At 64.0% G+C, this 54737-nt stretch carries 57 protein-coding genes and 1 tRNA gene (2 of these 58 cut by a window edge); 33 read left to right on the top strand and 25 right to left on the bottom strand.

Annotated elements, in window-relative coordinates; translation table 11 throughout:
* The 4 genes from NKI10_RS18405 to NKI10_RS18390 form a co-directional block, all read left to right on the top strand.
* Window positions 1-675: the final stretch of a CHASE3 domain-containing protein gene (locus NKI10_RS18405; protein WP_352861311.1), read on the top strand. It extends 1167 nt beyond the left edge of the window; only the last 675 of its 1842 coding nucleotides appear in the window; its start codon lies beyond the left edge, outside the window; its stop codon occupies window positions 673-675.
* Window positions 672-971 carry an antibiotic biosynthesis monooxygenase family protein gene (locus NKI10_RS18400; protein WP_352861309.1) on the top strand — a complete coding sequence of 100 codons (300 nt, stop codon included), beginning with the start codon at window positions 672-674 and terminating at the stop codon, window positions 969-971. The genes NKI10_RS18405 and NKI10_RS18400 overlap by 4 nt, the downstream gene beginning before the upstream one ends.
* Window positions 972-1056: 85 nt before the next feature.
* Window positions 1057-1806, top strand: a complete 750-nt coding sequence (ubiG, locus tag NKI10_RS18395; RefSeq protein ID WP_023672976.1) for a bifunctional 2-polyprenyl-6-hydroxyphenol methylase/3-demethylubiquinol 3-O-methyltransferase UbiG — start codon at window positions 1057-1059, stop codon at window positions 1804-1806.
* Between the two features lie 25 nt (window positions 1807-1831).
* Entirely contained in the window at window positions 1832-2164 is a 333-nt protein-coding gene (locus tag NKI10_RS18390; RefSeq protein WP_023685781.1) for an MmcQ/YjbR family DNA-binding protein, read from the top strand.
* Between the two features lie 86 nt (window positions 2165-2250).
* Here NKI10_RS18390 and NKI10_RS18385 read toward each other — a convergent pair whose 3' ends face one another.
* Window positions 2251-3141, bottom strand: a complete 891-nt coding sequence (locus tag NKI10_RS18385; RefSeq protein WP_352861307.1) for a DMT family transporter — start codon at window positions 3139-3141, stop codon at window positions 2251-2253.
* A 101-nt stretch (window positions 3142-3242) separates the two neighbouring features.
* Here NKI10_RS18385 and NKI10_RS18380 point away from each other — a divergent pair, with 101 nt between their 5' ends.
* A complete protein-coding gene (locus tag NKI10_RS18380; RefSeq protein ID WP_023672979.1) occupies window positions 3243-3728 on the top strand; it encodes a MarR family winged helix-turn-helix transcriptional regulator in 486 nt (161 codons plus the stop codon).
* Window positions 3729-3732: 4 nt separating this feature from the next.
* Here NKI10_RS18380 and NKI10_RS18375 read toward each other — a convergent pair whose 3' ends face one another.
* The 4 genes from NKI10_RS18375 to NKI10_RS18360 all read right to left on the bottom strand — a co-directional run bounded on the left by NKI10_RS18375 (window position 3733) and on the right by NKI10_RS18360 (window position 6197).
* Window positions 3733-4158, bottom strand: coding sequence for a DUF1178 family protein (locus tag NKI10_RS18375; RefSeq protein WP_023672980.1), 426 nt, complete (start codon window positions 4156-4158; stop codon window positions 3733-3735).
* The gene (locus NKI10_RS18370; protein ID WP_352861305.1) at window positions 4155-5021 is read right to left on the bottom strand and encodes a carbon-nitrogen hydrolase family protein; all 867 of its coding nucleotides are present in this window, start codon (window positions 5019-5021) and stop codon (window positions 4155-4157) included. The genes NKI10_RS18375 and NKI10_RS18370 overlap by 4 nt, the downstream gene beginning before the upstream one ends.
* 86 nt (window positions 5022-5107) lie before the next feature.
* A complete protein-coding gene (gene grxC, locus NKI10_RS18365; RefSeq protein ID WP_023672982.1) occupies window positions 5108-5389 on the bottom strand; it encodes a glutaredoxin 3 in 282 nt (93 codons plus the stop codon).
* 22 nt (window positions 5390-5411) lie between these two features.
* Window positions 5412-6197, bottom strand: a complete 786-nt coding sequence (locus NKI10_RS18360) for a ComF family protein (protein WP_502897550.1) — start codon at window positions 6195-6197, stop codon at window positions 5412-5414.
* 71 nt (window positions 6198-6268) lie between these two features.
* Here NKI10_RS18360 and NKI10_RS18355 point away from each other — a divergent pair, with 71 nt between their 5' ends.
* On the top strand, window positions 6269-7141 hold the full coding sequence (locus NKI10_RS18355; protein ID WP_352861303.1) for a methyltransferase domain-containing protein: 873 nt from the start codon (window positions 6269-6271) through the stop codon (window positions 7139-7141).
* 12 nt (window positions 7142-7153) lie between these two features.
* Here NKI10_RS18355 and NKI10_RS18350 read toward each other — a convergent pair whose 3' ends face one another.
* From NKI10_RS18350 to argJ, 5 genes are all read right to left on the bottom strand, one after another.
* Window positions 7154-7336: a Flp family type IVb pilin gene (locus NKI10_RS18350; protein ID WP_023672984.1), complete on the bottom strand. Its 183-nt coding sequence runs from the start codon at window positions 7334-7336 to the stop codon at window positions 7154-7156.
* Between the two features lie 127 nt (window positions 7337-7463).
* Complete coding sequence (locus NKI10_RS18345) at window positions 7464-7772, bottom strand: hypothetical protein (RefSeq protein ID WP_023694000.1); 309 nt, start codon at window positions 7770-7772, stop codon at window positions 7464-7466.
* Between the two features lie 97 nt (window positions 7773-7869).
* Window positions 7870-8286 carry an 8-oxo-dGTP diphosphatase MutT gene (gene mutT / locus NKI10_RS18340; protein ID WP_352861301.1) on the bottom strand — a complete coding sequence of 139 codons (417 nt, stop codon included), beginning with the start codon at window positions 8284-8286 and terminating at the stop codon, window positions 7870-7872.
* Entirely contained in the window at window positions 8283-9032 is a 750-nt protein-coding gene (locus tag NKI10_RS18335; protein ID WP_023713717.1) for a GNAT family N-acetyltransferase, read from the bottom strand. Before NKI10_RS18335 ends, mutT begins: the two co-directional genes overlap by 4 nt.
* A 29-nt stretch (window positions 9033-9061) precedes the next feature.
* Window positions 9062-10303, bottom strand: coding sequence for a bifunctional glutamate N-acetyltransferase/amino-acid acetyltransferase ArgJ (gene argJ / locus NKI10_RS18330; protein WP_023672988.1), 1242 nt, complete (start codon window positions 10301-10303; stop codon window positions 9062-9064).
* A gap of 169 nt (window positions 10304-10472) precedes the next feature.
* Here argJ and NKI10_RS18325 point away from each other — a divergent pair, with 169 nt between their 5' ends.
* Complete coding sequence (locus tag NKI10_RS18325; RefSeq protein WP_352861298.1) at window positions 10473-11702, top strand: caspase family protein; 1230 nt, start codon at window positions 10473-10475, stop codon at window positions 11700-11702.
* A gap of 139 nt (window positions 11703-11841) precedes the next feature.
* Complete coding sequence (locus tag NKI10_RS18320) at window positions 11842-12429, top strand: TetR/AcrR family transcriptional regulator (protein WP_023694003.1); 588 nt, start codon at window positions 11842-11844, stop codon at window positions 12427-12429.
* 46 nt (window positions 12430-12475) lie between these two features.
* On the opposite strand, the gene NKI10_RS18315 is transcribed toward NKI10_RS18320, so the two are convergent.
* Window positions 12476-13396, bottom strand: a complete 921-nt coding sequence (locus NKI10_RS18315; RefSeq protein ID WP_023686683.1) for a peptidylprolyl isomerase — start codon at window positions 13394-13396, stop codon at window positions 12476-12478.
* Between the two features lie 244 nt (window positions 13397-13640).
* Between NKI10_RS18315 and secA the strand changes: the two genes are divergently transcribed.
* The gene (gene secA, locus NKI10_RS18310) at window positions 13641-16373 is read left to right on the top strand and encodes a preprotein translocase subunit SecA (protein ID WP_023672992.1); all 2733 of its coding nucleotides are present in this window, start codon (window positions 13641-13643) and stop codon (window positions 16371-16373) included.
* 221 nt (window positions 16374-16594) lie between these two features.
* On the opposite strand, the gene NKI10_RS18305 is transcribed toward secA, so the two are convergent.
* Window positions 16595-19183 carry a helix-turn-helix transcriptional regulator gene (locus NKI10_RS18305; protein WP_352861297.1) on the bottom strand — a complete coding sequence of 863 codons (2589 nt, stop codon included), beginning with the start codon at window positions 19181-19183 and terminating at the stop codon, window positions 16595-16597.
* Between the two features lie 244 nt (window positions 19184-19427).
* Between NKI10_RS18305 and NKI10_RS18300 the strand changes: the two genes are divergently transcribed.
* From NKI10_RS18300 to NKI10_RS18275, 6 genes are all read left to right on the top strand, one after another.
* Window positions 19428-19700, top strand: a complete 273-nt coding sequence (locus tag NKI10_RS18300; RefSeq protein WP_023685308.1) for a DUF4242 domain-containing protein — start codon at window positions 19428-19430, stop codon at window positions 19698-19700.
* Window positions 19701-20135: 435 nt separating this feature from the next.
* Window positions 20136-20639: a hypothetical protein gene (locus NKI10_RS18295; RefSeq protein ID WP_352861295.1), complete on the top strand. Its 504-nt coding sequence runs from the start codon at window positions 20136-20138 to the stop codon at window positions 20637-20639.
* Between the two features lie 264 nt (window positions 20640-20903).
* Entirely contained in the window at window positions 20904-22307 is a 1404-nt protein-coding gene (locus NKI10_RS18290) for a lipopolysaccharide biosynthesis protein (RefSeq protein WP_023686686.1), read from the top strand.
* Window positions 22307-23587, top strand: a complete 1281-nt coding sequence (locus tag NKI10_RS18285) for a GNAT family N-acetyltransferase (protein WP_352861294.1) — start codon at window positions 22307-22309, stop codon at window positions 23585-23587. Before NKI10_RS18290 ends, NKI10_RS18285 begins: the two co-directional genes overlap by 1 nt.
* 75 nt (window positions 23588-23662) lie before the next feature.
* Window positions 23663-24814, top strand: coding sequence for a YncE family protein (locus NKI10_RS18280; RefSeq protein ID WP_352861292.1), 1152 nt, complete (start codon window positions 23663-23665; stop codon window positions 24812-24814).
* A gap of 139 nt (window positions 24815-24953) precedes the next feature.
* Window positions 24954-25529: a cation efflux transmembrane domain-containing protein gene (locus NKI10_RS18275; protein WP_023673757.1), complete on the top strand. Its 576-nt coding sequence runs from the start codon at window positions 24954-24956 to the stop codon at window positions 25527-25529.
* A gap of 188 nt (window positions 25530-25717) precedes the next feature.
* On the opposite strand, the gene NKI10_RS18270 is transcribed toward NKI10_RS18275, so the two are convergent.
* Window positions 25718-25802 (bottom strand) — tRNA-Leu (locus tag NKI10_RS18270).
* Window positions 25803-26007: 205 nt separating this feature from the next.
* On the opposite strand from NKI10_RS18270, the gene NKI10_RS18265 reads away from it, so the two are divergent.
* Complete coding sequence (locus tag NKI10_RS18265) at window positions 26008-26592, top strand: YqaA family protein (RefSeq protein ID WP_023673756.1); 585 nt, start codon at window positions 26008-26010, stop codon at window positions 26590-26592.
* Window positions 26593-26654: 62 nt separating this feature from the next.
* Entirely contained in the window at window positions 26655-27173 is a 519-nt protein-coding gene (locus tag NKI10_RS18260; RefSeq protein WP_023686688.1) for a disulfide bond formation protein B, read from the top strand.
* Between the two features lie 266 nt (window positions 27174-27439).
* Here the strand turns inward: NKI10_RS18260 and NKI10_RS18255 are convergent, their stop codons facing one another.
* Window positions 27440-27997 (bottom strand): HNH endonuclease, encoded by a 558-nt coding sequence (locus NKI10_RS18255; protein WP_008874122.1) that lies wholly within the window; start codon window positions 27995-27997, stop codon window positions 27440-27442.
* A 128-nt stretch (window positions 27998-28125) separates the two neighbouring features.
* On the bottom strand, window positions 28126-28767 hold the full coding sequence (locus NKI10_RS18250; protein ID WP_023685318.1) for a DNA-3-methyladenine glycosylase family protein: 642 nt from the start codon (window positions 28765-28767) through the stop codon (window positions 28126-28128).
* A 74-nt stretch (window positions 28768-28841) separates the two neighbouring features.
* Here NKI10_RS18250 and gluQRS point away from each other — a divergent pair, with 74 nt between their 5' ends.
* The gene (gene gluQRS, locus NKI10_RS18245) at window positions 28842-29717 is read left to right on the top strand and encodes a tRNA glutamyl-Q(34) synthetase GluQRS (protein WP_352861290.1); all 876 of its coding nucleotides are present in this window, start codon (window positions 28842-28844) and stop codon (window positions 29715-29717) included.
* Here the strand turns inward: gluQRS and NKI10_RS18240 are convergent, their stop codons facing one another.
* A complete protein-coding gene (locus tag NKI10_RS18240; RefSeq protein ID WP_023701414.1) occupies window positions 29718-30005 on the bottom strand; it encodes a hypothetical protein in 288 nt (95 codons plus the stop codon).
* 219 nt (window positions 30006-30224) lie between these two features.
* Between NKI10_RS18240 and NKI10_RS18235 the strand changes: the two genes are divergently transcribed.
* Window positions 30225-31100 (top strand): DMT family transporter, encoded by an 876-nt coding sequence (locus NKI10_RS18235; protein ID WP_352861287.1) that lies wholly within the window; start codon window positions 30225-30227, stop codon window positions 31098-31100.
* Here NKI10_RS18235 and NKI10_RS18230 read toward each other — a convergent pair.
* Window positions 31097-31948 carry a YihY/virulence factor BrkB family protein gene (locus NKI10_RS18230; protein WP_023671675.1) on the bottom strand — a complete coding sequence of 284 codons (852 nt, stop codon included), beginning with the start codon at window positions 31946-31948 and terminating at the stop codon, window positions 31097-31099. The genes NKI10_RS18235 and NKI10_RS18230 overlap by 4 nt on opposite strands.
* A 60-nt stretch (window positions 31949-32008) precedes the next feature.
* On the opposite strand from NKI10_RS18230, the gene NKI10_RS18225 reads away from it, so the two are divergent.
* From NKI10_RS18225 to NKI10_RS18195, 7 genes are all read left to right on the top strand, one after another.
* Window positions 32009-32875, top strand: a complete 867-nt coding sequence (locus NKI10_RS18225) for an SDR family oxidoreductase (protein WP_352861285.1) — start codon at window positions 32009-32011, stop codon at window positions 32873-32875.
* 24 nt (window positions 32876-32899) lie between these two features.
* Window positions 32900-33091, top strand: a complete 192-nt coding sequence (locus NKI10_RS18220) for a twin transmembrane helix small protein (RefSeq protein ID WP_352861283.1) — start codon at window positions 32900-32902, stop codon at window positions 33089-33091.
* Between the two features lie 19 nt (window positions 33092-33110).
* Window positions 33111-33692: a cob(I)yrinic acid a,c-diamide adenosyltransferase gene (locus NKI10_RS18215; RefSeq protein ID WP_023698700.1), complete on the top strand. Its 582-nt coding sequence runs from the start codon at window positions 33111-33113 to the stop codon at window positions 33690-33692.
* 31 nt (window positions 33693-33723) lie between these two features.
* The gene (locus tag NKI10_RS18210) at window positions 33724-34524 is read left to right on the top strand and encodes a rhomboid family intramembrane serine protease (RefSeq protein ID WP_023694012.1); all 801 of its coding nucleotides are present in this window, start codon (window positions 33724-33726) and stop codon (window positions 34522-34524) included.
* Between the two features lie 214 nt (window positions 34525-34738).
* Window positions 34739-35488 (top strand): electron transfer flavoprotein subunit beta/FixA family protein, encoded by a 750-nt coding sequence (locus NKI10_RS18205; protein ID WP_023686691.1) that lies wholly within the window; start codon window positions 34739-34741, stop codon window positions 35486-35488.
* A 19-nt stretch (window positions 35489-35507) separates the two neighbouring features.
* Window positions 35508-36437, top strand: a complete 930-nt coding sequence (locus tag NKI10_RS18200; RefSeq protein WP_023686692.1) for an electron transfer flavoprotein subunit alpha/FixB family protein — start codon at window positions 35508-35510, stop codon at window positions 36435-36437.
* 120 nt (window positions 36438-36557) lie between these two features.
* A complete protein-coding gene (locus NKI10_RS18195) occupies window positions 36558-37436 on the top strand; it encodes a 3-hydroxybutyryl-CoA dehydrogenase (protein WP_023671668.1) in 879 nt (292 codons plus the stop codon).
* Between the two features lie 29 nt (window positions 37437-37465).
* Here the strand turns inward: NKI10_RS18195 and NKI10_RS18190 are convergent, their stop codons facing one another.
* From NKI10_RS18190 to NKI10_RS18180, 3 genes are all read right to left on the bottom strand, one after another.
* Window positions 37466-39400 carry a PAS domain S-box protein gene (locus tag NKI10_RS18190; protein WP_352861280.1) on the bottom strand — a complete coding sequence of 645 codons (1935 nt, stop codon included), beginning with the start codon at window positions 39398-39400 and terminating at the stop codon, window positions 37466-37468.
* 202 nt (window positions 39401-39602) lie between these two features.
* Window positions 39603-40241, bottom strand: coding sequence for an NrsF family protein (locus NKI10_RS18185; RefSeq protein ID WP_352650896.1), 639 nt, complete (start codon window positions 40239-40241; stop codon window positions 39603-39605).
* 1 nt (window position 40242) lies between these two features.
* Window positions 40243-40794: a sigma-70 family RNA polymerase sigma factor gene (locus tag NKI10_RS18180; protein ID WP_023671665.1), complete on the bottom strand. Its 552-nt coding sequence runs from the start codon at window positions 40792-40794 to the stop codon at window positions 40243-40245.
* 204 nt (window positions 40795-40998) lie between these two features.
* On the opposite strand from NKI10_RS18180, the gene NKI10_RS18175 reads away from it, so the two are divergent.
* From NKI10_RS18175 to NKI10_RS18165, 3 genes are all read left to right on the top strand, one after another.
* Window positions 40999-42006, top strand: a complete 1008-nt coding sequence (locus NKI10_RS18175) for an iron ABC transporter substrate-binding protein (protein WP_352861278.1) — start codon at window positions 40999-41001, stop codon at window positions 42004-42006.
* Window positions 42007-42160: 154 nt separating this feature from the next.
* Window positions 42161-43732 (top strand): ABC transporter permease, encoded by a 1572-nt coding sequence (locus tag NKI10_RS18170; protein WP_352861276.1) that lies wholly within the window; start codon window positions 42161-42163, stop codon window positions 43730-43732.
* Window positions 43729-44811: an ABC transporter ATP-binding protein gene (locus NKI10_RS18165; protein ID WP_352861274.1), complete on the top strand. Its 1083-nt coding sequence runs from the start codon at window positions 43729-43731 to the stop codon at window positions 44809-44811. Before NKI10_RS18170 ends, NKI10_RS18165 begins: the two co-directional genes overlap by 4 nt.
* A gap of 35 nt (window positions 44812-44846) precedes the next feature.
* Here NKI10_RS18165 and NKI10_RS18160 read toward each other — a convergent pair whose 3' ends face one another.
* From NKI10_RS18160 to ugpB, 4 genes are all read right to left on the bottom strand, one after another.
* Window positions 44847-45908, bottom strand: a complete 1062-nt coding sequence (locus tag NKI10_RS18160) for a sn-glycerol-3-phosphate import ATP-binding protein UgpC (protein ID WP_352861272.1) — start codon at window positions 45906-45908, stop codon at window positions 44847-44849.
* A 7-nt stretch (window positions 45909-45915) separates the two neighbouring features.
* Window positions 45916-46764, bottom strand: coding sequence for a sn-glycerol-3-phosphate ABC transporter permease UgpE (ugpE, locus tag NKI10_RS18155; protein ID WP_352861270.1), 849 nt, complete (start codon window positions 46762-46764; stop codon window positions 45916-45918).
* Window positions 46765-46773: 9 nt separating this feature from the next.
* Window positions 46774-47658 (bottom strand): sn-glycerol-3-phosphate ABC transporter permease UgpA, encoded by an 885-nt coding sequence (gene ugpA, locus NKI10_RS18150; protein WP_352861322.1) that lies wholly within the window; start codon window positions 47656-47658, stop codon window positions 46774-46776.
* 71 nt (window positions 47659-47729) lie between these two features.
* Window positions 47730-49040 (bottom strand): sn-glycerol-3-phosphate ABC transporter substrate-binding protein UgpB, encoded by a 1311-nt coding sequence (ugpB, locus tag NKI10_RS18145; RefSeq protein WP_352861268.1) that lies wholly within the window; start codon window positions 49038-49040, stop codon window positions 47730-47732.
* A gap of 479 nt (window positions 49041-49519) precedes the next feature.
* Between ugpB and NKI10_RS18140 the strand changes: the two genes are divergently transcribed.
* Window positions 49520-51967 (top strand): bifunctional diguanylate cyclase/phosphodiesterase, encoded by a 2448-nt coding sequence (locus NKI10_RS18140; protein WP_352861266.1) that lies wholly within the window; start codon window positions 49520-49522, stop codon window positions 51965-51967.
* Here NKI10_RS18140 and tlpA read toward each other — a convergent pair.
* Window positions 51964-52656: a thiol:disulfide interchange protein TlpA gene (gene tlpA, locus NKI10_RS18135; protein WP_023824696.1), complete on the bottom strand. Its 693-nt coding sequence runs from the start codon at window positions 52654-52656 to the stop codon at window positions 51964-51966. The genes NKI10_RS18140 and tlpA overlap by 4 nt on opposite strands.
* A 34-nt stretch (window positions 52657-52690) precedes the next feature.
* Here tlpA and argH point away from each other — a divergent pair, with 34 nt between their 5' ends.
* The 3 genes from argH to lysA form a co-directional block, all read left to right on the top strand.
* Entirely contained in the window at window positions 52691-54091 is a 1401-nt protein-coding gene (argH, locus tag NKI10_RS18130; protein ID WP_023826257.1) for an argininosuccinate lyase, read from the top strand.
* 68 nt (window positions 54092-54159) lie between these two features.
* On the top strand, window positions 54160-54366 hold the full coding sequence (locus NKI10_RS18125) for a hypothetical protein (RefSeq protein ID WP_023673325.1): 207 nt from the start codon (window positions 54160-54162) through the stop codon (window positions 54364-54366).
* Between the two features lie 64 nt (window positions 54367-54430).
* A protein-coding gene (gene lysA, locus NKI10_RS18120) for a diaminopimelate decarboxylase (RefSeq protein ID WP_352861263.1) crosses the window boundary here: on the top strand, window positions 54431-54737 show its beginning. Its footprint extends 962 nt past the window's final position; 307 of the gene's 1269 nt are visible here — the first part of the coding sequence; the start codon lies at window positions 54431-54433; its stop codon lies beyond the right edge, outside the window.

The following is a 54737-nucleotide window of genomic DNA, read 5'->3' as shown; positions in this document are numbered from 1 at the left end:
GCCGCCACCCATGCCGAGGTCAAAGCCGGCCAGTATGTGATGATCGCGGTCAGCGACACCGGCGCCGGCATGCCGGCGGACGTCATGGAGCGGGCTTTCGAGCCGTTTTTCACCACCAAGCCGGTCGACAAGGGCACCGGCCTCGGGCTGAGCCAAGTGTTCGGCTTCGTCAAACAGTCCGGCGGACACGTCAAGATTTACTCGGAACCCGGCCAAGGCACCACGATCAGGATCTACCTGCCGCGCTTCTTCGGCCCGGAAGAGGCCGCCATATCTTCGGAACGAGCCGGAAATCCTGCCGTGCCGGTCACCGAAACCATCCTTGTCGTGGAGGACGATCCACGCGTGCGGACTTCCACCACCGATGCCATGCGCGAACTCGGCTACACCGTCATTCATGCCGCAAGCGGCCAGGAAGCGCTGGAAAAGCTGGGCGACAACCCTGGTGTGGCGCTCATGTTCACCGATATCGTCATGCCGGTGATGAATGGCCGCAAGCTCGCGGAGGAGGCGCTGGCGCGCATGCCGAAGCTGAAGGTGATCTTCACCACCGGCTTCACCAGGAACGCCGTCGTCCACAATGGCGTGGTCGACCATGACGTGCATTTCCTGGCCAAGCCCTTCACCATCGAGCAGCTGGCGGCGAAATTGCGCGACGTGCTGGACGCAAAATGACCGAGACCCTGGAAATCGTCACCTTTCGCCTCAAGCCTGGAGCGGAAGCGGGCTTTGCCGCCGCCAACAACCTGGTCGCCGACTGGCTGGCGCGGCAACCTGGTTTCGTAAACCGCTGCCTGGCGCGGCGGGACGATGGCGGATGGGTCGATGTGGTGCGCTGGCGAAGTCGCGAGCAGGCTCTCGCCGCCGCGGGCCGCATCATGGCCGAGATCGGCGATTGCGAAGCGATGCGGGCCATCGATCCCGCGAGTGTTGAGATGGGACATGCGGCGATTGTGATCTCGAGGCCCTAGGTCGACTTGCCAGCAGTCGCATAAAACCGGCCTTGACTTTCTTGCCCCGGCACCCGACTTCCTAGCGTCCGAGGAGACCCGCCCCATGCCAGAGGCCCGACGATCGACAATCGATGCCGGAGAAGTGGAACGCTTTTCCGCGCTTGCCGCCGAATGGTGGAATCCGAACGGCAAATTCCGTCCGCTGCACAAATTCAACCCGGTCCGGCTGGCCTATATCCGGGACCAGGTGGCGGCGCGCTTCGGCCGCGATCCGCGGGCGGCGCGGCCGTTCGAAGGCCTGCGTTTCCTCGATATCGGCTGCGGTGGTGGATTGTTGTGCGAGCCGATGGCAAGGCTTGGAGCCGAAGTGGTCGGCGCCGACGCCTCGGCAACCAACATCGAGGTGGCGAAGCTGCACGCGGCCGAAGGCGGCGTGACGGTGGATTATCGCGCTACGACCGCTGAGGATTTGGCCGATTCCGGCGAGAAATTCGACGTCGTCCTCAACATGGAAGTCGTCGAGCATGTTGCCGATGTCGACCTGTTCATCGGCAAGTGCGGCGAGATGGTCAAGCCCGGCGGCATCATGTTCGTGGCCACCATCAACCGCACGCTGAAGGCACTGGGCCTGGCCATCATCGGCGCCGAATATGTGCTGCGCTGGCTGCCGCGCGGCACCCACCAGTTCGGCAAGCTGGTGCGGCCCGAAGAGCTTGAAAAGGCGCTCGGCAGCGCCGCCATGACCATCATCGACCGCACCGGCGTGACCTACAATCCTCTCGCCGACCGCTGGGCACGTTCCAAGGACATGGACGTCAACTATATGGTGCTGGCGGAAAAACGATCGGTCTGAACGAAAGGGGGCGGCCGTGGACACTATGAGGGCCCGAGAGCTGGCGCTCGATCTTCCCGAAACGGTCGAGCAATCGCATTTCGGCAAGGCTGACTTCCGCGTCCGCAACCGTATCTTCGTCTCGCTGCCCGAAGCCGACCGTGCTGTCGTCAAGCTCGACCGCGACCAGCAAGAGATGATGGCCGCGGCTGAGCCATCGGTTTTCAGGCCCGTGACAGGCGGCTGGGGCCAAAAGGGATGGACGTCGATTATGCTCGAAGCCTGCGACGAACAGACATTCCGCAGCGCCGTTCGGACGGCCTGGCGAAACGTCGCCCCGCCGGCGCTACGGAAGCGCCTCGACGCGAGCCAAATTTAAGCTTGAGCAGTTCGAGCAAAGTGTGAAGCGGTTTTCCCGGGAAAAGCGCATAGCGCTTTGCTAGGGAATTGCGTAAACCAAAGACCCTATGCCTTCTGGCTCTGCGCCTTGGTGGTGATGATCACGCCGATGGTGATGATCACCGCGCCGGCCCAGGTCAGCAACTGGTAGTGCTCGCCGAGGAAGATGGTTCCGGCAAACAGGCCAACGGCCGCCGCCACATAGCCGATCTGGCTGAGATAGACCGGACCGCCCACGGCCTGCAGCCGGAAGAAGAAGGCAAACATCGCCGAGGCCGAGGCGACTTGCGCCACGACGACCAGCGGCACGGCGCCAAGCGGGGCGAAGGCACTGAGGCCGAACAGCACGAGAATGCCGACCAACAGCAGCGTTGCCGAGGCCAGGTGGCTGCCGACGGCCAGTTCGATCGGACCGGTGCCTTCGGGCCAGTCGACGGTGCGATAGATATTGCCGGCGGCAAGGCTGACGGGGATCAAAAGTCCGACCAGCACCCAGAAGAAATCGGCCGGCTGGCCGGCCTCGCCGCGCGTCACCGCCACCATGACGGCGCCGATGAAGCCGACGGCGATACCGATACTGCCGAGCATATTTGGCCGTCGAACGCCGAGCAGGATCGAAAACACCAGTGTGATGACCGGCGACAGCGTGAACATGATGCCGGTGTAGCCGGCGCCGAGATGCGGGATAGCCGAAAACATCAGCAGATTGGGCACGGCGTAGGACACGGCGGCGGTGATGAAGAAATAGCGCAGTCTGTGCGAGGTCAGCCGCATGCGCTCGCCGTTGGCGAGCAACGCGCACAGCAGCACGCCCCCGGCCCCGAACGAGATTACGAAGGCCCAGACCATGGCCGAAACGCCGGCAGCCGTCGCCAGCTTGCCGAACGGCAGCGTTAGGCCGAGCAGGCCGCCGGTGACGACCAGCAGGCCAAGCGCCGATTCCCAGAGAAATTTCATCGGATGGTCCCGTCACTCACTTGCGGCACTCGGCTGAAACTGTATCTTGAGGTAGCATATCACAAAGATTCTTAACGTCAAGATACTTAGCGATGAGACAGATGGATCGCGCGGCAAAGGCGGTGGAGCAATGGAAGCGGGAACGGCCGGATCTGGAGGTGTCGCCGATGCTGGTGCTTGGGCGGCTGAACGAAGCCTCTTCGCTAATCGCCCGCGAGCGCCTCGCCCCGCTGTTTGCCCGTTTCGGACTGCAGGCCGGCGAATTCGATGTGCTGGCGACGCTGCGCCGCTCCGGCCAGCCTTACGCGCTGACACCGACCGCTCTCTACGAGGCGACGATGGTGACCTCCGGCGCCATGACCAACCGGCTCGACCGGCTTGAGAAGGCCGGACTGATCCTGCGCGGCCCGCACCCCAACGACCGGCGTGGCATTGTCGTGCAACTGACCGAAAAAGGTCTGGCCTTGATCGACGAAGCCCTGACCGCCCACGTCGCCAACGAGCATGAAATCCTCGCCGGGCTCACCGGCACGGAGCGGGGGGCACTGGCTCAGTTGCTTGGCAAATTGATCGATAGCGCCAGCTGATCGCTCAATTGCGCTCCTCGGGAAAACTCGGGATCGGCATGAAATCGATGCCATCCTCGGCCAAGCTCTTGGCTTCGTCCAACGTCGCCTCGCCATAGATGCCGCGCGCATCGCTCTCGCCGAAATGGATCTTGCGCGCTTCTTCGGCAAACTTGTCGCCGACATAGTCGGCATTCTCGCGCACCTTCTCGGCCATCGCCTTCAGTTGCGCCAAAGCCTGCTTCTGGGTTTCGCCCATGGCCAGCGCAATTGTTTCCTGCTTCCGCGCGGTGGAGACGGCTGGCGCCATCAGCGCCTTTTGCACCTTGTGCGAGCCGCAGCTCGGGCAATCGACGAAGCCGCGCTTCTTCTGCGTGTCGAAATCGTCATTGCTGCGAAACCAGCCCTCGAATTCGTGCTCGTGCTCGCAGATCAGGGCAAAGCGGATCACGAAGCCGCGCCCCTGAGCCGCGGCGCTTCCACTGCGCCGGCATTGACGGCAAAATCGCGCGCATTCCTAAGGTTGGGGATTTTCTTACGCGCGGCCCACGACTGCGCCGTGTCGATCTCGGCGATGATCACCTCCGGATCGTCATGGTCGGCCTCGGCGAGAATTCGACCCCATGGGTCGACGATCAGCGAATGGCCATAGGTTTCGCGGCCATCCTCATGCAGGCCACCTTGTGCTGCAGCAACCACATAGGCGCCGTTCTCGATGGCACGGGCTCGCAGCAGCACATGCCAGTGCGCCTCGCCGGTCTGGCGGGTGAAGGCGGCAGGCACCGACAAGAGGTCGGCGCCGGCCATCGCCTCGGCGCGGAACAGCTGTGGAAAGCGTAGATCGTAGCAGACGGCAAAGCCGAGCCTAGCGCCGTCGATCTCGGTGACGACGGCCTCGATGCCCGGCTCATAGGCGGCGGATTCGCGCCAGCTCTCGCCATTGTCGAGGTCGACATCGAACATGTGGATCTTGTCGTAGGTGGCAAGGGTGGCGCCGTCCGGCCCAAACAGCAGCGCCCGGTTGGCGAGCTTGCCGTCGGTGCGCAGGATGGCGGTCGAGCCGATATGCAGGAAGACGCCGAGTTCGCTGGCGAGCTTGCGCGCGGCCGCCACGACGATGTCCTTGTCTTCCAAGGTGAAGGAAGCAGCCCTGGCTTCCTTGTCGCGGATCAGCGCACCGGTCATTTCCGGGGTCTGGATGTAGGTTGCACCGAGGCCTGCCGCTTCGCGCACCAGCCGTTCGAGATCGACCGCGTTGCGCTCGGGGCTCTCGCCCGAACGCATCTGGATCGCCGCCGCCTTGAAAATACCCATCGTCACGTCCTCTTTGAGCAATTCCAGGAAAAGTGTGTAACGGTTTTCCGTCCGGAATTGCGTAAAAACAAAGACATAGAACGGCGCTACGAACCGCTCTTTGTCGTCGAGCCGTTGGCAAGCAGCCTATCCAGCTGCCCCCGTGCCTCCAACTCGTGGAGGTCGTCGGAGCCGCCGACATGCGTGTCGCCGATGAAAATCTGCGGAAAGGTCGAGCGGCCATGCGCCCGCGAAATCATTTCCTGGCGCAATTCCGGCGAAAACGAAGCGTCATGCTCGGTGTAAGCGACGCCCTTGCGGTCGAGCAGCCGCTTGGCCGCCGCGCAATAGCCGCACATCATACGGGTGTAAATCGTCACATCGAGCATCGGTCCGTGCCTTTCCTCGACCTTATATAGTCGCGGACTCGTCGGCCCGAAAGTCCCCCGGCAGGACACGCGCGAAGGTCAGCACATCGACCGCTCCGGCGCCGCCCTTCTTCAGCGCCCTGGCGACCGAGCGCACGGTGGCGCCGGTGGTGTAGACATCGTCGACCAGAAGCACGCGGCGCCCAGTGATCTCGATTTCGGCTTCCGCAGGCACACGGAAGGCGGCGCGGACATTGGCCTCGCGCTCCTGCCGCTCCAGCCCGACCTGCTGGCGCGTGAGCTTGACGCGCCGGACCGCCGAGGGCGAGAAAGGCAGCCCGCTAAGCTGCGCAACCGCCCTTGCCAACTCCGCCGACTGGTTGAACTGCCGGCGAAAGAAGCGCCGCCAGTGCAGCGGCACCGGTACGACGACATCGGCGTCTGCAATTAGCTCGGCGCCGGCGCGCAGCATCCAGCGCGCCATCCATGGCGCCAGATCGGTGCGGTCCTGGTATTTCAGCCCTTGCACCATCTGGCGGGCGACACCGGAATAGGCCACGGCCGCCCGCGCCCGCTCGAACGGCGGCGGATCGGCGATCGCCTCGGCCGACAGGAACCCCTCGCCCATATCGTGGGTGAATGGCGTGCCCATGACCGCGCACCATGGCCGCTCCAGCAGCCTCAGCTTCGGCCAGCAGGCGCCGCACAAAACGCCGGGTCGCGAGACGTGCCTGCGACAGCCGGCACAGACCGGCGGGAACAGCATCCGCGCCGGCCAGTCCAACATGGCCAGTTTCAACATGGTTTGAGCGAGGCTCTTGATCTCCATCACCGGATCGGCCACGTGGTTTTGTCGTCCGCGCCAGGATATCACTAGACGGACAAACAGGATGTCTACCGTTGCAGCCGATCATCGATACTGAACTTTGGCTGGTGCGCAAGCGCAGGGCCCTAGCCCACCCCGTAGCCGGCGCGGATTTTCTGATGCGGCGGGCGGCGGAAGACCTTGCCGACCGGCTTGGCGCGGTCGAGCGGAAATTCGGCAAGGCCGCGGTGCTGTTTTGCCAGACGCCGGACGCAACGGACGTGGTCGCTGCAAGCGGCAAGGCAGCGGAGATCGTGCGCGTCGAGGCAGATCCAGCGTTTCTGGACGGCCGGCCAGGGCTGATAGCACCGCTGGAAACAGTGCCGTTCCAGCCGGAAAGCCTCGACCTCGTCGTTTCACTTCTGTCGTTGCAGGCGATGAACGACATTCCCGGCATGCTGGTGCAGATCCGCCGCGCTCTGCGGCCCGACGGGCTTTTCCTCGGCGCCTTTGCCGGCGCCGGCACGCTTTCCGAATTGCGCGAAAGCCTGCTCGCCGCCGAGACCGAACTCTATGGCGGCGCCAGCCCGCGTGTCATCCCCTTCACCGATGTTCGCGACGCCGGCGCACTGCTGCAGCGCGCCGGACTGGCGCTGCCGGTGGCCGACGTCGAAACGGTGACCGTCCGCTACGATACCCTCTTCGACCTCATTGCCGATCTCAGGGCGATGGGCGAAACCAGCGCGCTGACCGATCGCAGCCGGCGACCGGGAGCGCGAAAGCTTTTTACCCGTGCCGCCGAAATCTATGCCGAACGCTTTTCGGACGCTGATGGCCGCATCAGGGCAAGCTTTTCCATCGTCTGGATGTCGGGCTGGGCGCCCGATGCATCGCAGCAAAAGCCCTTGAAACCGGGCTCGGCGAAGGTCTCGCTGAAGACAATACTGGAAGATCCCGGCGGGCGGTGACGGCGCTCCGGATCAGTGCTCGGCGAAGGCGTTTGCGAGCCTGCTGTTGTTGTCGCTGAACAGAAACTGGATCGCATTGCTGGCCTTGCCGACACCCCCGACGATGGCAAGCGAAAGCACCGCGACGATCAGGCCATATTCAATGGCCGTGGCGCCTGTTTCGTCTTGCAAAAATCGGCGCAGCAATGGCTTCATGATCGTCGATCCCTCTCATCCCCGACCATATCGCCGACCTGTTAAGAAAGGTTAACGGCACAAGCTTAACAGGCTGTGAAATGGGCCTGCGTTGAGGAAGTTCTCAAGCTGGTGTCGACCTTGTTGGTCAGCAGTCGCCGCTGCGTTGGCCGTCGGCGCGGATGATGCAGACTGAGCTCGGTGAGGGCTGCAGCACGCTTCTGCGCAGCGTATAGGTGGCCCGCGAGCCGATCGAACCCGTGCTCATCGGGTCGAGACCGCCTGCAAGAGCATCGCGGCTGGATGATCGCGTCTGGTTGTCCAGCACGGGGACCGCGATCAGCGCCAGCGCCACTGCGGCCGAGCCGAACAACAGCGTGACGCGCAATAAGCCGACGCCGGCGGCGCGAAAGCTGCGATCTGGCCGGATCGAGTCCCATTCCCTGTCGAGGCTCATGCAATCGCTCCCCGCGAACCCGCTTTGCCGCAATTTTTCACGACGAGATAAATCTTCCATTAACGCTGGCTAGATCAGACCGCGAAATGGCTTTGTATCACAACAGGTCGATGAGGAACTGGATTAGCGGCGCGTCGGCCGGCGGCATGGGATAGTCGCGCATCTGCTTTGGCCGCACCCATTTCAACGCCTGCCCTTCCCTGGGCTGCGCGATGCCGCGGAAGCGGCGGCAGACGAACAGGGGCATCAGGAGATGGAAATCATGATAGGAATGGCTGGCGAAGGTGAGCGGCGCCAGGCAAGGAATGTCAGTCTCGATGCCGATTTCTTCCTGCAGTTCGCGGATCAGGCATTGTTCCGGCGTCTCGCCTGGCTCTACCTTGCCGCCGGGAAATTCCCACAGGCCGGCAAGCTGTTTGCCCTCGGGCCGCTGCGCCAGAAGCACCCGCCCATCGGTATCGACCAGCGCGCACGCGGCGACCAGCAGCAGGCGTTTGCCGGTGATCTCGCTCATGCGCCCGGCGGCCGGCGATAGTGGTAGCGATAGACTTCGTCGAAGCCCAGCGAGCGATAGAGCGCCAGCGCCGGCGCATTGCCGGCCTCGACCTGCAGCCAGGCTTCGCGAGCGCCACGCAGCCTCGCCCACTTCAGCGCCGACAGAATCAGGTTGCGGCCATGGCCCTGATTGCGCGCCGACTTGGCGGTGGCGATCTCGAACAGACCGGCAAGATCGCCGTCATGGACGCAGATCAGCACCGCCAGAGGGTCGGCCCCTTCTTCCAGCGCAAACAGCCCGACTTCGGGTTGGATAGCGCCGATGATTTCCGAAAGACCGGGCCGCAGCGATGCATCCGAGCCGCTGACCTTGAGCGACGCGCCGAGAAAGCGGCTGATATCCTTCAGCGGAATCTGGTCCATGGCCGGCGCCAGTTGCGCGTCCGCCAGCGGCAGCCGCATCACCAGGGATTCGTCGAATGTGCTCCAGCCCTCATTGTCGAGATGCTTGGCCAGGTCCGGCCCCGACAGCGGCGAGATGCGGAAGGTCAGCGGCCTGCCATAGGCGTCGAAGCGCCGGCTGGCGCGGCCGATGCGCTCGGCAATGTGCTGGGTGTCGCCGGGATCGAGCGGGTTGACCGAGTTCAGCCGCTTGGCCGGATGGCCGGCTGTCAGCCGCACCACCCAGGTGCCGTCATAATGCACGGCCGCCGCCGGCCAGGCGCGAAACCCCGCAGCCTCGTAGCGGCGCACGATGGCGAGCATGCTTGCCGGATGCCTGGAAGCCAACTACATCAGCTCCGGTAATCGCCATTGATGGCGACATATTCCTTGGTGAGGTCGCAGGTCCACACCGTCGCCTTGCCGCGGCCGATACCGATATCGGCGCGGATGCGAATGTCGTCGCGCTTCATATAGGCCGAGGTCGCTTCCTCGGAGTAGCCCGGGTCGCGTTCGCCCTCATGCGCCAGACGGTTGTCGCCGAACCAGATCGACAGCCGGTCGCGATCGGCCGGCTCGCCGGCCTTGCCGACGGCCATGACGACGCGGCCCCAATTGGCGTCCTCGCCGGCAACCGCCGTCTTGACCAGCGGCGAATTGGCGATGGACAGCGCGATGCGCTTGGCCGAGCGCGCCGATTTGGCGCCGGTAACGGTGACTTCGACCTGCTTGCGGGCGCCCTCGCCGTCGCGCACCACTTGCAGCGCCAGCGATTTGAGCACCTTGCCCAGCGCCCGGCGGAACGCCCCGAGACGCGCATCCTTGGGATCGCTGATGGCGGGCGCGCCGCGCTTGGCAGCGGCTCCGGTGGCGAACAACAGCAGCGTGTCGCTGGTCGAGGTGTCGCTGTCGACGGTGACGGCGTTGAAGGTCTTGGCCGTGCCGCGCGACAACAAGTCCTGCAGCACGGGGGCGGCGATCGGCGCATCGGTGGCGATGAAGGACAGCATAGTCGCCATATCGGGCGCGATCATGCCGGCGCCCTTGGAGATGCCATTGATGATGACGTCGGTGTCGCCGAGCTTGACCGTCGCTGTCGCCACTTTCGGATAGGTGTCGGTGGTCATGATGGCCTTTGCGGCCTCGGTCCACAGATCCGGCTTGCCGTCCTTGACCAGTCCGGCCAGCAAATGGCTGAATTTGGTGGTGTCGAGCGGCTCGCCGATTACCCCGGTAGAAGCGAGGAACACTTCGCCTGGCGTGCAGCCTGCGGCCTTGGCCGCGGCCTCGCCGGTCAGTTGGGTGGAGGCGCGGCCCTTCTTGCCGGTGAAGGCGTTGGCGTTGCCGGAATTGACGACCAGCACCCGCGCCTTGCCGGCGCCAAGGTTCTCGCGGCAGAAGTCGACCGGCGCCGAGGGGCATTTCGACTTCGTGAACACGCCGGCAACCGCTGTGCCGGCATCGAAGACCATGGCCAAGAGGTCGGTACGGTTCTTGTACTTGATCCCGGCCTCTGCGGTGGCGATGCGCACGCCCTCAATGGCAGGCATTTTGGGATATTTCTTCGGCGCGAGCGGCGAAATCGTTGCGGACATTGGGGACCTCGGGCGACGGAAAAACGCTAGGCGAAGGCCGGTTTGCCCGATAGCACGGCCCGGCGCAAGGGCGTTTTCTTGGCCGCCGCTGTCGGCAAGCCACCAGGGATTAAGCTTGCATTTCAAATCCGTTGGCGTCACCGGGGCCTCTGGCGTTATGATATCGGCCATGGGCAGGCTGGTGATCTTGGCGGTGGCGTTTATGGGGCTTTTGCTCCTGAGCGCCGATGCGCAGCCGGAACGGCGCGTGGCGCTGGTGATCGGCAACGGCACCTATGCCGAAGCCGGCACGCTCGCCAATCCCGTCAACGATGCACTCGATATTGCCGGCAAGCTGCGCTCGATCGGCTTCGACGTCATCGAGGGCAACGATCTCGGCAAGCGCGAACTCGAGCGCAAGATCGGCGAATTTTCCGATGCGCTGGAAGGTGCGGGCGTCGGGCTTTTCTATTACGCCGGCCACGGCCTGCAGGTGGAAGGGCGCAACTACATCGTGCCGGTCGACGCCCGGCTCGACATGCCGGTCAAGCTGCAGCTCGAAGCCGTGCCGATCGACGAAGTCCTCGACATCATGGAGCAGCAGACCAAGGTCAGCCTGGTTTTCCTCGACGCCTGCCGCAACAATCCCTTTGCCCGCAGCCTGAGCCGCACCGCCACCACGCGCTCGGCAACGGCGCTTGCCGGTCTGGCGCAGTTCGATTCGACGCGCGGCTCCTTCATCGCCTTCTCGACGGCGCCAGGCGCTGTCGCCATGGACGGCACCGGACGCAATTCGCCGTTCGCCGCCGCCCTGCTGCGGCACATGGCCGAGCCCGGCCAGAGCATCAACGACATGATGATCGCGGTGCGCCGCGACGTGGTCTCCGAAACCCGCGAGGGACAGCGCCCATGGGAACAGGGTTCGCTGCTCGAACGGTTTGAGTTTGTGCCCGGCGGCGAAACGGTTGCACAGCCGAAGCCCGCCGTCCCCCCGGCGCCCGAAACAAAGGTTGCGGCACTCGAACGGTCTGTAGGCGACGACAAGACCGCAATCGAGAAATTCCTGCGCGACGACTATCTTGCGCCCGATGCCGCGGCGATCGGCGAGACCGTCAAGCGGCTCTATGCGGCTTCCGCCACCATCTTCGGCACGCGCTATGACAGCGACGCCGTCGTCAAGCTCAAGACGGACTGGTTCGCGCAATTTGCATCCTGGTCGTTCAGTCTCGAGCCCGGCAGCCTCAATGTGACGCGGCAGGGCGAGAACCGCGCCGAAGCCGTGTTCGCGATGAGCTACGACTATATGTCGAAAGACAAATCGGCGGCGCGCATGACCGGCAAGGCACGCGTCACGCTTGGGCTGGTGAAGAGCGACGGCCAGTGGCGGATCGCCTCGGAAACCTCGCAAGCGATGAACTGAAAATCCCCGCGCAGGGCGAACGTGAGGCCTGCTTCTACAAGCGCTGGAAACGGGCCGTTTCGTTTGCCTGCCAGCTCACCTATATTGCCGGCGAGATTGTTGGCCAGGATTGCCGGCGAGATTGTTGGCGAGGACAGACATGGGCGAGGATCCGGCGCGCAGATCGATCGGGGCGCGGCGCAACCCAGACAGCGCCGAGGCCATTCTCGAGGCCGCGGAGGCGGTGCTGGTCGAGGCCGGCTATGCCGGCTTCTCCATAGAGGCCGTGGCGCGGCGGGCGCGCGCCGGCAAACCCACGATCTATCGCTGGTGGCCGAGCAAGGCGGCCCTGCTGTTAGAGGTCTACAAGCGGCAAAAGCGTGTCGACGTCCCTGATACCGGCAGTCTCGAAGACGACCTCGTCGGTTTCCTGAGGAACCTCTTCGCGCATTGGCGCGACACATCCTCGGGCAGCGTATTCCGCTCGCTGATCGCCGAGGCCCAGTCGGACGAAGCGGCGGCCGCGGCCCTGACTGGCTATGCCGATGGGCGCGTGTCCCACACCGCTCGGATCATCGAGCGCGCCAAGGCGCGCGGCGAGGTTGCGGCCGATATCGACGCAGCGCTGGTCGCCGACCTCATCGCTTCCTATGCCTGGAAACACCTTTTGACCAACCGGCTGGACGAAGATGAGGCGACAATCCGTGCCACTGTCCGCTATGTGATGTCAGGCATCTCCCGCAATTGAAAAGGGCGCCGAACGGCGCCCTTTGCATGTTTTTTCGGTGCCGGCCTTACTTGCCGGCTTCCATCGTGTCGACGGCCTTCTTCAGATTGGCGTCGGGGATTTCGACCTTGGCGGCGCCGCGCAGCTGCTTGACCAGTGCGAAATACTTGTCGCGGATCACCGCCTGCTTGGCCTGGTCCTTGACGTCGTCGAAGGCCGGCGGCTGTTTGGTGCGCTTGTCCTCGAGCTTGATGACGTGCCAGCCGAATTGCGTCTGCACCGGCTCCTTGGTGTATTTGCCGATTTCGAGCGCAACTGCCGCCTTGTCGAATTCCGGCACCATCTGCCCCGGGCCGAACCAGCCGAGATCGCCGCCATTGGTCTTGCCCGAGGGATCGCTGGTGTGCTCGTTGGCGAGCTTCTGGAAGTCGGCACCGCCATCGAGCTGCTTGATAATCGCCTCGGCCTCTTCCTTCGTCTTCACGAGGATGTGACGGGCATGAATCTCATTGACCGGCGGCGTGCTGGCGATTTCCTGGTCGTAGCGGGCGCGCACCTCGGCATCGGTAACCTTGTCGACGACGCCCTTCTCGACCATCTCGCCATGCAGCGCGCGCTGCTGCAGGAACGCCATGCGGCGCTGGAATTCGGGATCCTTGTCGAGCCCGGTAGCGACCGCCTGGGCGGCCATGACGCGGATTTCGATGGCCGCCGAAAGGGCGGCGGCGCGGCGCTGCTCGGGTGGCAACTGCGAGAACTGCTGCGACAGCTCGCCCTCGGCAAGCCCAAGGTCCGCCTCGGTCAGCTTCTGGCCATTGACGGTAGCGATGACGGCGTTCGGATCGACGGGGGCTGCCGCCGGCGCTGCTGCGGCATCGGCCGGGGCGGGAGCGGCTTCCTGGGCCATCAGCGGAGACAGCGACAGGGCCGACAGGCCGAAGGCCAGGCCAAGGCTGGCGAGCGACGCACGGCGAAACAGTAAGGACATCAAGATTAACTCCAAGGGGGGATTGGTAGGGCTTGCAGATCAGCCGGATTGTGGCGGAATTTGGCGCTGCCCATAGGGCTAACGCGGCGTTGACATCAGTTGAGCCCCCTCTTATCTGTCCAACGACTTTGCGTCCAGAACCGTTTTCCGGGCGCTTTTTGTGTTTGTCCGCGTTTCACGCGGAATTGATGGGGCCGGCCGGCGCTCATCTCAAAATTGAGAATTCTATCGAAAGGACCATCGGATGGTCAGTCTCGGCGGTCTCGCCCGTAAGGTTTTCGGTTCCTCCAACGATCGTCGCGTAAAATCGACCCGGCCGCGTGTCGAGGCGATCAACGCCATGGAAAACGAGATGCGGGCGCTGTCCGACGCCGAGCTTCAGGCCCGCACGGAAAAATTCCGCCAGGATATCGCCAACGGCGCTACGCTCGATGACCTGCTGGTGCCGGCCTTCGCCACCGTCCGCGAGGCATCCCGCCGCGTGCTCGGCATGCGCCCGTTCGACGTGCAGCTGATCGGCGGCATGGTGCTGCACAATGGCGGCATCGCCGAAATGCGTACCGGCGAGGGCAAGACCCTGGTCGCCACCCTGCCCGTTTATCTCAACGCGCTTGCCGGCAAGGGCGTCCATGTCGTCACCGTCAACGACTACCTTGCCACCCGCGACTCCGAATGGATGGGCCGCGTCTACAAATTCCTCGGCCTCTCGGTCGGCGTCATCGTCCATGGCCTGTCCGACGAGGAACGCCGCGTCGCCTATGCGTCCGACGTTACCTATGCCACCAACAACGAGCTCGGCTTCGACTATCTGCGCGACAACATGAAGTATGAGCGCGCGCAGATGGTGCAGCGCGGCCACAATTACGCGATCGTCGACGAAGTCGATTCCATCCTGGTCGACGAGGCGCGCACGCCACTGATCATTTCCGGTCCGCTCGAGGACCGTTCGGAAATGTACAACACCATCGATGCCTTCATGCTGCAGCTCGGCCCAGCCGACTACGAGATCGACGAGAAGCAGAAGACCTCGATCTTCACCGAGGAAGGCACCGAGAAGCTGGAAAACCTGCTGCGCGCGGCCGGCCTGCTCAAGGGCGAGTCGCTCTATGACGTCGAGAACGTCGCCATCGTCCACCACGTCAACAACGCGCTGAAGGCGCACCGGCTGTTCCAGAAGGACAAGGACTACATCGTCCGCAACGACGAGATCGTCATCATCGACGAATTCACCGGCCGCATGATGCCGGGCCGCCGCTATTCGGAAGGCCTGCACCAGGCGCTCGAAGCCAAGGAGCATGTGGCGATCCAGCCGGAAAACCAGACGCTGGCCTCCGTCACCTTCCAGAACTACTTCCGCCTCTACAAGAAGCTTTCCGGCATGACCGGCACGGCGCTGACCGAGGCCGAGGAGTTCGGCAACATTTACGGCCTCGAAGTCACCGAGATCCCGACCAATCTGCCGGTCATCCGCAAGGACGAGGACGACGAGGTCTACCGGACGGTCGAGGAGAAGTACAAGGCGATCGTCAAGGAGATCAAGGAAGCGCGCGCCAAGGGCCAGCCGACGCTGGTCGGCACCACCTCCATTGAAAAATCCGAGCAGCTGGCCGAGCGCCTGCGCAAGGAAGGGTTCAAGGATTTCGAGGTGTTGAACGCCCGCCACCACGAGCGCGAGGCCGCCATCGTCGCCCAGGCCGGCAAACCCGGCGCCATCACCATCGCCACCAACATGGCGGGACGCGGCACCGACATCAAGCTCGGCGGCAACGCCGAGATGCGCATCGAGGACGAACTGGGCGACATGCCTGCTGGTCCCGAGCGCGAGGCGCGCGAAAAGGAAATCATTGCCGATGTCGAGCGCCTGAAGGAAAAGGCGCTAGCCGCCGGCGGCCTCTACGTGCTCGCCACCGAGCGCCATGAATCGCGCCGCATCGACAACCAGCTCCGCGGCCGCTCCGGCCGCCAGGGCGACCCCGGCCGTTCGAAATTCTTCCTGTCGCTGCAGGACGATCTGATGCGCATCTTCGGCTCCGAGCGCATGGACGGCATGCTGCAGAAGCTTGGCCTCAAGGAAGACGAGGCCATCATCCATCCGTGGATCAACAAGGCGCTGGAAAAGGCGCAGAAGAAGGTCGAAGCGCGCAACTTCGATATCCGCAAGAACCTGTTGAAATACGACGACGTCTCGAACGACCAGCGCAAGGTGGTGTTCGAGCAGCGCATCGAATTGATGGACGGCGAAGGCCTGTCCGAGACGATCGCCGAGATGCGCGAAGGCGTCATCGAGGAGATCGTCACCAAGAACATCCCCGAAAACGCCTATGCCGAGCAGTGGAACGTCGCCGGCCTCAAGGCCGAGGTCGCCGAATTCCTCAATCTCGACCTGCCGGTCGAGGACTGGGTCAAGGAAGAAGGCATTGCCGAGGACGACATCCGCGAGCGCCTGACCAAGGCCGCCGACGCCGCCGCCAAGGAGCGCGCCGAGCGCTTCGGCCCAGACGTGATGAGCTATGTCGAACGCTCGGTGGTGTTGCAGACGCTCGATCATCTGTGGCGCGAGCACATCGTCAACCTCGACCATCTGCGTTCGGTCGTCGGCTTCCGCGGCTACGCCCAGCGTGACCCGCTGCAGGAATACAAGAGCGAGGCGTTCGAGCTGTTCCAGGCGCTGCTCGGCAATCTGCGCCAGGCCGTCACCGCGCAATTGATGCGCGTCGAACTGGTCCGCCAGGCCGCCGAAGCGCCGCCGCCCGAAGCGCCTGAAATGTTCGGCAGCCACATTGACGGCACCACGGGCGAGGACGATTTCGAGGGTGGCGAGACCGCACTTCTGGTCCGCCAGGAGAGCAACGCAATAGTCGCTCCCGAAGACCGCGATCCGAACAACCAGGCGACCTGGGGCAAGATCGGCCGCAACGAAGCCTGCCCCTGCGGCTCCGGCAAGAAATACAAGCACTGCCACGGCGCGTTTGCCTGATTTCGAAGGCTAGGTCGGCGGGACAGCACCCCCCTCCGGCCTGCCGGCCATCTCCCCCTCAAGGGGGGAGATCAGCAGCTTCGGCGCCGTAACTTCTTTCAATTTCGACAATTGGCGAAAGCCACAGTGACAGCCAATCTTCCCCCTTGAGGGGAGATGTCCGGCAGGACAGAGGGGGGTGCGAAGGATCGCGACCTCTCGGTCCAACCCTCGTCAAAACCTCACAACAACCCCGAATCGCGCGCGGTCGCTGTCGCCTCGCCGCGCGACACCGCATCCAGCTTGCCCAGCACCGCCGAGACATGGTGATCGACCGTCTTTGGCGAAATCGTCAATTGCTCGGCGATCCGCTTGTTGGAGAGGCCGCGTTCGATCAGCTGCAGCACCTGCATCTGGCGCAAGGTGAGGCCGGCGAGGTTGGCGCGCGTCGAGCGGCGCGGGCCGCGGGCGATGCCGCCAACGCCGTTCCTGCGCATGATATCGCGCAGGCGCTGGGCCGCCGGCCTTGCCCCCAGGCCGTCGAAAATATCCAATGCCAGACGCTGCCCCTCGTCATCGCCGAGGATGAGCGCCAGTCCGCGCTCGTATGGCGCATTCAATTCGGACCAGAGTGCCGAAGCCGAACGCCAGTCGCCGGTCAGGAGCAGCCGGTATGGTGTCGCCATCTCGGCGGTGTCGCCGGCCGGCATATCGGGAGAGAGCAATGTTCGCCACAGAGCCAGCTCCCCGACATGGGCACGCGAGCGCACCGGCGTTTCGGCGCGGGTGATCAGCGCCAGCGCCTCTTGCCTGTCGGCCAGGCCCAGCCATGCCTGCTCCGCCATCAGCGCTGCGTAAGAGCTCAGCATCTGCAGGTCGCCGCCGCTTCCGACCAGACGCGCCATTTCGGCGAACAGCGGCTCGGCCGAGGGATCGCCGCGCCTCAGGCGCAGTTTCGCCAGTGCCAGCAGCGCCGGAAACCGGCCCACGGTGGTTGTCCGCTCATTGTCGATGACATCGCTTGCCGTCGCGGCGGCCTCATCCCATTGGCCCTGACGCAGCTGCACATCGGCCAGCATGCCCCTGAGATAGTCGCGCCAGGTGCCGAGGTCGTTCTCGGTGCAATAGTGGATGCCGCTCTCGAGCACCGGACGCGCTGCGTCGTAGCTCATCTGCGTGATCTCGAAACAGGCGCGGTTGGTGAACGCGCGCGCGGCATGTTCCTGGAAATTGCCCTGGAGCGCAATCTCAAGGCTTTGGTCGAGGCGCAGGCGTCCGGCATCCGGATTGAGCCACTGCTCGACGCAGCCGACATTGTTGAGGGCATGCGAGGCGATGTCGGGACGGTTCATGCGCGCAGCCAGCGCCGCTGCCTTCTCGCCATAGAACAGCGTGTCCTCCACCCTCTCCGAAAGCATCGCCAGATGCGAAAGGTTCGAATAGGCCATGGCGAGTTCGGGACCGGCGGGAGCCGCTTCCAGCATCGCCACCGCCTCGGCGCCGAAGGCGGCGGCCGCCTCGCGGTCATCGGCCATTTCGCTCAGCCGGGAGAGCCATCTCAGGCTGTCGCCCTCCTTCAGCCTGTTGCCGTCTGCCTGATGCAACCGGCGCGCCTCGCCCTGCGCTGCAAGCGCGTCGTCGATCTTGCCGATGAGATGGCACTCGAACGCATGGCTTTCGTAAAGTGCAGCGCGCTCAATCACCGGCAGGCTGTCGGCCTGCTGCAAGGCGATCTCGTAATAGCCGGCGGCATCGCGATGGGCGCCGACGCGCGACGCCTCGCGCGCGGCGATTGGCGCAAGTTCGCGCACCGCCGCCAGATTATGCGCCTCGACCGCATGATGCACCAGGCGGCCTGTGGAGACGTCGCCATTTTCGAGCAGTGCCGCCAGCGCACGCTGGTTGAATTGCCGCCTGTGCGACGTCGTCAGCATCATCTCGATGGCGCGCCGCGCGATGTCGTGCCGGAAGGCGTAGCCGTCGCCCAGATCGTCGAGCAGGCCGTTGGCGACACACTCGGCCAGCTGGCCGGCGCTGGCGACGCCGCACAGGCCCTGCAGAGCCCAGACGTCGGCGCGGCGCGGAAACACCGACACCGCGTCGAGCATTGCGCGGGCGCCTGGCGACAGCCGTTCAGCCCGCGCCAACACGGCGTCGCGCACGCTTGCCGGCAGCGCCGTTTCGTTTTCCGCCGACAGCAATTCGGTGACGAAGAAGGCATTGCCGGCGGTCGCCCGGTAGATGGCGTCGCCGTCGCGTCCGGCCGCATCGGCGAGCGACAGCACGGCCGCCTCGCTGAGCAGCGGCACGTCCATGCGCGCCACGCTGCCGGTCGGGATTTCGCCAAGGGCGCGGCGCACGCGCATCTGTCCTTCGCTGCGGTCGGTGCGCGCCGTGAGCAACAGCAGGATGTGGGTGTTGGCGATACGCCGGCCGAGGAAGCGCACGAAATCGAGCGTGGCATCGTCGGCCCAGTGCAGGTCTTCGATCACCAGCAGGCTCGGTCCCTTGGCCGCAAAGGCGTCGAGCGCGTCGGAAAACAGCGGCAGTCTCTGCCCATGCCGGGCATCGATGGCGCGCGGCAGCGCCCATTGCGCCTCACGGGCCAGATCGTAGAGCGGCCCCAGCGGATCTGGGATCGACAGGTCCTCGCAAGCGCTGCGCAACATTGCCGCGCTCTGCCCGACACGGGCCGCGAACGCCTCGACAATCGCCGTCTTGCCGGCGCCGGCCTCCCCCGCCAGCACCGCGACTCGGCCATGGCCGCCTATTGCATCGCCAAGCAGTGTCTCCAGTTGCTGCAGCTGCGTCTGCCGTTCCAGAAGCATCATTGTCATCGTCTCACAGGATCGGAGTTTTCCCACCATGGCGGGCCGCTCACGATTAGCCCGTGAAGAAAGCGTCGCAATGTGACTTTGCACACATTGCCGTGCCTCTTTCCACAAAGAACGACGGCAATATAGGGAATCGTCCCGTCCAATATGGGGAATCGTTCCGATGCGCGGGCCGGGCCGGCGTGGTCAACGTCCAGCCGCGCTCCGACCGAGCGTGAATCAATGGAAAAGGAAACCTTCCATGCCTCGCTATTTGATTGAACGCACATTTCCGGACGGCCTCAACATTCCGATGACCGACATCGGCGCCACTGCGGTCGGCGGCGTCGTCATGCGCAATGCCGAAAAGGGCGTCACCTGGATCCAGTCCTTCGTCACGCCCGACAAGAAGCACAGCTTCTGCATCTACGACGCGCCGACGCCCGAAGCGATCCGCAGCACGGCTCAGAAAAACTCGCTGCCGGTCGACAAGATCACGGAGGTACGGGTTCTTGACCCTTACTTTTACCTCTGATCCCGCGTTCGGTCGCCACGATGATGAGCATCAAACTGTCCTTCGCGGCCCTGGCGAACTGCCTGATGGCCTGCCGCTCGGCGGAATCGGGCCTGTCCTGGGAAAGACCGTCCGGCCAACCTCCGTGCTCGGCCGTCTATGGCGGTTCGCGACGAGGCTGCCTGCGTATCTGTCTGAAAGGCGGCGCTTGCCCCCGGAAGGCGGCTATCTGAGGCGCGACATCGGGCTATCGGAGCGGGACGTCCCGCAGGAATATTGGCAATATTACATTTGGGATCGTTGATTTTGCACGGTTTTTGATGGCTGCGGCCAAAGCCCGGCAACGGAAGCCGCATCGCATGAACCGGGACGGACAAACCAAATCCTAAACCAACGCCGCAGGCGTTTCGGCATCGGCCGCCGCCGCCTCGAGCGTCAACAAACGAACGGAAGACCATGACCATAATTCTTTGGAAGACACGCTTCGCGGCCATCGCCGCCATCTCGATCGCGGCGGGTGCGGCCGCCCAGGCGCACGACGCCAATCCGCTGGCCGAAAAGGTGCGCGCCGCCAACAGCCGCTTCGAAAATGTGGCAGCCGCCACCGCCGAAGGCTACGCCCCCATCCCTTGCGCCAGCGGCATCACCGGCGGCGCCATGGGCATCCACTATGTCAACGGCGCCTATCTCAAGGACGATGCCGTCGATGTCGCCAAGCCCGAAGCGGTGATGTACGAGCCGACGGCCGACGGCGGCCTGAAGCTGATAGCGGTCGAATACATCACCTCGAAAGGCCCGGCCTCGCTCGAAGGCCAGCTGTTCAACTTCAACAGCGCCCCCAATCGCTACGGCCTCGGCCCGTTCTACGAACTGCACGTCTGGGCATGGAAACAGAACCCGACGGGCGCCTTTGCCGACATGAACCCGAACGTGTCGTGCGACGCCATGAAGGGGATGTAACGCCTCACATGTGACACCTCGGGCACCGGACATCCGGTGCCTGGCCATCCCCCTTGGCGGGGGAGGGGCGAGCGAAACGCCGACCGGCTCCCCAGTCTTCCCCGGCGTTCGCTCGCCTTTTATTATGCCCCGGCATACGATGACGCACCTTGCACACGCGGCCGTCCTTGGCCCCTCGGCGCACCCGCACCTGCCCACCCTTTCTTAAGGTGTTTCGGATACATCGAAAGCTTGGAAACAGGCGGAAAACGGAGAGACATCGGGGTGCGCTTTTCCGCGGCGACGACGGCCGGGCGGTTCTTGCCGCAGCGCTTGGCGTTGCGCATGGGGCCGCTGCTTGGCCGGATCGATGCGGTGCTGTTCACCGCCGACGAGCGCGGCGAAGCCGGGCGCATGTCGCTGATCGCCTTTGCCATCCGCATCGTCAGCGCCGTCATCGCCTTCATCAGCCAGGTGCTGATGGCGCGCTGGATGGGCTCGTTCGAATACGGAATCTTCGTCCTCGTCTGGGTGACGATGGTCATCGTCGGCAACCTCGCCTGCCTCGGCTTCCACACTTCGGTGATCCGCTTCATCCCCGAATACCGCGAACGCAACATGCTCGCCGAACTGCGCGGCATCGTGGTCGCCAGCCGCCTGTTCGTGCTGATTGCCTCGACCGCTATCGCCGGGCTTGGCGCACTGGGCGTCTGGCTGTGCGCGAACTGGATCGAGAGCTACTATGTAATGCCCTTCATCCTCGGCCTGTTCTGCCTGCCGATGATCGCCATGGGCGATCTGCTGCAAGGCCAGTCACGCGCCAATTCCTGGGCGTTGTTTGCGTTGTCGCCGACCTATCTGGTGCGGCCGGTGCTGATCCTGGCGCTGATGGCGCTGATGCTGGCAATGGGCTATGCGCCCGACGCCAGGACAGCGATCTTCGCCTCGATCGCCGCCACCTACGCCACCACGCTCGGCCAGCTCATCGGCGTGACCACGCGCATGGGCAGGAATATCCCGTCCGGGCCGATGAAGGTGCATTTCGCCGAGTGGTTCATCGTCTCGCTGCCGATCTTCCTGGTCGAAAGCTTCTTCTTCCTGCTCACCAACGCCGACGTGCTGATGGTCGGCGCCTATCTCCAGCCCAATGACGTCGCCGTCTATTTCGCCACCGTCAAAACGCTGGCGCTGGTGCATTTCGTTTATTTCTCCGTCAAGGCCGGCGTCGCCCAGCGTTATGCGCAGTTCACCCATGGCGAACCGGAAAAGCTCGCCGCCTTCGCCCGCGAGACCGTGTCGTGGACGTTCTGGCCGTCGCTGCTGATGGCGCTGCTGGTGCTGGCGCTCGGCGAACCGATGCTGGTGCTGTTCGGGCCCGAATTCACCGACGGCTATCCGCTGCTGTTCCTGCTGGTGTTCGGCGTCGTGGCGCGCGCCGCCGTCGGCCCTTGCGAAAGCCTGTTGACGATGAGCGGCAACCAGAACATCTGCGCCGCCGTCTATGCCATGACGCTGGCCTTCAACATCGGCCTCAACGTGGTGCTGATCCCGCTCTTTGGCCTGTGGGGGGCGGCGATCGCCACCAGCCTCGCCATGGTCTTCGAGGCCAGCGCCCTGTCCTTCACCGTCTGGCGCAAGCTCGGCATCGTCATGCTGATCTTCGTGCCCGCTGCCGAGGAAGCCGCCTGATGGCCGCCATCCCGCTGATCGAGGAAACCAGCGGCGGTCCGGCCGGCGCCATGGTGTCCGGCCTTGCCGGCCTGGCGCGCGACGCCGATCCGGCGCACCTTGAGATCCTCGCCAACAACCGGCCGCTGCGCAAGCTGGCGATCTATCCGGCTTCGGCCGGCTTCGAACTGGTCGAGGAACTCGACTATCTGTGCACCCGCACGATCGAGCCCAACGTTTTCTTCAACCCGCGCTTTCTGGCGCCGGCCATGCCCAGGCTGGAAGATCGCGAGGTCAAGCTGGCGGTGATCCGCGACGGCGACGAATACCGCAACCGGCTGCGCCTGCTGGTGCCGTTCTCGGTCGAACGGCCGGCCGTGCCGCTCGGCGTTCCGGTGATGCGCACCTGGTCGAGCCCGTTCGGCCCGATCGGCACGCCGCTGGTCGACCATGACGACCCGATCGGCGTCGTCGAGGATTTCTTCGGCATGCTGTCGCGGCCGCATCTGAAGCTGCCGAAGGTCTTCGTGCTGCCCGACATGCGCCTCGACGGCCCGTTGGCCAGCGTGCTGGCCACCGTTGCCGAGACGCGCGGCCTGACAATGGTCACCACCGGCAAGGCGGACCGGCCGGTGCTCGAAAGCACCCTCGACGGCGAGGCGTATCTGAAAGCATCGCTGCGCGCGCACCACTACCGCGAATTCCGCCGCCTGAAACGGCGCCTGGGGGATCTCGGCAGGCTGGAGCATGTCGTGGCGCGGGGACCGGACGAAATCCGCCACGCCATCGAAAATTTCCTGACGCTGGAGGCGGCCGGCTGGAAGGGCCGCGAGCGCACCGCCATGGCCATCGACCGCTACCGCGCCGCCTTTGCCCGCGAAGCCGTGCACCGGCTGGCCGAGCACGACATGTGCCGCATCCATTCGCTGACGCTGGACGGCCGCACGATCGCCTGCCTGGTCGTCTTCGTCGAAGCCGGCGTCGCCTACACCTGGAAGACCGCTTATGACGAGACGCTGGCGACCTATTCGCCGGGCACGCTGCTGATGATCGAGGTGACCAGGCAGCATCTCGACGACCCCAACATCATGATGACGGATTCCTGCGCCGTGCCCGACCACCCGGTGATGAGCCGGCTGTGGAGCGAGCGCAAGCCGATGGCCTCGCTGGTGATCGGACTGACGCCGGATGCCGACCGCCTCGCCCGCCAGGCCGCCTCGCAGCTGCATCTCTACCGCGAGACCCGCAACATGGCCCGTCTGCTGCGCAACCGCGTGAAGAGTTTGCTGGGACGGCGATAGCCACTGGATCAACGGCAAGACACCAGCTATGGCTCCGGCGGCAATTTCGGCCGGCCTTCACGACAAGCCATCCTGATGATCAGAACCTTTTTGCGTCACGCCGGTCCCCGTGCGGCCTTTTTGCTGCTTGCGCTGCTGCCTGTCCGCGCCTGGGCCGATAGCTGTCCCGAGGATTGCAGCGAGCCCGCGCCGTCCATCAACATCTACAGCCACACCGCCGCCAGCCATCTCAGCCCGGCCACGCTGGGTGCACTGCCGCGCGTCTATGTGCCGAACCGCTCCTCCAACAGCGTCACGGTGATCGACACCATGACACTCAAGGAAGTCGACAGGTTCCCGGTCGGCAGCAAACCGCAGCACGTCGTGCCGTCCTGGGACCTGAAGACGCTCTGGGTCGCCAACAATGGCACCGGCAAGAACGGCAGCCTGACGCCGATCGACCCGATGACCGGCAAGCCCGGCCCGCAGATCGCCGTGGACGATCCCTACAATTTGTATTTCATGCCGGGCGCGGCCATCGTCGTCGACGAAGCCCTGGAGCGGCTCGATTTCCGCGATCCTCACACCATGGCGCTAATGTCGAGCCTGCCGACGCCCACTTGCCCCGGCATCAACCACGCCGAATTCTCGGTCGACGGGGCCTACGCGATCTTCACCTGCGAATACGGCAATGGCGGATTGGCAAAGATCGACCTGAAGAACCAGAAGGTGCTTGGCCATCTCGACTTCTCGAAAATGGGCATGCCGCAGGACATCCGCCTCTCGCCCGACGGCAAGGTTTTTTACGTCGCCGACATGATGAATGACGGCGTGTTCCTCGTCGATGGCGACAGTTTCAAGGAAATCGGCTTCATCCCGACCGGCATCGGCGCCCATGGCTTCGTCGTCAGCCGCGACGGCAAGCGGCTCTATGTCTCGAACCGGGGCTCGCACAAGATGGAGCAGGGCCAGGCAAAGGGACCGGGCAGCGTGACGGTGATCGACTTCGCTACCCGCGCGGTCGTCACGCAATGGCCGATCCCCGGCGGCGGCAGCCCCGACATGGGCAACGTCAGCGCCGACGGCAAACAACTATGGCTGTCCGGCCGCTTCGACAGTGCCGCCTACATGATCGACACGACATCAGGCGCGGTGACCAAGTTTCGGGTTGGCTCAGAGCCGCACGGCCTGACGGTGTGGCCACAGCCGGGGCGGTATTCGCAAGGGCATACGGGGGATATGCGCTAAGTCCGTGTTCGAGGCGCGGCTCGAACGCAAAAGGTCGCAAGGGCAACCGCCCATCGGCCGGGACCCGGAACGAGCAGGGGCTTTCCTTGGAAACCGCGAAGCTGTAGCTCCACACACTGGTTTCGGATACTGCCAGAAGATGAACCTTCGCCGCATCGTCCTCATCGTCGCGCTTCTCAATCTTGCCTATTTCGGGATCGAGTTCGCTGTGGCGCTCGCCATTGGATCAGTGTCCCTGTTCGCCGACAGCATCGACTTTCTTGAAGATGCTTCCGTGAACCTCCTTATCCTGCTCGCACTTGGGTGGTCTGTGCGCTCCCGTGCGCGGGTGGGGATGGCATTGGCGCTCATCCTTCTCATGCCGGGTCTGGCAACGCTCTGGACGGCTTGGGAGAAGTTCAACGTGCCGGTGCCGCCGCAGCCCATCGCCTTGACCTTGGCGGGACTTGGCGCTCTCGCCGTCAACCTGTCCTGTGCCTACATGCTGGCCGCGCACCGGCATCGTGGCGGCAGCCTCACAAAGGCGGCCTTCCTGTCGGCCCGCAACGACGCCTTGGCCAACATCGCCATTATTGCCGCAGGGTTGGTCACGGCCTTGCTCTGGCATTCCGCGTGGCCCGATTTGGCGGTGGGATTGGGGATCGCGGTCATGAACGCCGACGCGGCCCGCGAAGTGTGGGAAGCTGCCCGTGAAGAACACCGTGCGGCGGCCTGAGAGCACGTAGAGCGGGGCTACCGGCCGCCGCTGATTGGCGCTATCGCTGTCATCCTCAGCAGCCGCGGTTGGCTCTGTGTTCGAGGCACTGTTCGAACCCGGAGGGTTCGCAAGGGCGACCGCCCGTCGGCCGGTCAGGCCGCCCCATCGGAGCCCGTGAGCGAAGCGAACTGGCGTGAGATAAAAAATGGTGCCCCTAGCCGGAATCGAACCAGCACTCCTTGCGGAACTCGATTTTGAGTCGAGCGCGTCTACCAATTCCGCCATAGGGGCTCAGGCCCAAAGGCCTGGATGGGCGCGGACTATACGGTTGGAGGCCTGTTCGTCAACTGGCCAAATGCGCCGCCGTGCCCTGCTTGCGGCAAAAGCCCGCCTTTCTGTTTCATGAAGCTCCTGCCATTGTGCGGCGCGGGAAATCTTTCTAGACAGACGCGCATCAAAGCGCGTTGCGTGTGGCAACCTGCATCCAGGAGAGCCGATGCTTCGCGGACTTTACGACTGGACCTTGTCGCTGGCGGCCCGCAAATCCGCCGAATGGTGGCTGGCCTTCATCGCTTTCGTCGAAAGCTCGGTGTTTTTCATACCTGCCGACGTCTTGTACCTGCCCATGGCGTTGGCGCGGCCCGAACGCGCCTATCGGTACGCGCTGACCGCCACCGTTGCGTCCGTGCTGGGCGGCATTGCCGGCTGGCTGATCGGTTACTATGCCTACGACACGATAGCACGGCCGATGCTGGAGCACTTTGGCGGCCTTGACGCGTTCGAGAGGTGGCAGTCGGCCGGCACCGGGCTGATGCTGGTGCTGCTCGTCACATCGGGTGCCGCCCACCTGCCGCCGATCAAGGTGGTCACCATTCTGGCAGGCGCCCTCCACGTCAATCTTTTCGTCTTCATCGTCTCCGCCATCCTGGCGCGTGGCGCTCGTTTCCTGCTTCTTGCCTGGCTGCTGCGCCGCTATGGCGAAGAGATCAAGGAATTCATCGAGAAGCGTTTGGGATTGATCGTCGGCGCCGGCGCCGCCGCCCTGATTTTGCTCTATATCGTCGTCAAATACGCCTTCTGACCGCCCAAGGCGGGCGGTGGGTCAGGACTATGCCGGCGGACGGCGAATTCAACGGACGAAACATGACAGCCACGATGACAGCCGATACCGGACGCCAGCGGACGCGCACCGCTTTGTTTCTCGCCGTCGCCATGGCCGCCACGGTCGGCTCCGCGCTCGCCTTCCAGCACATAGGCGGCTACATCCCCTGCCATCTGTGCCTGGAGCAGCGCACGCCCTATTATATCGGCGCCCCGCTGATGCTGCTGGCGGTGATCGCCTCGATGTTCAGCGCACCCGCATGGCTGACGCGCGGCCTGCTTGCCGTCGGCGGCCTGCTGATGCTCTACGGGCTCTATCTCGGCGTCTATCATTCGGGCGTCGAATGGGCCTGGTGGCAGGGCCCGGCCGATTGCACGGCCGGCGCCGGCCCGGTCGACACCGGCGGCAAGGGCGTGCTCGACGCACTCGACAAATTCGTGCCGCCATCCTGCGACAAGGCAGCCCTTCGTATCCTCGGCCTGTCGCTGGCCGGCTGGAACGCCATCGCCAGCTTCATCCTCGCCGCCGTCGCCTTTCGCGGCGCGCTGGCCCGCGATTAATCAAGTGCGAGGTCGCGCCATGCGGCCAGTCTCTAAATGTTGGCACCGCCCCTCATTGCCCTGCCGGGCATTTCTCCCCGTATAGTGACGGGGAGAAAGACGCAGTCATCAATGGTTTCGCCAATCCCGAACGCTGAAAGAAGGGCGCCAAATTTGCAGCCAATTCCCTTCTCCCCGTCACTATACGGGGAGAAGGTGGCGGCAGCCGGATGAGGGGCAGCACCTGACATCGGCGATTGCCCTGGCAAGGCCGATCGCGCCAATCCCTACGGCTCCAACTCCACATCCCAGTAGAGATAATCCATCCAGCTTTCATGCAGATGGTTGGGCGGGAACAGCCGGCCATTGTTGTGCAGGTCGTGCACGGTCGGCTGGTATGGCTTCTGCAGCGGCCACATCTTGGCGTGCGCCGGCATCATGCCGCCCTTCCTCAGATTGCAGGGTGAACAGGCGGCCACGACATTCTCCCACGTCGTGGCCCCGCCGCGATGGCGCGGGATGACGTGGTCGAAGGTCAGATCCTCGGGCGTGCCGCAATACTGGCACTGGAAGCGGTCGCGCAGGAACACGTTGAAGCGGGTGAATGCCGGGTGCCTCGACGGCTTCACATAGGCCTTCAGGCTGACGACGCTGGGCAGCTTCATCGAAAAGGTCGGCGAAGACACCGCATGCTCGTATTCGGCGACGATGTTGACCCGGTCGAGGAACACCGCCTTGATGGCGTCCTGCCAGGACCAGAGCGACAAGGGGTAATAGCTGAGCGGACGGTAATCCGCATTCAGCACCAGCGCAGGAAGCCCATCCGGAGATACGGCAACCGTCACCTTGTTGACCTCCTCGTTCTAGAACCGATCGGCGCGGATACTGTAAGCCCGACATGACAGGGATGTGAAGCGGATTGTCATCAGCCAAAAGCGGCAAAAATGCAGGATTTTCATGCTTTTTTACGGTTTCAGGCCGGAGGTGCTGCGTCCCGGCCCCTGGTTTCGCGATAATAGGACCAGAAAAGCCGCGATGCGACGCCTCGCCACGGGCTCCATGATTCGGCCAGAGCGATCAGCGTTTTCTCCGGCGGACGCGGCTCTATGCCGAGCGCGTGGCCAACCGCGCTCTGCAGCGCGACGTCGCGCGCGGGGAAAATATCGGGGTGGCCGGCGGCAAACAGGAGATAGACTTCCGCCGTCCACGGGCCGATGCCCGGCACCGCGATCATAGCCGCGATCGCCTCTTCGGCGTCGAGCGAACAGAGGTGATGCAGGTCGAGCCCCTCAACCACGGCCTGCGCAACCGCGATCAGACCGCGCTGCTTCGGCCGCGACAGCCCAGCCTCACGAAACATGTCCTCGCCGGCGGCAAGGATCGCCTGCGGCGTCAGCGGATCGACCAGTTTCACCAGCCGGCCGAAAATGGCATCGGCGCTCGCACGGGATACTTGTTGCGAAACGATAATGGAGGCCAGGCTTCGAAAGCCGGGCTCCGACAGCCGCAGCGGCACCTCGCCGGCCATGCCGCGCACCTTTTCCAGGCGCGGATCGATTGCGCAAAGCGCATCCAGCCCGCGCGCAATATCGTCCAGTGTCGCGATGCGTTGCATGTTTTCTTGTTCCTGAACCGACCTCACGGTAGCAATTGGCAAAACCGCTGCACAACCCGATTGCCGCTTGTGAGATGACGCTCCTGACATTCCGCTTCGCGCCGAGCCCGAATGGCGAACTGCATCTCGGCCATGCCTATTCGGCACTGCTCAACCAGCAACTGGCGCGTGCGGCCGGCGGCCGCCTGCTGCTGCGCATCGAGGACATCGACACGATCCGCTGCACGCCTGAATTCGAGGCCGGCATCTTTCGCGACCTCGAATGGTTAGGTCTCGAATGGGAACAGCCGGTGCGGCGCCAGGCCGAGCATTTCTCCGACTATCAGGCCGTGCTCAACCGGCTGGTCCGCGAAGAACTCGTCTACCCTGCCTTTATGAGCCGTGGCGAGATCAGGGCCTTCATCGCCGACAGCGAAAAGCGCGGCCGCGGCTGGCCGCGCGACCCGGACGGCGTGCCGCTTTATCCCGCCGCCGACAAGGCGCTGCCGGTCAGCGAACGCAACCGCCGCATCGCCGAAAATGCGCCCTTCGCCTGGCGCCTCGACATTGATGCAGCGCTGGCGCGCGTCGGCACGGATTTGTCCTGGCGCGAATTCACCAACGAGACGCTTTCGGCGACGCAGCGAGTCGAGGCGCGTCCGCAGGACTGGGGCGACGTCATTCTGGCGCGCCGCGACATCCCGACCAGCTATCACTTGGCCGTCGTCGTTGACGACGCTCTGCAAGGCGTCAGCCATGTCGTGCGTGGCCGCGACCTTTATTCCGCGACCGGCATCCAGCGCCTGCTGCAGGGACTGCTCGGCCTCGGCCAGCCGCAGTATTTCCACCACCGTCTCATTCTCGGACCGGATGGGCGCAAACTGTCGAAGAGTTTTGCTGATACCGGCCTTGCCGCGCTGAGGCAGGCAGGCATGTTGCCGGACGATGTCAGGCGGCTGGTCGGGCTCTGACTAAAGCCGGGCCAGCCCCGCCTTGAGCAGCGCCAACGCGCCTATAAACGCGAAGGCGCCGCCCAGTCCCCAGGCAACCGCGAGCTTCAGATCTCTCAGGACGATGCCATGTTCGTTCGCGGCCATGACCGCGACGAAAAAGCCGAGCGTGAACAGCAATGTGTTGCCGGTCGACCCAAAACCGTCCTCCTGCATGATGGCGTCGAGCGCTGAACCGAAGAAGAAGCCGAACACGGCCACACTGGCCACCGTCATCAACAGCCAGCTTGTATCGAGATGCAACAGCATGCGCGCTCCCTGTCGAAGCCGAAACGCCATGTCGCCGGATCGATCGACAGAAGTCGATTGCCCTGACGCCGCCCTTTGAATTCGGCCACCTCCTACATCAGGATGAGCTTATGTACCAATTGTTTCGCTTTGCTTGCCGGATTGAACCGCATTAGAGCAATTGCCGTATTTGTCTCTTCACCGAATCGGACCTCTCCACCGGAAACGGCTTCCCCGAAAATGCACAGTCTCAAGCGGTTCATCCCCGCCTCGTTTGTCGTCCTGTGGGCGACAGGTTTCATCGGCGCGCGCTACGCCATGCCCTGGGCCGAGCCCTTCACCTTTTTGGCGGCCCGCTTTGTCATCGCCGCCTTGCTGCTCGCCGGGCTGATGCTCGTGCTTGGCTCGAAGCGAGCCACAAGGGCAGAAGCGCTTCACGCCACGGTCTCTGGCATCCTCATGCATGGCATCTATCTCGGCGCGGTGTTCTGGGCGATCCACAGGGGCATGCCCGCCGGGCTTTCGGCGCTGATCGTCGGCCTGCAGCCACTGATCACCGCCGTGCTTGCCGGCCGATTCCTCGGCGAGGCCATCCTGCCGCGCCATTGGGCCGGCCTTGCCGTCGGCCTTGTGGGGGTGATCATCGTGCTGTGGCCGAAGCTCGGCGCGCTCGGCGGCGGCGTTACGCCCGAAACCCTGACGGCGTCGCTGGTCTCGGTGCTGGGCATGAGCGCCGGGACCATCTGGCAGAAGCGCTATGCCTCGGGTGGCGACCTGGTGGCGGCGACGATGTGGCAATATATCGGCGGCGGCTCGCTGATGATCCTAGCTTCGCTGGCACTGGAGACCCACACGGTGATCATCAACGGCGAACTGATCTTCGCCATGGCCTGGCTGGTCCTGGTGCTGTCGATCGGCGCCATCTTCCTGCTGATGGTGATGATCCGCGACGGCGAGATGTCGAAGGTCGCGTCGCTGTTCTACCTGGTGCCGGCCGTCACCGCTGTCATCGCCTGGGCGCTGTTCGGCGAACAGCTCAGCCTCGTGCAGATCGTCGGCATGGCAATCGCGACGCTCGGCGTCGGGCTGGCCACGGCTCGGCCAGCCAAAACCTAGCTGCCGACACGTGCGCGCGCTTCGAGAAAGCGGCTGATCGCCGCATTGAGTTCGCCGCCGAGGATGAAGATCGCCGACAGCATATAGAGGAAAACCACGGCGATCATGATCGAGGCGAGGCCGGCATAGGTCGTCACATAGGACGAGAAATGGTCGAGGTAGGTCGCGAACATCGTCGAGCCGACAAGCCACGCAGCCAGAGTGAAGATGATGCCAGGCACCAGCGAGACAAAGCGGCGCTTGCCCGCCGGCAGCCAGTAGTGGACGGCAAACAAGCCACCAATGATGACGGTTGAGGCGATGACGTAGCGCCACAGCGTGATCGTGCCCGTATAGGGTTTGATCCACTCGAAATGAGCTTCCGCCAGCCGCGCCAGCAAGGGCGCAAAGACCAGGAGCACGCTGATCGCCAGGAAACCGGCCGTCGCGATCAGCACGAAGAAAATGCTCTGCACCCGGCGGTAGATGATGCCCCGCGTTTCGGCGACGCGGTAGGCGCGGTTGAGCGAGGTGCGCAGCGCCTCGATGCCGTTGGAGGCGAAATAGGCCGCCAGAAGCACGCCGTAGGTCAAAAGATCGGTGCGCCGCACGGTCAGCACGTTGAGCACCTCGCGCGCGATAGGCTTGGCGATCTGTTCGGGCCAGGTGTCGAAGACCAGGTGCACGGCAGTATCGGCGAACGCCTGCGCACCGAGGAAGCTTGCCAGCGTGGTGGCGAAGATCAGGAACGGGAACAGCGCCATGAGCGAAGTGATCGCCAGATGGCTGGCCATGGCCCAGCCGTCATCGGTGTTGAAATGGCCAAGCGCGTCATAGAGCACGCGGCGCAGCACGACGATATTCCGCATCAAGAGCCGCGTTCCCTTCGATTGTCTCGACGCCGCGAATATGGGAAGGGATTGTGGCAAATGGCAACCCTTGCTCAAACCACGACGCCGCCTGCCAAAGAGTTGCGCACCATCATCGTCACCGGCGCCTCGTCCGGGATAGGCGCCCACTGCGCCCGTGCGCTGAAGGCGGATGGCTGGCGGGTGCTTGCAACGGCGCGCAAGCCGGATGACATAGCCGCACTTGAAGCCGACGGCATCGAGGCCTTTTATCTCGACTACCGTGAGCCGGATTCCATCGCAGCACTTGCGGCATCGGTGCTGAAGCGGACAGGCGGACGCCTCGACGCCCTGTTCAACAACGGCGCCCATGCACAGCCCGGCGCCGTCGAAGACCTGCCGGTTGCGGCATTGCGGGAGCAGTTCGAGGCCAATTTCTTCGGCTGGCACGACCTCACCCGACGCATCGTACCGGTAATGCGTCGCCAGGGACATGGCCGCCTCGTTCATTGTTCCTCGATCCTTGGGCTAGCGCCGGTGCCTTTTCGCGGCGCCTACTCAGCCTCCAAGCACGCGCTCGAAGGCCTGATGCTGTGCATGCAGCAGGAACTCAGGGGCAGCGGCATCCATGTCTCGCTGATCGAACCGGGGCCGGTGACCTCGAAAATCGCCAGCAACGGGCTGTTCTGGTTCCTGAAAAACATCGACCACGAGAATTCCGTCCACCACGTCGCCTATGCCACGCAGCTGGCGCGGCTTCGGGCCGGCGGCAGCTCATCACGGCTGAAAAAGGGGCCGGATGTGGTCTATGCGGCCTTGCGCCATGCACTTCTGTCGCGGCGCCCGCGCCCGCACTATGTGGTAACAGTGCCGGCCAGGATTGGCGTGATGCTCAAGCGCATCCTGCCGGCATCGATGCTCTACCGCGTTCTGGCCGGACGCGCCTGATCGCAACAGAACTGGGAACAGATCATGGCAACCGTCATCAAAGTCCTCCTCGTCCTCGTCATGGTCGCCGTGGTGATCGCGCTTGTCCGCGGCCTCATCAACATGATGCGCGGCGGCTCCGGTGTGAGCTCGAACAAGCTGATGCAGGCACGCGTGCTGCTGCAGGCGCTGGCGTTGGCACTGATCCTGCTGGTGGTGTATTTCACCCGCAAGTGACGGCCGTTCGGGAGGCGACGTGGTCAAGCTCAACAAGATCTACACCCGCACCGGCGATGACGGCACCACTGGCCTCGGCACCAGTGAACGCAGGCTGAAATCCGACCTGCGCGTCGATGCGTACGGCACCGTCGATGAAGCCAATGCCTGCATCGGCATCGCCCGCCTGCACACAGCGGCAAGTTATCCCGCCATCGACGCCATGCTGTCCCGCATCCAGAACGATCTGTTCGACCTCGGCGCCGATCTCGCCGTGCCCGACGACGGCAAGCCGCTCGGCTACGAGCCGCTGCGCATCATCGCCTCGCAGACCGACCGCGTCGAAAAGGATATCGACCTTCTCAACAAGGATCTGCAGCCGCTCAAATCCTTCGTGCTCAATGGCGGCACGCCGGCGGCGGCAGCACTTCATCTTGCCCGCACCGTGGCGCGACGGGCCGAGCGGATCATGGTGGCGCTGGCGCAGGACCCGGCCGAACATGTCAATCGCGAGGGGCTGAAATACATAAACCGCGTCTCCGACTTTCTGTTCGTCGCCGCCCGTGCGGTCAATGACAACGGAAATGCCGACGTGTTATGGGTGCCCGGCAAGAACCGCTGAATTTTCTCGAAGGCGGGAAAGGGCTTGGGGCATGTTCATCCCGCTTTACGACTCCAACAGGTTGCGCCACATCCGGCTGCAATATGTGACGATCGGCCTGATCGCGGCCAACGCGTTGGTCTTTCTCATCACCACGATCGGCGGCGAAAATTTCAACAATGCCGCCGTGCTCGGCCTCGGCTTTATTCCTTCCGTTGTCCACGATACGGCAGAACTCTCGCCCCAATTCGTCGTCATTCCGGAGAGCCTGAGTTACCTCACCTATGCCTTCCTGCATGCCGATATCTTTCATCTCGGCGGCAACATGCTGTTCCTGTGGGTGTTCGGCGATAATGTCGAGGACGCACTCGGCCACATCCGCTACCTCATCTTCTACCTGCTTTGCGCCATCGCCGGCGCCTTCTTGCAGGGGCTCGTCGCCTGGAGTTCGGAGGTTCCGCTGATCGGCGCCTCCGGCGCCATTGCCGGCGTCGTCGCCGCCTATCTGGTCCTCTACCCCCGGGTGAAAGTGTGGGTGCTGGTCTTTGCCCGGATTCCGCTGCGTATCCCGGCCTTCATCCCACTGATCCTGTGGATCGGCTTCCAGGTGGTGATGTTTGCCGCCGGCGGCGAAAACCAGATATCCTGGGCCTGCCATATTGGCGGCATCATTGCCGGTGGCGTGCTGGTGCTCATTATGCGCAGCCGCGGCGTGCCGCTGCTCGCCGGTGGCGACGGCGAACCGCAACCCGCCGATCAGCCAGCCGCTTCTACTGGGCCGGCGCCAGCCGGTCCCGCTCCCGTGCAACCTGAGACGCGTTGGGGCCGGGGTGGCGCTTCCGGTCACAAGTGAACCGATTTGGGTGGTTTGGCCGCTGCCGTGGCATATTGACGTGTTGCGTCGCCACAACTACGGAGAGCGCCACCGCTAGGCGGCAGAAGACCAGAATTCGTCCGGCCAGGATTCCGTTTGGCCGGAATTCAGTCAGGAATGTCGGCTTTCGACAACTCTGCGGAGGCGCACGCTGCTATAGCGCGCCCGGATATCTCAGGAGAGGTGACAGACAATGAAGATCCTTGTGCCCGTGAAGCGGGTTGTGGATGCGAACGTCAAGGTTCGCGTCAAGGCCGATGGTTCGGCGGTGGAACTCGCCAACGTCAAGATGGCGATGAACCCGTTCGACGAGATCGCGGTGGAAGAGGCGCTCCGGCTGAAGGAAGCCGGCAAGGCCGAAGAGATCATCGTCGTTTCGGTCGGCCCGCAGCAGGCGCAGGAAACGCTCCGCACCGCGCTCGCCATGGGCGCCGACCGCGCCATCCTGGTCAAGACCGACGAGCAGACCGAGCCGCTCGGCGTCGCCAAGGTGCTGAAGGGCGTCGTTGACGCCGAACAGCCCGGTCTCGTGATCCTCGGCAAGCAGGCGATCGATGATGACTCGAACCAGACCGGCCAGATGCTGGCCGCCCTGCTCGGCTGGGCACAGGGCACTTTCGCCTCCAAGGTCGTGATCGACGGCGACAAGGCCAAGGTGACGCGCGAAGTCGACGGCGGCCTGCAGACGGTAGAGCTGAAAATGCCGGCGATCATCACCGCCGACCTTCGTCTCAACCAGCCGCGCTATGCCTCGCTGCCCAACATCATGAAGGCCAAGAAGAAGCCGCTCGACGAAAAGAGCCCGGCCGATTACGGCGCCGACGTCAAGCCGCGCCTGAAGGTGCTCAAGACCGAGGAGCCCAGCGGCCGCAAGGCGGGCGTGAAGGTCAAGAGCGTCGCCGAACTGGTCGACAAGCTGAAGAACGAAGCCGGCGTGCTCTGAGACTGGAAGGAACAGATAAATGACCATTCTCCTCATCGCAGAACACGACAACGCAACTCTTTCCGACCAGACCGCCAAGGCGCTCTCGGCGGCGCTGCAGATCGGTTCGGACGTGCATGTTCTGGTTGCCGGCAAAGGCGCCAAAGGCGCTGCCGACGCCGCCGCCAAGCTCGAGGGCGTGAGCAAGGTGCTGCTGGCCGAGGCCGACGAACTGGCCGAGCGCCTCGCCGAACCGCTCGCCGCACTCGTTGTCTCGCTGGCCGGCGCCTACGACACCATAATCGCGCCGGCGACCTCGTCGGGCAAGAACGTCGCGCCGCGCGTCGCGGCCCTGCTCGATGTCGCGCAGGTGTCGGAAATCATCGAAGTGATTTCGCCCGATACCTTCAAGCGTCCGATCTATGCCGGCAACGCCATCCAGACGGTGCAGTCGAGCGACGCCAAGAAGGTGATCACCGTGCGGACCGCTTCCTTCCAGGGCGCGCCCGAAGGCGGTTCGGCCGCGGTCGAGACGATCCAGGCAGCGTCCAATCCGGGCCTGTCCACCTTCGTCGAGAACAGGCTGTCGGAGACCGACCGTCCGGAGCTGACCTCGGCCAAGATCATCATTTCGGGCGGCCGCGCGCTCGGCTCCTCGGAAAAGTTCCAGGAAGTCATTCTGCCGGTCGCCGACAAGCTCGGTGCAGCCGTCGGCGCCTCGCGCGCTGCCGTCGACGCCGGCTACGCCCCGAATGACTGGCAGGTCGGCCAAACCGGCAAGGTCGTGGCGCCGGACCTCTATATTGCCGTCGGCATTTCCGGCGCCATCCAGCACCTTGCCGGCATGAAGGATTCGAAGGTCATCGTCGCCATCAACAAGGACGAGGAGGCGCCGATCTTCCAGGTTGCCGATTATGGCCTGGTCGGCGACCTGTTCGTCATCCTGCCGGAACTGCAAAAGGCGCTTTGACGCTTTCTGCCAAAGCGTATTAAATTGTGAAAGGGTGGGGTAGACGAAGCTGCCCCACCCTTTTAGTTTGCACTGCACAAAAAGCAGGCCGCAAAGGCCTTTTCGACGGGATCGCTGCAAATGGCCAAGATCGAGACGATCGGCATCATCGGCGCCGGCCAGATGGGCGGCGGCATCGCGCATGTATCAGCACTTTCGGGTTTCAAGGTGCTGATCTACGACGTCTCGCCCGACCGTATCGAGAAGGGCATTGCCACGGTCAGCGGCAACATGGCCCGTCAGGTCGGCTCCGGCAAGCTTGAGGAAAAGCTGCGTAACGAAGCGATGGCGCGCATTTCCGCAGCCCCCACCATGGCTGATCTCGCCGGTGCCGATCTGGTTATCGAGGCGGCGACGGAGGACGAGACGGTCAAGCGCAAGATTTACGCGCAGCTCTGTCCCCAGCTCAACCCGGAAGCCATTCTGGCGACCAACACCTCGTCGATTTCGATCACCCGGCTTGCGGCGCAGACCGACCGTCCCGAGCGTTTTATCGGCATACATTTCATGAACCCCGTGCCGCTAATGAAGCTGGTCGAACTGGTGCGCGGCATCGCTACCGAGGATCAGACCTTCGAGGCGGCCAAGGCCTATGTGAAACAGCTCGACAAGACGATCACCGTCTCTGAAGATTTTCCGGCCTTCATCGTCAACCGCATTCTGTTGCCGATGATCAACGAGGCGATCTACACGCTCTATGAGGGGGTCGGCTCGGTCGATGCCATCGACACCGCCATGCGGCTCGGCGCCAACCATCCGATGGGACCGCTGCAGCTCGCCGATTTCATCGGCCTCGACACCTGCCTGTCGATTATGCAGGTGCTGCATGACGGCCTGTCGGATTCGAAATATCGCCCCTGCCCGCTGCTGGTGAAATATGTCGAGGCCGGCTGGCTCGGCCGCAAGACCGGGCGCGGCTTCTACGACTATCGCGGCGAGCATCCGGTTCCGACGCGCTAACCCACAAAAACGGTAACTTAGTTCCGCCCTCAGGACGCCGCTGCAAGCGGCGGCTCTGCTTGGCCGCTTGATCCGGTATCGTCAGGCGCCACGGAAACACAGCCGCGGCCGGCGGCCTTGGCCGCATAGCAGGCAGCATCGGCCCGGGCGATGATCTCGTCGACTTCACCGCTGTTGCTGTGGATCGGCGCCAGCCCGATGCTGGCGTCTATCGCATGCGGCCGGCCGTCCCAGGTGAACTGCAGGGCGCGGATCGCTTCAATGATCGAGCGCGCGGCAATCCTGGCGCCGGCGCTCGAGCCGGCTTTCAGGACGACCGCGAATTCGTCGCCGCCGAAGCGGGCCACGATATCCTCCGGCCCAAGCGCACCGCGAATGGCCTCGGCAACCCGCTTCAGCAAGGCGTCGCCGGCGGCGTGGCCGCCAGTGTCGTTGACCAGCTTGAAATGATCGAGATCGATGAACATGAAATGATGCTCGCCCGCCGGCCTGGCCGTGCCGGCCTTGCGGCTCCGGTCGACCAGTTCCTCCATGGTGCGGATAAAGCTCGAACGGTTGGCAAGGCCGGTCAGCGCATGATGCGCGGCGGCATAGGCGAGCTGGCGCTGCAAGGCGCGCGCATCGGTGAAGTCCTGGAAGACAATGACAAGACCGCAGAACTCCTGGCGGTCGTTCATGATCGGCGACACCACCTGGCGGATGCTGCAGCGTGTGTCGTCGCGACGGATGAGGACGGCGCGACTGTTCTGGTCGACAGGGCTGGCGCTGCCGAGCGCCGGCCGCGTCATGCCGATCCTTTGCCCGGTTTCTTCGTCCACCGCCCAGTAGACATGGCCAAGCGTCTTGCCGAGCGCCTCCGCGCCAACAACGCCGGTGAGCTTTTCGGCGACCGGGTTCATGAAGGTGATGCGGTTGGCGGCATCGGTGCAGATGACGGCGTCGCCGATCGACTGCAGCGTCACCCTCAGCCGCTCCTTCTCGTCGGCCAGCATTGCCGCCGATACGATGAGGCTTTCCTCGGTTTGCTTGCGCTGGGTGATGTCGGTCAGGCTGCCGATGGCCCTGACCAGCCGTCCGTCCTTGTCGCGTTCGAGCGTCTTGCCGCGGTCGAGGATCCAGACCCAGTGGCCATCCTTGTGGCGCATCCGGAACTCGGCTTCGAAGAACGGTGTCCTGCCCTCCAGATGGGCACGATCGGCTTCGGCGACGTTTTCGCGATCGTCGGGGTGGATCATCGCCAGCCAGCGGTCGGGGTCGCCGTCCAGTTCGCCATCGGCATAGCCCAGCATCTTCACCCAGGTGGCGGAGTAGGTGGTGCCGCCCTTCCGCATATCAAGATCCCAGACGCCTTGTCCGGCGCTGGCCAGGGCAAAATTCCAGCGCGTTTCGGCCTCGGCTATGCGCGCCTCGGATTGCTTGCGCGCGTCGATATCCTCGATCTGCGAGACCAGGTAGAGCGGGCGGCCGCTCTTCTCGTCACGAATGACGGAGCCCGCAAGATGGGCCCATACCGGCGTGCCGTCCTTCCTGAGGTAGCGCTTTTCGAAGTGGAAAGCGTTGACGGTGCCCGCCCGCATGCCGTCCATCGTCTCACGGCCGATCTGCACATCGTCGGGATGGGTGATCTGAAAGAAGGTCAGCGCCTCGATCTCCTGCTTGCTGTAGCCGAGCATGGCGGCGAAGGCCGGGTTGGTTTCGTGGATGCGGCCGTCGAGGCCGACAATGGCGATGCCGATCGCCGAATCCTCCATGGCGCGGCGGAAACGCTGCTCGCTTTCGGCGATCTGCCGGCGATCGTCCAGTATCCGGTAAACGAACAGGGCGGCGAGAATCAGCGCCACGGCGGCGACCGGCACCGATATCTGCAAGCATAGCTTCAGCACTTCGGCGCTGACATCGAGCCGCGACAGCAGGAGCGCGACCACGGCAGCGCAAAGCCCTCCGGCCGCAAGCACCAAAGCCACGTGACTGTCAGCCCGCAGGCTTTTTCGCTCTCGCCGCATCACTGTGCATGCCACCCCATGCGCAACACATTTCTGCAAAAAACACTGGATGATCGATTTTAAGGAAAGGTTGCGTCGGAGCCACCGGCAACACGGTGAACCCGCAAACAATTGCCGGCATGATTAAGGATCGGTGATTATTGGGCGATCTTGAACGGCCCGGTCACCAGCGCACGAAGAACCGTCCCCCGAGCGCGCCCAGACCGGCGAGGACGGCGATGGCGAGCGTGTACCAGGTGGCGACGAAAAGCGGCGAATCGTCGAAGCAGTGCGCGGCGTAGAAGGTCGCCGCCAGGCCGCCGGCGAGCAGTCCCGCGACCGCCCCGGCCAACACCGGCCGCGTCGGCGCGCCATAGCGCAGCATCCACAGGAAGACGGCAAGCGGGCCGATGCCGATCAGCGGGATGAAGCCCATGCAGATCATCATGTTGGAGCCGACCATGCGCGTGCTCCACATCGGCTCCGGCACCATGAACAGTTCGAGAGCCACCGCCACGGCCACCAGCAGCGGCGCCGCCAGCATCCAGGCCGCAGCTCTCGCCGTCGAAGCGCCCGGCGTCGACAACGCCCGGACCAGGCCAAAGGCGGTGACGACGAGCACGATGGTGAACACGAACTTCGCCAGGAACCGCATCGTGTGCATGGCGGTCATGATGTCGGGACGCGGGCCGATGGTGAGAAAGAAGACCAGAGCCGCGATCACCGCCGCGGCTGCCGCCGCCATCAACCAGGCCGAGCGCAGCGGCATCGCCTTGCTGCTTGTGTCGGCGTCGAGTGCCTTGATGAGATCCTCCGTCCTCATGTCACTGCCGCCCGAAGCGCCCCTGCCCAAATCGCTTGGCGATCGCGGCAAGCCCGCGATGCAGCGACACCCGCACCGCCGTCTCGCTGACGCCGAGCCTGGCCGCCGTCTCGCCGATGGAGCGGCCGTCGACCGAGATCGAAGAAACGACGGAACGCTGCGCAGCCGGCAGTCCGTCCAGCGCCCGGTTGATGTCGCGTTCGCTGACGGTCTCGGTTTCCGGCTCGGCAAAGGTCTCGGCGATCTCGTCGATCTCGATTTCGATGCGCCGTCCGCGCCGCCGGAAAGCATCGATCAGCTTGAAGCGGGCTATCGCATAGATCCATGGCAACACCGGCGCGTCCTGGCGCCAGGTATGCCGTTTCACATGAATGGCCAGCAAGGTTTCCTGCACAACATCCTCGGGATCGACCCCGCCCTGTACGATCTTGCGCCTCGCAAAGCCGCGAACCAGCGCGGCGATCCGGTGCAAAAAGTCGGCGTAGGCCCTTTCATCTCCCGCGATCGCGGCCCGCATCAGCCGGGAAAGCTCGGCCTCATCCTTGCCGCTCACAAGAGTTCACTCCCCGATCTTCGCGCCTCGGCACCGATTTGTTACGTGTCCGGCGAAATGATGTCCAAGCCAAAGTGCCGCAAAATCACGAAAGTTTGCGGGAGCGGCGACCGATTGAAGCAGCCGAGCAATGTTGACTACTGCTGTCAGGTATCGATAGGTGCAGCCTGCGAAACCAGAACCACCGAGATTGAGGATGACACCATGAGATACACGCTCTCCACCCTAGCGGAGGCCACAGCGCTGGCCGTGAGCATGATCGCCGGGCCGGCGATGGCCGCGGATGCCGGCATCATCGTCTACAACGCCCAGCATGAGAGCCTGGCCAAGGAATGGGTCGAAGGTTTCACCAAGGAAACCGGCATCAAGGTCACGCTGCGCAATGGCGGCGACAGCGATTTCTCCAACCAGATCGTCGCCGAGGGCGCTTCTTCGCCGGCCGACGTGTTCCTGACCGAAAACTCGCCGGCGATGACCCTGGTCGAAGCGGCGGGCCTTTTCGCGCCGGTCGACGCCGACACGCTGGCGCAAGTCCCGGCCGAATTCCAGCCGAGCAGCGGCAGATGGGTGGGTGTCGCGGCGCGCAGCACCGTCTTTGCCTACAACAAAACCAAGCTCACGGCCGAAAAGCTGCCCAAATCGATGCTCGATCTCGCCGATCCGAGCTGGAAAGGCCGCTGGGCAGCCTCGCCTTCCGGCGCCGATTTTCAGGCCATCGTCAGCGCGTTGCTCGAGCTCAAGGGCGAAGCCGCAACCGCCGACTGGCTGAAGGCCATGAAGGAGAATTTCACCGCCTACAAGGGCAACGGCGCGGTGATGAAGGCGGTCAATGCCGGCGAGATCGAAGGCGGAATCATCTACCACTATTACTATTTCGGCGATCAGGCAAAGACCGGCGAAAACAGCAAGAACGTCGAACTGCATTATTTCAAGAACCAGGATCCCGGCGCTTTCGTCTCGATCTCCGGCGGCGGCGTGCTCGCCTCGAGCAAACACCCGAAGGAAGCCCAGGCGTTCCTCAAATGGGTGACCGGGAAAGGCGGCCAGGACGTGCTGAAGACCGGCACGTCCTTCGAATACGCTATCGGCAAGGACGCGCAGTCCAATCCCAAGCTGGTGCCGCTGGCCGACCTGCAGGCGCCGAAGGTCGATCCGGCGACACTGAACTCCAAAAAGGTGACGGACCTGATGACGGCAGCCGGCTTGCTTTAGGCTGGGTTCGTCCTAAAAGGGCAACGATTGCGCTCCTGCCGGACTTTCCGCAGGAGCGCTCTGTTTTCGAGATGGCATTGTCCATGACAACACATTGCGTTTCCGGCCGCGCCTGCGGCGCCCCCGCCCCGGCGGCAGTGGCGCGGTCGAGCTGATGCAAACTGCGGTCGATCTCGCACGTTCAGGCCAGACAGTCGGGCGGTCCCGCCGGAAGCCCATGTCCTGGATCGCGCTTGCCGCCATAATTGTCTCGCTGCTGTCGCTGCTGCCGCTGGCGTTCATCATCTGGATCGGTGTGCAGATCGGCTGGGACACTGCTTCGGCCCTGGTCTTCCGGCCGCGCGTCGGCGAACTCCTGGTCAACACCGTGCTTCTGGTGGCGCTCACCGTGCCGATCGCCACCGTGCTGTCGGTGACGCTGGCATGGCTGACCGAGCGCAGCGACCTGCCAGGCGCCCGCCTCTGGGCCTGGCTGTCGGTAGCGCCGCTTGCCATCCCCGCCTTCGTGCACTCCTATGCCTGGATTACCCTGGTGCCGGGACTGCATGGCCTGTGGGCCGGCGTGCTGGTGTCGGTCCTTGCCTATTTCCCATTCCTCTATTTGCCACTAGCGGCCGCATTGCGCCGGCTGGATCCCGCCCTGGAAGATGCGGCCGCAGCGCTTGGCCTCGGACCATGGCGCGTGTTTTGGCGCGTCGTGCTGCCGCAGCTCAGGCTCGCCATTTGCGGCGGTGCGCTGCTGGTTGGACTTCATCTGCTTGCCGAATACGGCCTCTATGTCTTCATCCGCTTCGACACTTTCACCACCGCGATCGTCGACCAGTTCCAGTCGACCTTCAACGGCCCCGCCGCCAACATGCTGGCCGGCGTCCTGGTGACATGCTGCTTCGTGCTGCTCGCTCTGGAGGTGCTGGTGCGCGGCGAAGAGCGCTATGCCCGCGTCGGCTCAGGCGCGGCGCGCCACCGGCAGCGCTCGAGGCTCGGGCGCGCCACGCTGGCTTGCCTGGCTCTGCCTGCCGTCACCACGCTGCTCGCCATCGGCGTGCCCTTCGTCACCATCGGCCGCTGGCTGGTCGCCGGAGGCGCCGATGTCTGGCGTTTGGACGAGATCGGCCTGGCGCTTGGCCAGACGCTGTTCCTGGCGCTGGCCGGCGCCTTGCTTGCGACCATCGCCGCCATGCCGATGGCCTGGATCTCGATCCGCGCGCCGGGACCGCTGCAGCGGCTGCTCGAAGGCTGCAACTACATTGTCGGTTCGCTGCCCGGCGTGGTCATCGCGCTGGCCTTGGTCACCATTACCGTGCGCATCGCCATACCGCTCTACCAGACGCTGTTCACAATCCTGGTCGCCTATGCCCTGATGTTCCTGCCGCGCGCCTTGATCAGCCTCAGAGCCTCGATCGCACAGGCGCCGGTCGAGCTCGAACGCGCCGCCGCCAGCCTTGGCCGGCCGCCGCTGAAGGCGCTTTGGTCGACAACGATTCGCCTGTCGGCGCCGGGGGCTGCGGCCGGCATGGCGCTGGTCGCGCTCGGCATCATGAACGAGCTGACCGCCACCCAGATGCTGGCGCCCAACGGCACGCGCACGCTGGCCATGGCGTTCTGGTCCTATAGCGGCGAGATCGACTATGCGTCGGCCGCCCCTTACGCCTTCATCATGGTGGCGATGTCGCTGCCGCTGACCTGGCTGCTCTATGTCCAGTCGAAACGGATGGCCGGGCGATGAGCTTTCTCGAAATCAGCGGCCTTACCAAGCAGTATGGTCCGGTGGCCGCCCTTGCCGGGGTCGACCTCAGCGCCGCCAGCGGCAGTCGCACCGCCATCGTCGGCCCGTCCGGCTGCGGCAAGACCACCTTGCTGCGGCTGATCGCCGGCTTCGAGGCGCCGGACCAGGGCCGCGTCGTGCTCGACGGCGAAGTGCTGGCCAATGGCGGCCATGCGGTGCCCGCGTATCGCCGCGGCATCGGCCTGGTGGCGCAGGACGGCGCCCTGTTCCCGCATCTCAGCATCGCCGACAATATCGGCTTCGGCATGGCCCGCGGCGAGGACCAGCGCGCCGAGCGCATCGCCGAGCTCGCCTATACCGTTGGGCTCGACAAGGCGATCCTCAAACGCCGTCCGCATCAGCTTTCCGGCGGCCAGCAGCAGCGTGTGGCGCTGGCGCGCGCCATGGCGATGAAGCCCAGGCTGATGTTGCTCGACGAGCCGTTCTCGGCGCTCGACACGGGGCTGCGCGCCTCGATGCGCAAGGCCGTGGCCGAACTGCTCGAAGCGGCCGGCATCACCACCATCCTGGTCACCCACGACCAGGCCGAGGCGCTGTCCTTCGCCAGCCAGGTCGCGGTGATGCGCGACGGAAAGTTCTCGCAGGTCGGCACGCCGCGTGAGCTCTATATGCAGCCGAAGGACCGCATGGTCGCCGAGTTTCTTGGCGACGCCATCATCTTGCCGGCAAAGATTTCAGGCGGCTTCGCCACCTCCTCGCTCGGCCGCATCGCCGTCGACTCGAAGGAGCGGCGCGACATCGCCCGCATCATGCTGCGACCGGAGCAGGTGCAGGTAAAGCGCACGTCGCGCGAAGGCATGTCGGGTCCTGCGGGCACGATCTTCGCCGAGGTGACGGACTCGGAATTCGCCGGCTCGATGTGCACCATTGCGGTGCGGTTGTTGAACAACCCCGATCCGCCCGACGCCGCGGCGATCGGCAGCACGCCGCTGATCCTGCGCAAACCGAGTATCGACGCGCCTTCCGTCGGCGAGATCGTGCGCCTGACCGTCTCCGGCAAGGCGCATGTCTTCGCCTGAACTGCCGATGCGTCGGATTGGCGCGAGCGGCTGCGTCAATCGGCTCGTTTCCCAGCATTGTCGAACCAATGCAGCTTCTCGGCCCTGGCCACGACGCGCAGTTGATCGCCGGGTTTGGCCGTGGCGCGGCCGGCCACACGCACGACGATGCGGTTGCCGCCGGCGGCACAGTGAAGAAAGCTTTCGGCTCCCACAGGTTCGACCGCCTCGACCGCCGCAGGCAGAATAAGCGCGCCGGATGATGCCTCAGCACTGAAGGTGACGTCGGCATCCTCAGGGCGGAAGCCAAGCGTGGCGGCGTTCGTAGGCGCGAAGTCAACCGTCTTGCCGTCGGTCAGCGCCGGACCAGCCGGTCCTTGCGAAAGAGGCAGAAGGTTCATCGGCGGTGCGCCGATGAAGGAAGCGACGAAGGTCGAGGCTGGCTTCTCGTAGATGTCGAGCGGCGCGCCCGTCTGCTCGACCAATCCGCCATTCATGACGACGAGAATATCGGCCAGCGTCATCGCCTCAAGCTGGTCATGGGTAACGTAGACCGAGGTGACACCGAGCGAGCGCTGCAAATTCTTGATTTCGACCCGCATCTGGCCGCGCAGTTTGGCGTCCAGGTTGGAAAGCGGTTCGTCGAACAGAAAGACTTTCGGATTGCGCACGATTGCGCGACCCATGGCCACGCGCTGGCGCTGGCCGCCGGAAAGCTCGCGTGGGCGCCGGTCGAGCAGCGCCGTGAGTTCCAGGACCTTGGCGGTCGAGCGAACCCTGCTGTCGATCTCGTCCTTGGGAGTACCCCGGTTGCGCAACCCGTAGGCCATGTTGTCGTAGACCTTCATATGCGGATAGAGCGCATAGTTCTGGAACACCATGGCGATGTCGCGCTCGGTCGGACCGATCGTGTTGACGATCTTGCCGTCGATGGCGACGGTGCCGGAAGAAATGGTCTCAAGCCCGGCGATCATCCGCAGCAGCGTGGACTTGCCGCAGCCGGACGGCCCAACCAGCACGCAAAGCTCCTTGTCGGGAATGGCGATCGAGACACCCCTCACCGCCTCGACGCCGCCGGGATAGACTTTCTTCACATCCTTCAGATCGACGGTCGCCATCAGCTTCTCACTTTTCGGTATCGACCAGTCCGCGCACGAACCAGCGTTGCATCAGCACCACGATCAGGATCGGCGGCAGTATGGCCAGCATCGCGGTGACCATGACCAGATGCCATTGGGTATCGGCATCGGCGAAGGAAACCATCTTTCTAAGTGCGATGACGATGGTGTTCATGTCGTTGCTGTTGGTGACGAGCAGCGGCCACAGGTACTGCGTCCAGCCATAGATGAAGAGGATGACGAACAGTGCTGCGATGTTGGTGCGCGACAGCGGCAACAGGATGTCGAAAAAAAAGCGCCATGGCCCGGCGCCGTCGACACGCGCCGCTTCCGCCAACTCACCTGGAATGGTCATGAAGAACTGGCGAAACAGAAGCGTGGCGGTGGCCGAGGCGATCAGCGGAATGATCAGGCCGGCATAGGTGTCGATCATGCCGAGATCGACCATCACCTTGTAGGTCGGCAGGATGCGCACCTCGACGGGAAGCATCAGGGTGATGAAGATCAGCCAGAAGAAGACCATCCGAAGCGGAAAACGGAAGAACACGATCGCATAGGCCGAAAGGATCGAGATGAAAATCTTCCCCACCGCAATGCCGAGCGCCATGATCGTGGTGTTGAGCAGCAATCGGCCGACACTGACGCCGCCGATGCGGCCGACACCGCCAAACAGCGCCTCGCTGTAATTGTTCCAGACCTGGTCGCCGGGCAAAAGAGGCAATGGCGGCTTGAGGATGGTCTGCAGCGTCTGCGTGGAGGCAACGAAGGTGTAGTAGATCGGGAAAGCGACGATCAGGATGCCCAGGATGAGCACGGCGTGGGCGATGAGGGCGCGAAGCGGGGACTGACCAATCATCGCTCGCGCTCAACCGTAGTGGACTTTGCGTTCCACATAGCGGAACTGGATGGCCGTGAGTGAGATGACGATGACCATCAGGATGACCGACTGCGCGGCCGAATCGCCGAGGATCAAATTGACGAAACCGTCATTGTAGACCTTGTAGACCAGCGTCTCGGTGGCCTTGCCCGGCCCGCCGCCGGTGACCGCATGGACGATACCGAAAGTGTCGAACAGCGCATAGACCGTGTTGACGACCAGCAGGAAGAAGGTCGTCGGCGCGAGCAGCGGGAAAACGATGGTCCAGAAGCGCTTCGTCTCCCCGGCGCCGTCCATGGCCGCCGCCTCTATCAACGTCTTAGGCACCGCCTGCAGCCCGGCGACGAAGAACAGGAAATTGTAGCTGATCTGCTTCCAGGCAGCCGCAGACACCAGCAGGATCATGGCTTGGTTTCCGTTGAGCAAGGGATCCCAGGCAATGCCGAGACCTCTCAAGGCGTAGGCCAGCGAACCGATCGAGGGGTTGAACAGAAACAGCCACAACATGCCGGCAATCGCCGGCGCCACCGCATACGGCCAGATCAGCAGCGTGCGATAAAGGCCTTTGCCGCGCACCACCTTCTCGGCCATGACGGCAAGCAACAGGGCCACACCCATGGCGACGATCGCGGTCGCCAGAGAGAACACCAGCGTAACTTTGATCGAGTTGAGGTAGGCCGGGTCGGCCAGCACCTTGCGAAAATTGGCGAGCCCGACGAAGTTGCTCTTCAGCCCGAACGGGTCTTCCCTAAGCATCGACTGGTAGAGCGCCTGCCCCGTCGGCCAGTAGAAAAAGATCAGCGTAATGGCGAGTTGCGGCGCCACCAGCAGGTAAGGCAGGGTCTTGTTGGGAAAGACGACGCGTGGAGACAGTGTGGTTCCCTCGCTGTTCAGGAAGTCGTCCACGCGGGTCCGCGTGGACGAGGTTCGACTGACAAACCGCTTCAGTTTCCGATCGCTTCCTGAATCGCCTTGTTGCCGCGTGCGACCGCATTGTCGAGCGCCTGCTGCGCAGTCTGCTGGCCGGCCAGCATCTTCTCGAACTCCTCATTCTCGATGTCGCGCACCTGCGGCAGGTTGACGAGGCGCACGCCCTTCGAGTTCTCGGTCGGCGCCTTGCCCAGCATCTGCAGGATCGGCGTCTCACGGCCCGGGTTCTTGTCATAGAAGCCGGACTTCTTGGTCGCCTCATAGGCAGCGAGCGTCACCGGCAGATAACCCGACTTCTGATGCAGATACTCTTGCACTTCGGTCTTGGAGAGATAGGAGAAGAACGCCGCCACGCCCTTGTATTCCTCGTCCGATTTGTTGCCGAACACCCACAGGCTGGCGCCGCCCGGCGTGGTGTTCTGGGGCGCGCCCTTGGCGTCACTATCATAGGGAAGCTGGCCGATGCCGTAGTTCATGCCCGATTTGACGATGTCACCGAGACCCCCTGACGATTCGGTGAAGATGCCGCATTCTCCGGCAAGAAAGATCTGCTTGGCTTCGGATGTACGGCCGCCATATTTGAAGGTGCCGTCCTTGGCCAGGTCGGCGAGCGCCTGGAAATGATTGACGAAGATCGGCGCATTGATCTTGAGCTCGACGTCGGTTCCGGCAAGTCCATTCTGGTTGGTGCCATAGGAAACGTCGTTCCAGGCAGCGAAGGCCTCAAGGTGGATCCAGGTCAACCAGGTCGAGGTATAGCCGCAGGAAGCGGCGCCGCTCGCCTTGATCTTCTTGGCGGCTTCCCACACCTCGTTCCAGGTCTTTGGCGGATTGTTCACATCAAGCCCGGCCTTCTGGAAGATATCCTTGTTGTAGTAGAGGATGGGCGACGAGGAATTATAGGGGAAGGACAGCATGGTCCCGTCCGGCTTCGAATAGTAGCCGACGATGCCGGGCAAGTACTGGCTCTTGTCGAAGGTCACGCCGGCGCTGGTCAGCACATCGGCCACCGGTTTGATCGCACCTTCGGCTGCCATCATGACGCCGGTACCCACGTCGAACACCTGGATGATGTCGGGCGCTTGCCCCGCACGATAGGCAGCGATGCCGGCATTCAGCGTTTCGGGATAGGTGCCCTTGAAAACAGGGAGAATTTCATAGTCGCTCTGGCTGGCATTGAAATCCTTGGCGATTTTGTCGACCACCTCGGCATTCGCGCCGGTCATGGCATGCCACCAACTGATCTGGGTGGCGGCGAAGGCGGAGGTGGTGGAAAGCAGGGTCAAGATGGCGGCAACACCGGCCGCAAAGCCGAACAACTTCATGTTTCATCTCCCGTTTGTCATTGGCGAAAGGGGCGCTCCCGCGAACGCAATATGTGTCGCTGATGACAATCGGACAACGGATTTGTTGCTGTTTCGTGAATTTCATACCCGGCTAACTTCGCGCCCCCTCGCCTTGCAACGAGGACAGAGAGAAATGCCAAGCCGGCTCAGCGATAGAATGGGGAATGGTGGGCCTGCAAGGATCGCCGACCGCCCAGCGATGCGTGAAGGGCCCGCGTGACAGCGCCACGCACCTGCACCGTGCGGCCGCCATACCGGCGCTCGGCCAGATCGAGATCGGCCGAGCGGCATCGCGCCAGGCGCTGCTGTAACCGTGCGTCTGGAATGAGACAGGATCGCCGCAAGGTACAACCCGAAAAACCCGCTGTAGTTGTAGTTCGCATAACCGATTCTTCGTCAAGCGCGACATACTAATCAAGTGGACGGCTTGATTGCTGTGGGAGAGCAGGTGGGGCGAGATGCTGACGGTCTATAATTGTATCGTGCATGAGCACGATCTGAGACTGGTCGCACTGGCAGCGCTCATTTGCGGTATTTCTTCCTTCTCGGCGGTCAACCTGCTTCGCCATGTCGACCGCTCGAGCGAGCGCAACCGCTATACCTGGCTGATGATAGCAGCCACTTCCACCGGCTTCGGTATCTGGGCGACGCATTTCATCGCAATGCTTGCCTTTTCCCCTGGAATCCCCAACGCCTACAATACGGAAATGTCGGCGCTTTCGCTCGCCGGTTCCGTCGCCCTGACCGCCGCGGGCATGTGGATCGCCACCTTGCGCCGGGGCATCGACTACCCTCTGGTCGGCGGCGCGGTCCTCGGCGCTGGTATCGCCGCCATGCACTATATCGGCATGGCCGCCTTCGAGGTCGAAGGGCGCATCGTCTGGAACCCGCTGCTGGTCGGCGTCTCGGTGCTGACAGGCGTCACCCTCGCCGCGCTGGCGCTGCTGGTCGTGTTGCGACGGCCGTCCATGCAGGCCACAATCGCCGCCGCCATCCTGTTGACGCTGGCGATCTGCAGCCTGCACTTCATCGCCATGGGCGCGGTGTCGATCTTCCCGGACTCCTCCATCGAGATATCGCAGTTCACGGTCGAACCGGTGTCGCAGGCCTTCGCCGCCGCTGCAGTCAGCATGGCTATCCTGGTGCTTTCAGCCGCAGCATTGTGGATCGACCTTCGCTTCCGGCGTCACAAGCTCGAGGCCGAGCGCATGCACGGCCTCGCCAACGCCGCCGTCGAGGGGCTGATCGTCTGCGACGGCGCCCGCATCGTCAGCGCCAATGACAGCATCGCGGCACTCACCGGCATTGCGCCTGAAGTGCTGAACGCGATGCTGCTTGGCGACCTCTTCGGCGAACGCACCGCGGCCGGCATGTCCGACTGCAGCGGACAGGCACAGGAAGCAGAGCTCAGAGCCCATGACGGCGCCACCATCCCCGTCGAACTTATCGCCAGAAGCATCGACTATTGCGGCAAGCGGCACAGCGTGGTCGCCGTGCGCGACATCCGCGAACGCAGGAAGGCCGAGCAGGAGATCCTGCGCCTCGCCCATTTCGACCCGCTGACCGGGCTCCCCAACCGCCGCAGTTTCTCCGGCCGGCTTGAGGCCGAAATTGCCGCAATGGACCGCGGCGGCAAGGGTGGGCATCTTGCGCTGCTGCTGCTCGACCTCGACCGCTTCAAGGAAGTGAACGACCTGTTCGGGCACGGCGCCGGCGATGCCATGCTGCAGAAGGTGGCGCTATGCGCCTCCGCCGTGCTCCGCCACGGACAGATGCTGGCGCGTCTCGGCGGCGACGAGTTCGCCATCATCGCTCCGAACCTTCCCGATCCGCAGGCGGCCGGCCGCATCGCCGAGGCGGTGCTGGCTGCCATGCGCGAGGAAAACCGGCTGTCGGTCGGTGGCGGCCTGGTATCGGCCAGCATCGGCATTGCACTTTATCCGCTCGACGCCGATGAGCCGACAATCCTGGTCAGCCACGCCGACACCGCGCTCTATCGCGCCAAGGCCGAGGGCAAGGACACCTACCGTTACTTCGAGGCCTCGATGGGCGCCGAGGCGCGAGACCGGCGCGTGATGGAGCACGAACTGCGCCAGGCCATGGCGCGCGATGAGTTTCGCCTCGTCTACCAGCCACAAAAGGAGATCAGCAGCGGGCGGATGGTTGGGTTCGAAGCGCTGATCCGCTGGCATCATCCGCAGCGCGGCGACGTGTCGCCGGCGACCTTCATCCCGGTGGCCGAAGACAGCGGCGTCATCATCCAGATCGGCGAATGGGTGCTGGCGACGGCCTGCGCCGAGGCAGCGCGCTGGAAGAACCCTCTCACCGTCGCGGTCAATGTCTCGGCGGTGCAGCTCCACAATCCGAATTTCAGCCGCAAGGTGCATGAAGTCCTGCTCGGCTCCGGCCTGACGCCCGGCAGGCTCGAACTCGAGATCACCGAAACGGCGCTGGTCAAGGACATGCCGCGCGCGCTGGCGACCTTGCGCCAGGTGAAGGCGCTTGGCGTGCGTGTGGCGATGGACGATTTCGGCACCGGCTACTCCTCGCTGTCCAATCTCCGCGCCTTCCCCTTCGACAAGATCAAGATCGACGGCTCATTCATCAAATCAGTCGACAGCAACGGCCAGGTGGCAGCCATCGTCCGCGCCGTTCTGGGGCTTGGCCGCGGTCTCGGCCTGCCGGTTCTGGCCGAGGGCGTCGAGACGCTGGGCGAGCTGAAATTCCTCGACGCCGAGGCCTGCGAGATCGGCCAGGGCTACTATCTAGGCCGGCCGAGCCCGATCGAGGCGTTCAGCGAACTGACCGGCGTCGCGGCGCCGGCGGCACACGACGACGCCAGCGTCAAACAACGCGGCGGCAGCATCTTGATGCTGCCGCCGGCGGCGGCCCTGCGCTCATCCTAAGGGGCGAGTGCGGCCTCGACCAGGCGCTTGGCATCCGGTCCCGACCATTCGGCCGGTCCGTTCATATGCGCGATCAGGCAGCCTTCGCCGTCGATCAGCATGGTGACGGGGAGGCCTAGCGCCAAGCCACGCGTCTTGACGTCGTTGAACAGCGCCAGCGTCGAATCGCGGTAGTAGCCGAGCGACCCGATGCCGATATCGGCTAGGAACTTCTTCGGCTTCACATCGTCGCCGGCATCGACATTGACCGCGACCACTTCGAAGGCATCGCTGCCCTTTTCCTTCTGCAGCGTATCGAGCGCCGGCATTTCGGCGCGGCAGGGCGCGCACCACGTCGCCCACAGGTTGAGCAGCACGGTCTTGCCGACATGATCGGCGATCGTCATCGGCTTGCCGTCTGGGCCGTTGAAGGCGAGGCTTTTCAGCGATTGCGGCGGATCGGCGGGCAGCAATGCCGCCACCTGGCCGGTGGCCGCGGCGGCAACCTTTTTGGCGCGGTCGCTCTTGGCGGCGCAGGCGACATCGTCCTTGCTGTTGCCCGCGCCGGCCGCAGGTGCGCTGCCGGTGGCTGCGTTGTTGCCAGACCCGCTCTCGCTGACATATACCGCGACCGCGCCGGCCAGCACGCCCGCCAGCAAAGCGGCGAGGATCAGGCGCGGGGCCGGGAAGTATCTGTTACCGTCTGCCATTTTCTAAGACTGCTCCGGAGCACGGGTTATAGCGATGAGCGACAAGAAGGCCAGCAACCAGATGTGGGGCGGACGTTTTGCCTCGGGTCCGGCCGCGATCATGGAAGCGATCAACGCGTCGATCTCGTTCGACCGCAAACTTTATGCGCAAGACATAAGAGGTTCGGTCGCCCACAGCGAGATGCTGGCTGAAACGGGCATTATTTCGGCGGCCGATCAAGAAAAGATCGCTCACGGGCTGAACACGATCCTGAAAGAGATCGAGGCCGGCACGTTCGAGTTCTCGACCCGGCTGGAAGACATTCACATGAACATCGAGGCCCGCCTCGCCGATCTGATCGGCCCGGCCGCCGGCCGCCTGCACACGGCGCGGTCACGCAACGACCAGGTGGCGGTGGATCTCCGGCTCTGGGTCAAGGACGAGTGCTTTCGCGTCGCCGAGGCGCTGAAGGGGCTGATCTCAGCCTTGGTCGACCGCGCCGAGGAGCATGCGGCGACCGTGATGCCCGGCTTCACCCACATGCAGGCGGCGCAGCCGGTGACCTTCGGCCACCATTGCATGGCCTATGTCGAGATGTTTTCGCGCGACCTGTCGCGCGTCCGCGACGCCATCGAGCGGATGGATGAAAGCCCGCTCGGCGCGGCAGCGCTTGCCGGCACCAGTTTTCCGATAGATCGCCACAAGACCGCCAAGGCGCTCGGCTTCCGCGAGCCGATGCGCAATTCCCTGGACAGCGTCTCCGACCGCGATTTCGCGCTGGAGTTTTTGAGCCTGGCGGCGATCTGCGCCACGCATCTATCGCGGCTCGCCGAAGAAATAATCATCTGGTCGACGCCGCAATTCGGCTTCGTAAGGCTGTCGGACAGTTTCTCCACCGGCTCCTCAATCATGCCGCAGAAGAAGAACCCGGACGCCGCCGAACTGGTGCGCGGGAAGACCGGCCGCGTCACCGGTCATCTCGTCGGGCTGCTGACGGTGATGAAGGGCATGCCGCTGACCTATGGCAAGGACATGCAGGAAGACAAGGAATCCGTCTTCGACGCCGCCGAGACGCTCGATCTGATGCTGGCGGCGATGACCGGCATGGTGCGCGACATGACGGTCAATGCCGCCGCCATGAAGAAGGCCGCCAGCTCGGGCCACGCGACCGCGACCGACCTCGCCGACTGGCTGGTGCGAACGCTGGGCCTGCCCTTCCGTGAGGCACACCATGTCACCGGCCGCGCGGTGGCGGTGGCCGAAGAGAAGAAGGTGAGCCTTGAAAAGCTGTCGCTGGAAGATCTGCAGTGGATCAACCCCGGCATCACGGCAGACATCTTCTCGGTTCTGGCGGTGCAGAACTCGGTGAAGAGCCGCACCAGTTTCGGCGGCACGGCGCCGTCGGAGGTCAGGAAGCAGATCCGCAGCTGGAAAAAGCGCATCGCCAAGGCATGATGCCGGGGTGCAATGCGCCTAAAACTCGGTTAAAAGCGCAGCACATAAAGTTTCGGACGGATGGATCGATGACCGCAAGCAGGATTTTGGTGACGCTGACGCTGCTGACGGCGATGGCTGCCGTGACCGCTTGCGGCCGTAAGGCCGGTCTCGACACGCCCTATGAAGCGGCCGTCCAGGCCCGCAAGGACGCCGAGCGCGCCAAACAGCCGGTGCCGCCGGAGCCGGAAAAACCGGTCGTGGACAAGAAGTTCATCCTCGACCCGCTGATCTAGGGCCGATGAGACCGGCTTGGTCTTTCTGGCCAGGTCTCGTGCTCCAACTTCCGGAAACACTCTCGTGAACCATTTCGATTACCGCGACGGCGTGCTCCATGCCGAGGACGTGGCGATACCAGACATCGCCGCAAGCGTCGGCACGCCGTTCTATTGTTATTCGACGGCAACCTTGACGAGGCACTACCGGGTGTTCGCCGGGGCCTTTGCCGGGCTCGACACGCTGGTCTGTTACGCCTTGAAGGCGAATTCCAACCAGGCGGTGCTGCGAACGCTGGCAAAGCTCGGCGCCGGCGCCGACACCGTCTCGGAAGGCGAAATGCGCCGCGCGCTCGCCGCCGGCATCCCGGCCAGCAAGATCGTATTCTCGG

Source organism: Mesorhizobium sp. M0802 (genome assembly GCF_040320115.1).
GTDB lineage: Bacteria > Pseudomonadota > Alphaproteobacteria > Rhizobiales > Rhizobiaceae > Mesorhizobium.
Note: the sequence above shows the minus strand (reverse complement) of the source record. Positions and strands in the feature narration are given on the sequence as shown.

Bases quoted from the DNA above. Each gene is read 5' to 3' on its own strand.
- NKI10_RS18400 (WP_352861309.1), top strand. From the start codon at position 672: ATGACCGAGACCCTGGAAATCGTCACCTTTCGCCTCAAGCCTGGAGCG.
- ubiG (WP_023672976.1), top strand. From the start codon at position 1,057: ATGCCAGAGGCCCGACGATCGACAATCGATGCCGGAGAAGTGGAACGC.
- NKI10_RS18390 (WP_023685781.1), top strand. From the start codon at position 1,832: ATGAGGGCCCGAGAGCTGGCGCTCGATCTTCCCGAAACGGTCGAGCAA.
- NKI10_RS18385 (WP_352861307.1), bottom strand. From the start codon at position 3,141: ATGAAATTTCTCTGGGAATCGGCGCTTGGCCTGCTGGTCGTCACCGGC.
- NKI10_RS18380 (WP_023672979.1), top strand. From the start codon at position 3,243: ATGGATCGCGCGGCAAAGGCGGTGGAGCAATGGAAGCGGGAACGGCCG.
- NKI10_RS18370 (WP_352861305.1), bottom strand. From the start codon at position 5,021: ATGGGTATTTTCAAGGCGGCGGCGATCCAGATGCGTTCGGGCGAGAGC.
- grxC (WP_023672982.1), bottom strand. From the start codon at position 5,389: ATGCTCGATGTGACGATTTACACCCGTATGATGTGCGGCTATTGCGCG.
- NKI10_RS18360 (WP_502897550.1), bottom strand. From the start codon at position 6,197: ATGGAGATCAAGAGCCTCGCTCAAACCATGTTGAAACTGGCCATGTTG.
- NKI10_RS18350 (WP_023672984.1), bottom strand. From the start codon at position 7,336: ATGAAGCCATTGCTGCGCCGATTTTTGCAAGACGAAACAGGCGCCACG.
- NKI10_RS18345 (WP_023694000.1), bottom strand. From the start codon at position 7,772: ATGAGCCTCGACAGGGAATGGGACTCGATCCGGCCAGATCGCAGCTTT.
- mutT (WP_352861301.1), bottom strand. From the start codon at position 8,286: ATGAGCGAGATCACCGGCAAACGCCTGCTGCTGGTCGCCGCGTGCGCG.
- NKI10_RS18335 (WP_023713717.1), bottom strand. From the start codon at position 9,032: ATGCTCGCCATCGTGCGCCGCTACGAGGCTGCGGGGTTTCGCGCCTGG.
- argJ (WP_023672988.1), bottom strand. From the start codon at position 10,303: ATGTCCGCAACGATTTCGCCGCTCGCGCCGAAGAAATATCCCAAAATG.
- NKI10_RS18325 (WP_352861298.1), top strand. From the start codon at position 10,473: ATGGGCAGGCTGGTGATCTTGGCGGTGGCGTTTATGGGGCTTTTGCTC.
- NKI10_RS18320 (WP_023694003.1), top strand. From the start codon at position 11,842: ATGGGCGAGGATCCGGCGCGCAGATCGATCGGGGCGCGGCGCAACCCA.
- NKI10_RS18315 (WP_023686683.1), bottom strand. From the start codon at position 13,396: ATGTCCTTACTGTTTCGCCGTGCGTCGCTCGCCAGCCTTGGCCTGGCC.
- secA (WP_023672992.1), top strand. From the start codon at position 13,641: ATGGTCAGTCTCGGCGGTCTCGCCCGTAAGGTTTTCGGTTCCTCCAAC.
- NKI10_RS18305 (WP_352861297.1), bottom strand. From the start codon at position 19,183: ATGATGCTTCTGGAACGGCAGACGCAGCTGCAGCAACTGGAGACACTG.
- NKI10_RS18300 (WP_023685308.1), top strand. From the start codon at position 19,428: ATGCCTCGCTATTTGATTGAACGCACATTTCCGGACGGCCTCAACATT.
- NKI10_RS18295 (WP_352861295.1), top strand. From the start codon at position 20,136: ATGACCATAATTCTTTGGAAGACACGCTTCGCGGCCATCGCCGCCATC.
- NKI10_RS18285 (WP_352861294.1), top strand. From the start codon at position 22,307: ATGGCCGCCATCCCGCTGATCGAGGAAACCAGCGGCGGTCCGGCCGGC.
- NKI10_RS18280 (WP_352861292.1), top strand. From the start codon at position 23,663: ATGATCAGAACCTTTTTGCGTCACGCCGGTCCCCGTGCGGCCTTTTTG.
- NKI10_RS18275 (WP_023673757.1), top strand. From the start codon at position 24,954: ATGAACCTTCGCCGCATCGTCCTCATCGTCGCGCTTCTCAATCTTGCC.
- NKI10_RS18265 (WP_023673756.1), top strand. From the start codon at position 26,008: ATGCTTCGCGGACTTTACGACTGGACCTTGTCGCTGGCGGCCCGCAAA.
- NKI10_RS18260 (WP_023686688.1), top strand. From the start codon at position 26,655: ATGACAGCCACGATGACAGCCGATACCGGACGCCAGCGGACGCGCACC.
- NKI10_RS18250 (WP_023685318.1), bottom strand. From the start codon at position 28,767: ATGCAACGCATCGCGACACTGGACGATATTGCGCGCGGGCTGGATGCG.
- gluQRS (WP_352861290.1), top strand. From the start codon at position 28,842: ATGACGCTCCTGACATTCCGCTTCGCGCCGAGCCCGAATGGCGAACTG.
- NKI10_RS18240 (WP_023701414.1), bottom strand. From the start codon at position 30,005: ATGCTGTTGCATCTCGATACAAGCTGGCTGTTGATGACGGTGGCCAGT.
- NKI10_RS18235 (WP_352861287.1), top strand. From the start codon at position 30,225: ATGCACAGTCTCAAGCGGTTCATCCCCGCCTCGTTTGTCGTCCTGTGG.
- NKI10_RS18230 (WP_023671675.1), bottom strand. From the start codon at position 31,948: ATGCGGAATATCGTCGTGCTGCGCCGCGTGCTCTATGACGCGCTTGGC.
- NKI10_RS18225 (WP_352861285.1), top strand. From the start codon at position 32,009: ATGGCAACCCTTGCTCAAACCACGACGCCGCCTGCCAAAGAGTTGCGC.
- NKI10_RS18220 (WP_352861283.1), top strand. From the start codon at position 32,900: ATGGCAACCGTCATCAAAGTCCTCCTCGTCCTCGTCATGGTCGCCGTG.
- NKI10_RS18210 (WP_023694012.1), top strand. From the start codon at position 33,724: ATGTTCATCCCGCTTTACGACTCCAACAGGTTGCGCCACATCCGGCTG.
- NKI10_RS18205 (WP_023686691.1), top strand. From the start codon at position 34,739: ATGAAGATCCTTGTGCCCGTGAAGCGGGTTGTGGATGCGAACGTCAAG.
- NKI10_RS18200 (WP_023686692.1), top strand. From the start codon at position 35,508: ATGACCATTCTCCTCATCGCAGAACACGACAACGCAACTCTTTCCGAC.
- NKI10_RS18195 (WP_023671668.1), top strand. From the start codon at position 36,558: ATGGCCAAGATCGAGACGATCGGCATCATCGGCGCCGGCCAGATGGGC.
- NKI10_RS18185 (WP_352650896.1), bottom strand. From the start codon at position 40,241: ATGAGGACGGAGGATCTCATCAAGGCACTCGACGCCGACACAAGCAGC.
- NKI10_RS18175 (WP_352861278.1), top strand. From the start codon at position 40,999: ATGAGATACACGCTCTCCACCCTAGCGGAGGCCACAGCGCTGGCCGTG.
- NKI10_RS18170 (WP_352861276.1), top strand. From the start codon at position 42,161: ATGCAAACTGCGGTCGATCTCGCACGTTCAGGCCAGACAGTCGGGCGG.
- NKI10_RS18165 (WP_352861274.1), top strand. From the start codon at position 43,729: ATGAGCTTTCTCGAAATCAGCGGCCTTACCAAGCAGTATGGTCCGGTG.
- NKI10_RS18160 (WP_352861272.1), bottom strand. From the start codon at position 45,908: ATGGCGACCGTCGATCTGAAGGATGTGAAGAAAGTCTATCCCGGCGGC.
- ugpE (WP_352861270.1), bottom strand. From the start codon at position 46,764: ATGATTGGTCAGTCCCCGCTTCGCGCCCTCATCGCCCACGCCGTGCTC.
- ugpB (WP_352861268.1), bottom strand. From the start codon at position 49,040: ATGAAGTTGTTCGGCTTTGCGGCCGGTGTTGCCGCCATCTTGACCCTG.
- NKI10_RS18140 (WP_352861266.1), top strand. From the start codon at position 49,520: ATGCTGACGGTCTATAATTGTATCGTGCATGAGCACGATCTGAGACTG.
- tlpA (WP_023824696.1), bottom strand. From the start codon at position 52,656: ATGGCAGACGGTAACAGATACTTCCCGGCCCCGCGCCTGATCCTCGCC.
- argH (WP_023826257.1), top strand. From the start codon at position 52,691: ATGAGCGACAAGAAGGCCAGCAACCAGATGTGGGGCGGACGTTTTGCC.
- NKI10_RS18125 (WP_023673325.1), top strand. From the start codon at position 54,160: ATGACCGCAAGCAGGATTTTGGTGACGCTGACGCTGCTGACGGCGATG.